Here is a 44,841-nt window from a genome sequence, read left to right as displayed (position 1 = left end):
GCCGACACCCTCGGAGGCGCTCGGCAGGAGCATCCGCAAGCCTGCGTAAGCAATCAAGCCCGCTACCACCGGCCGCAGACCGTAGAGCACCTTGCGGACGAGCGGCAGCTCGGCGCCGCGAGCCAGCACGAGCGACAGCAGAGCCATAATGACCAACGATGGCAGCGCCATCCCCGTGGTAGCGACGAGCGCGCCGGCAATGCCGTCGATCTCATAGCCGATCAGCGTCGCGCTATTGACGGCGATCGGACCGGGAGCCATGGCCGCTAGCGAGACCAGCTCATGGAATTGAATGGCGCTCATCCAGCCGTGAGCCGCCGTCTCGTATTCGATGACTGGCATGATAGCGTAGCCTCCCCCGAACGACAAGCAGCCTATCTTAACAAATGTCCAGAAAAGCGTCCACATCCGGCATCCCCCTCCGATCGCTCGCTTGAATCATCTCGATACTAGATGAAGTATTCAGGACAAAGCTCCTCCTCCCGCTGCCGCTCGACGCGCGGGCGCTCCAGTCGCCGTCTCATCCCGAGCCGATCCTTGGCCGCAATCACGATCGAGCCGACGCATAATCCGCTCGCGATCAGCCATCCGGGGTGAATCTCGGTCAAGAGCAAGCTGGCCAGCGTACCGCCCAGGATGATCATCGTCGAGACGTCAAAGACAGCGGCTCGGCCCATCCGCCAGGCGGCCAGTCCGATCAGGCCGACAATCCCGCCCTTCAGCCCCTGCAGCGCAGCGACGGTCTTCGGCAGGTCGGCGATCAACCGATACGCGAAGGCCAGCAGCAGAATCAGCGTAAAGGTCGGCACCGTCATCCCGATGACTGCTGCCAACGCTCCGACGCTGCCCGCCATACGGTAGCCGACGGCAGCAGCCGCATTGATGCCGACCCCGCCCGGCGCAGCCGCAGCAATCGACAGCAAATCCTCCAGACTCTCCCTCTCCATCCATTGCCGACGCTCGACGCATTCCCGCTCGATCGCCGGCATCATCGCATAGCCGCCGCCGAATGCTGTCGGCGCGACCTTCAAAAAGCTCCAGAACAGGTGGAGCGACATCGCCAGCTTGCGTTTCATGATAGTTGCACCTTCTTCTTGGATGTCGATCATTCAACGCTAGTATATCATCTTTTTATCATTTTGACATAAAGTAAGAAGGTTTTTTAGAGAAATTGGGTACAATTCATTGTGAAGACTCTGAAAATCATCTCCCTTTCACTCAACTTGATAAATACTTTCTATCAGATTGGAATGGTATGCTTTCGCAACTTTCGGTATAATGGAAGGCAAACAATAGAGGAAGAAAACGGAGGCTGTATGATGCTGCAAGACCCACGTCCGCTGTCGGCGAAGCGGCGAATCTACAATTATATTGCGCAAAACGGACCGTTGCCCAAGGCCGGGCTGCGTCATGTCGCCAGCGGCTCGGACAGCACGCTGACCCGCTTGCTCGAGGAGATGACCAACCAGGGACTGTTAATCGCCAACGAACGCGGTCCGTCTAGCGGCGGGCGCAGGCCGACCCTGTATCGCATCGATCCGACGCATCGATATGTGTTCGGTCTGGAGATTTCGAGGCTGTATTCGGCGCTGGCGTTATTCGATCTGCACATGAACCCGATCTCCAGCATCCAATGGCGGATGGATGAGGCCATGGATCCGGAGGCTCTGGTTGCTTATGTCCAACGCAATGTGTCGGCTTTCTTAAGAGATCATCAGATTGACAAGCAGCGCGTGCTGGGGATCGGCATCGGGGCGGTCGGCCCGCTCGACCGGGATGCGGGGGTCATTCTCGAACCGCTGCACTTCGCGTCCAAGGGCTGGAGGCAGGTGCAGATCTGCCGCTTGCTGGAGGAGCGGACAGGCTTCGCCGCCCGACTGGACAACGGCGCCAATGCGGCGCTCGCTGGCGAGCACTGGGCGATGCGCGAGCCTCAGCTGCAGCATATGCTCTATGTGCATGCCGGCGTCGGCGTACGCTCGGCGATGATGTCCGGCGGCCAGATCATACGGGGCAGTGTCGATATGGAAGGCGCAGTCGGACAGATGATCATCCAGCAGGACGGGCCGCGTCTCGATTCACACGGCAACTATGGCGCGCTGGAGGCGTTCGTCTCCGTCCAGGCGTTGGAGCAGCAAGCCCGCAGCCTCGTCAAGAGCGGACGCGATCAACTGCTGCGGCAGTACCGGATCGGCGCCGAGCAAGTGAACTACGATATCCTGCTGCAAGCGCTTGGCAGCGGTGATGAGATGGTGCGAGAGCTGTTCGTCCGCTCTGCCGCCCATCTCGGGATTGGCCTGGCCAATCTGATCAACATCCTCCATCCGGAGCAGATCGTGCTCGGCGGCGCGCTGCCGAATGCCAGTCAGAGTTATTATGACACGGCTATCCAGATCGCGCTCAAGCATACATACTATTATCCCGACTACGCTCCTGTCTTCTCCAAAGGCGTGCTGCGGGAGCATGCCGTCGCGGCGGGAGCGGCGCTGCAGCTCTGGCACGAGCTGGAGATGTGAGGAGCGCGATCATTCCTTGGCCAGCGTTACCCATCGGCGATCCTCATGGCTGCACAGGATGGCTTCGATGAGCAGCATCAGCTGGTGGCCCTGAGAGAAGGTCGCATAGCTGCGATTATGCTTTGGCTCTCGCACATGCGCATAAAAGTCGCCGCACAGATTTTTAAGCCCGTCCGGCCACCCCTCCTGATGACCGCCCGGGTAGTGCGCCAGCCGCGCCGACCGCTTGGACAACGTCTCCGGGTCCTTCAGGATGACCTCGTTTGCCTGCCCGCGTCTGCCGACCCATAGCTCATTGGGCCGCTCCTGATCCCACGCCACCGCAGCCTGGCCGGCAGCAATCTCGAAGACGAGCCGATTTTTGCGTCCCGCTGCGACCTGAGACACCGTGAAGACGCCCTGCACCCCATCCTCGAACCGTACCAGCACACTGCCATAATCCTCCGAGCTGACCGCGACCTCCTCGCATTCTCCCTCCGCAGATTCGAAGGTTGCGCTCTGCACGAGCGGCCGTTGCCGATGCATGTGCGCCGTCTTCAGATCGGCGCATACCTCGACGATTCGCTTGCCGAGCACATGCTGCACCGTATCGCACCAGTGGGAGCCGATATCCGCCATCGCCCGCGACGGTCCGTTCAGCTCCGGGTCGAGCCGCCAGCTGTAGTCCGACTCGTAGAGCAGCCAATCCTGGAGATAACTGCCCTGGACGTGGAAGACATCGCCATTCTCTTGCTGCCGCAGGAACTCCCGCGCCTCCGACACCATCGGGTAGTGCCGATAATTGAAGCAGACGCCGCTTCTTACATTAACCTGCTCGGCCAGCTCGGCGAGCTCTTGCGATTCCTGCGAGGTGACGGCCAGCGGCTTTTCCGACAGGATATGCTTGCCGGCCAGCAAGGCTTGCTTGTTGATCTCATAATGCAGGGCGTTCGGCGTACAATTATGGATCACCTCGATCTCCGGGTCTTCGATCATCTCCATATAATCATCATAGACGCGAGGAATCCCCATGTCTGCGGCCACCTGCTCGCTCTTCGCCCGCTCCCGGCTGGCGATCCCCCATACGAGCGTGCCGGGCACCCGGCGCAGCGCCTCGATGTGAGCAATTGCCGAGAAGCCCGTGCCTACGATGCCTGCTTTGATTGGTTTCATGGTTCTCATCCTCCCTTTGAAATCTATTTACACCTCCGGTTCAGACTAAGAAACAAAAAGGACCAACCGCCAGGAGCATGTGAGTCTCTCCCGGCTGTCGATCCTGTCGCAAAGCGCGCAAATCAGAATTTCAAAAAGTTCAATCTCGGGTTAAGCGAACCGTCCATCGGCGTCGCACCGGCAGTGTCGTGCTCGGCCACTGTCTTCAGCTCGGCAGCCAGCTCGTGGAACCAGGCTTCATCCCGGCCCGCCAGCGCGGCGTCGATCATGGTGCGGATCGTCTGTGCCTCGCCCATCGCCAGCGGCTCGAGTTTTTTCAAGCCCTGCTCGCGCACGCCGACATATTTGTTCCTAATACTCTCATGATCAGAGTGGATGACATAGAGCTTGATGATGCCTTGAAACTCGCCGATCGACTCGATATACCCGTGCACCAGCTCCCCGTTCCCGGTATGGCCTTGCACCCAGTCGCCAATTTGAAATGTCATGGTCCAGCACCACCTGTTCTGCAAGAGTTGGAGTTACCTACACACATCAACTGTAACAACCACAGATACACTTTGGATAAACGCTACTGCATTTAGCATACTGTAATAATACTTGATACAGTTAAGATTGTCAAGTAACCTCACCTCAACTTGCAGTGCCCCGTCCCTAACACGCAGAGTATCAGGTCCGGGGCAATCCATGAGAAGGACTGGTTAACGCGAAGGGCTCGCCAGCTCCGCCAACGTGCGCGTCATCGCGCCGGTCGCTCCTTTGCCTTCCCAGCCGCGGCCCTTGGAGAGCCAGGCCGTGCCGCCGATGTCCAGATGGACCCATGGCAGCTCCTCGGCGAAGGTGCCGATGAACAGCCCTCCGGTTATCGTGCCTGCCAATCGACCGCCGACATTTTTCATATCGGCCGCGTCACTGTCGAGCTGTCTGCGATATACGGGATACGACGGCAGCTCCCAGATCGGCTCGCCGCTCCGCTCGCCTGCCTGCCGCACCGTCTCCATCAGCCCGGGGTGATTGCTCACTGCGCCCGTCGCCACATCGCCCAGAGCGACCATCACTGCGCCGGTCAGCGTAGCGACATCGACCAACTGCGTCGCTCCCCGCTGGATGGCTGTCGTCAGACCGTCGGCGAGCACGAGTCGCCCTTCCGCATCCGTATTGACAACCTCGACGGTCCGACCGCTCATCGTCGTGATCACGTCGCCTGGCTTAAGCGCCCGATCCGAGGGCATATTCTCGGCGGTCGGCACTACGGCGACGATGTTGATCGCCGGGCGCAGCTTGCCGACGATGCGCATCGCGCCGAGCACAGCGGCGGCGCCTCCCATATCGGAGATCATCTCCTCCATGCCTGCTGCCTTCTTGAGCGAGATGCCGCCCGTATCGAAGGTGATGCCTTTGCCGACCCAGCCCCACACCGTCTTGTCATCCGGTGCGCCCTGATAATGCAGGACGATCATACGCGGCGGGTGCGCGCTGCCCTGGCCGACGCCCAGCAAGCCCCCCATCCCTTGCTCCGCTGCGGACCATTCGTCGAGCACCTCGCATTCCAGCTCCAGCTCGGCAGCGAGTTGCTCTGCTTCCTCCGCCAGCTGCTCCGGCGTCAGCAGATTGCCCGGCCGGTTGGTCAGCTCGCGCGCATAGCAAACGCCGTCGGCGAAGATGGTGCCACGCCGCAGCCCTGCCTCCCATGCGGCGGCCAGGCCCAGCGCCTCCTGCCCGCTCTGCGGCACGAATGCCGCTGACTCGAGCGCGTCCGCCTCCTTCCCCTCCCGCCGGATCGCCTCGCGGCTGTGCAGGCCGAGGATCAGTCCTTCGCTCATTGCTTGCGCTGCCGCTTGAGGCTCGCAGCCCGCTCCGCCCGTCAGCAGCCATTCAGGCAGCAGCAGGCGGATATGGCGCGCCTTTAGCGATCGTACACCCCTTGCGACTGCCGCAGCCGCCGAGCGCAGACCGTCGGCGTCCGGCTCCGCTGCCAGTCCGACGCAGACGACGAACGGCGTCGGCAGCAGCCCGACCGTCGGCAAGGTATAGAGCTCCTCCGGTTTGCCATGATACAGTCCGCGCTCGCGGAGCTGACGCACTGCGGCATCGAGCTGAGGATGCAGCCCGCCTGCCGCTTGCGCATTTTCCTCCGACAGTCCGGCTTCGGTCACGAACACGACGAGCGCGTCCGCCTCCATTTCGTGTTTCGGATTTCCGTATGTAATTTGCAGGCTCATGTGATCCCGCCTCCTGTTCCTGGAATGTAAAAAAAGAATCGGTCTTTAACCGATTCTAAGGGTTTAGCGCACCATTGGCAAATAGATCGTAAATTCGGTCCCCTCGCCGACGTTGCTATCGACCTTGATGAAGCCGCCGTGGTTGCGGATGATCCGGTAGCTGACCGACAATCCGAGCCCGGTCCCTTCCGCCTTGGTCGTAAAAAATGGATCGAAGAGCCGATTCATCGTCTGCTTTTCCATCCCTTTGCCGTTGTCGCGGATCGTAATCTCCGCATATCTGCCTTCCTTGCGGCTGATGATGTCGATGCGGCCCTCTCGCTCGCCGCCGAGCTCGACGATCGCATCCAGAGCGTTTTTGAAGATGTTCAGGATGACTTGCTTGACCTGCTTCACATCAATTGAGATATGCAGCACCTCCGTGCTCCCCTCATAGTTGACGACGCTGCCCTTCATGAGCGCCTCGCTCTCGGTGAGCAAGATCACTTCCTTCAACAGGGAGTTGATGGGCACCAGTTGCATCATCGGAGCCGACGGCTTGGACGAATTGAGGAACTCATTGATAATCTCGTTGGCCCGGTCGATCTCCGAGAGGATGATCCTTGCGTACTCCTCCTTGCCGAGCGCCAGCAGATGCGGCCTCAGCAGCTGGATAAAACCGCGTATCGATGTGAGCGGATTGCGAATCTCGTGGGCGATCGCGGCCGCGATCTTCCCTAACATCGCCAGCTTGTCATTTTGGTAGGCCGTCTGCTCGATCTGCTTGTACTCCGAGACATCCTTGACGCTGATGAGATAATCGCCGTCAAGCTGGTCGCCGTAGGTGACCGTCACGAGCAGATGCCGTCCGCCGGCATCCTGAAGCTCGAAGTAGCGGCTGCGCTGATAGATCATCCGTCTGAACAAGCCGAGGATCATCCGTCTCGTAGCCTTCCGCAGCCCTGGATGACTCACTAGACTGCGCACGTCGCAGCCGATCAGCGTCATGCGAGGAATGTCTAGGAGACGCGCCATTTGCAGATTGACGAAGGTCAACAGCCCATCCTTGTCAAACAAAGCAATCCCGCTGTCCATATGTTGCAACACATTCTCGTATTTGTCCTTGACCAATTGCGTCGATCGGTTGGACTTGAAGAGCAGCTCTCTCATCTCGTTAAACGTTTCGTCTGTGGCCTGTTGGGGAAAAGAGTGACTTTTGTACTCGGTCAAAAGTTCTACAAGCAAAGTCGTACTCCGCTTGTACAACATCGGGGCGTCGCCCAGCATGTTATCTTCGGTCAGCTGCTGGAGCGCTTGATCGTGGAGTGTACTGATTTCATCGGGGCTCAAGGACTGCAGATAGCGACCAAGCTCCTGCTTGCGGTTACTTGACACTTCCCTGCCGCGCACATAGTCGGAGAGGATCAGATCATACTTCTTGCGGATAAAGGGCATTCCGGCTCCGTTGTGACTGCATACAGCATACCTGACTTGTTGATCATGCTTGGATCGTCTCATCAGCATTCTCTTATCACATCCGATAATATTTGTTTTTCCACAGGATACCATAATCATAGTAATATTCTGTAATCGGTGTCAATCAGAGATTGTGTCGAAAACATAGGGGCGTTTCGACAAGCATATGCAGGTCTTTTCACCTGTTGCGACCGTTGCGACCGCCCGCCGCCGCCCCATTAGTACAATAGAACGAAGGCAGCTAAACGTCCCCGCGTGCGGGATCTAGCTGCCTGACGGCGATCGGAAGTGCTTCATGTCAAGCCGCCGGCTGCCCGCTCCACTGATCCGGCTTGGCCGGTCGCCGGCGCTCCTCGTTTGGATCGCGTCGTCCGGGCTTGCTTGACTCCGCACCGCCCTCCCGCTGATCACGCGGATTCTGCGGAATAAGTCGATCCTCTCGCTGGGTTTGCGAGTCATCCTTCGGCTTGCGGCCAGACTCCGGACGGGCTTGTGCGCCGTTCCCCGGCTTGTGCTCATGGCCGGGCTGAGCATACGCGCCATCCCGCTCCTTGCGGTAAGACTCCGGACGGGCTTTTACGCCATTCTGCGGCTTGCGGTCCGACTCGGGCCGAGCTTGCGTGCCATTCCCCGGCTTGCGGTCCGACTCGGGTCGAGCTTGCGCTCCATCCCGCTCCTTGCGGTAAGACTCGCGTTGGTCAGCTCGTCCGTTTCGTTTCGACTCGCGCTCGGAGCTGCGTTGTTGCTCATCTCCACGTCCTTTTCCATTCGACTGCAGCCTCTTCTCAGGCGTCTGCTTGCTCGCACCCGCTGACACCGCAGACGTGTCGCCGGCAGGCGTGGATGACGTTGCAGCCGCATCCTCCGGAGATTCGTGCTTATCGTCCTCGAGCCCGGGGTCATCCTCCTCCTGCACTGGCGACTCCGCAGGCTGCTGCGCCGGATCGGTGTGCGGCTCGCCCTCTGCGGCCTCACGCTCTTGGAGCAGTAGTCGCCGCAGCAGCGCCTCGCCCTCCTCATCGTCCCAACGGCTCATGATCGTCTGGAGTCCGCCATGCGCTGCTGCTGCCTGTCGGATCGACTGCTCTCTGAGCTCCTCCAGCCGGATCGGATCGCCATTGTACCTGGAGAGCAGATGTACGGCCATCTGCCCCGGCGTGACCCCTTGCACCTCCGCTTCGTCCCTCAGTTGGACCGGCGCGCTCAGCACTGTGACCGTCAGATCCAGCGCCGACTCGAGCAGTTGACGGACCTCTCCCGCGATCCTCGCGCCGAGCTGATCGTCTGACTTGAGATCTGCGGCGATGCTGGTGACGATGGCCGCTTGCGAGTCCCCGGTCAGATACGGCCCTGTTCTGGCACGCTCGACGATCTGCTCCAACACCTCCTGCAGCGCGATATTCTCGTACGTCATGCCGCGGATGATCTCGGCGCCATCCGCATTCCAGGAGCGAAGCTCCACTACACGCTCATGCTTGTCCACCCCAAGCTCGAGGCTCGGGTTAAAATCGATCGCCAGATAGTAGGCGACCTCGGAGTACGAACGGATCAGGCCGGGTACAGTGACCAGCACGAGCGCGACAGCAATCGCCGCAGCGAGCGCGGCGATCCGTCGAGCCGCCGGATGCGACCGTTCAGGCACCGCTACTTGTTCGCCGAGTCCGGCGACATGCGTTTTGCGGATATGGCGGAATTGTCCATCCGGCGTCAGCACGATCCAATGTCTGGCTTTGATGTCGACGATGATCCCCCGCTTCATGCTTCGCTCCCTCCTTTCTCATCCTCCGCGCTCGCGCCCAGATAGTCTTGCAGATACGGATAGACGCCAGTGCGGATGAGCACCAGCGCGATCAGATACTTCCGGTTCCGTTCCAATGTCTTGCGGGTGACTCCGGCAAATGCCAAAATCTCCTTGATCGGCAATTGCTTCTTTTTGCGCATCAGGTTTATCAATTCGGCATCCTCTGCAATGCCTCTGGCGATCCGCTGCATATTCTCTCGCGAATCGGCATGCTTGGGCGCATGCTTCGCCAGCTCTGCATAGGAGATGTGGTAATCCAGCAGTTCGGCGCCCAGCTCCTCGATCTCCTGCCGCAAGCTCTGCGACTCCAGCTCCAATGCATAATGTCTCATCGACTGTCGATCCTCAAGCCGGCGCAGACGCCCCTCCTCCTCTTGTCCCTCCAGCGAACTGTAGGGCAGAAGGCGGGCATGACGCTGCTCCTTGCGGAGATGATCGATCAATCGGCGTCGGATGACCGTCTCCGCGAAGCCGATAAACGACTTTCCTGCCTTGTCGTCATACTGTCGGATCGCTTCGTGGAAACCCTGCAACGCGATGCTGTATTCGTCGTCGCGGGAGGGGTCAATATAACGTCTGCAGAAACGACTCGCAACCTTGATGACGAACGGCTCGTAAGCGGCGAGGAAAGGTCCGATCGCCTCCTCCTCCCCGCTTCGGATCCGCGCCACGATTGCCTCCGGCAGCTCGCGGCTTGCTAGTCCGTCGTCGCGACGCGACTTGCCGAACCAGCGTTTGAACAAAACAAGTAACAACCCGCTCCACCTCACATTGATAGCTTTCGACCTGGTGATTGACCTTGTGGGGGTGTGCTCAAAAAGAAACGCCTCCTGTGCGAGGAGGCGGTCGTAGTTAACAATAACCCTCGGATGGGCGTCGCTGCTGTAATTTGTTGCGACGCTTATTCAGCACGCTTAGCCGTCGTTTCAGTTGCTGCTCCCACTCTTGATCCTGCAGCTGCTTGGCAAAGCTGAGCAGATCCAGCGCCATATCGATCTGACTGTGGACAACCTCCATCGGATCCTCATGCTCGTGATTGACGCAGTTCTCGGCAAGCGCAACGCTTTCCTGCTCCACATAATCGTGGAAATCCACCTCGGAAGCGCCGTCTCCATGAGCGTACTCCGCAAGAATTTCATATTCGTTTTCGATTAGGTAATGAATCTCGACCCGATGACAGACAGGACAGAACATGATCGGCACATTATGAATGTGCGTCCGATAATGCTTCAAGGTCCCCTTCGTCCCCAACATGCTGGCGCCACAACAGAAGCTCATTTCGACCCCTCCTTTGGCTCGTCTGACGGAGCAAGTCCCCGCAACAGACGGCTTGCCGTATCATTTGGACTCCTTTTACCCGTTCCATTCTCGCCCTAATCACGAGAAACGGGGCCTTGCGTTTGGCATCGCCTATCTTTACTATATTCGCCTTTTGCCGCATAATCCCTGCAAGAGAACGTCTCCAATATCTAACTGATTGTCCAGCCACCGGAGCCAAAACGAAAACAAGCCCACAAGGGGCTTGTTCTTCAATCATCTATTGAGGTTGTCCATTAGATAAAGTTTTTCGAGGTTGTCACGCGACGAGCCGTTACAAAACGTTTGTCGTAGTAAGAGCTGGACATTTTGCTGATGGTGACGCCTTTGCTGCTCGAGGAGTGTGCAAACTCTCCGTCCCCCAAGTAGATGCCGGCATGGGAAATGCCTTTGCCGCTTGTGTTAAAAAAGACTAGATCGCCCGGCTGTAGATCGGAACGCTCGACTTTGGTCCCTTTTTTCGCTTGTGAGCTGGAGGTTCTCGGAAGCTTGATGTCGTATTGATTGAAGATATGAATGACAAATCCCGAACAATCGAAGCCTTTGGTCGTGGTACCGCCATATTTGTAAGGCGTGCCAACCACTTTGTCGACCTTTTCCCGAAGGTCCTTTTCGCTGGCGAATACGGAACCTGCAAATGTGAAGACCATTACTGCTGCGAGCATTGCTGCGACCAATCGTTTCAAAACTGTTTTCTCCCTTCGTGCCTACGAGGTTAGCTGAGGGTTCGGTTGAGAGTTTCCCTATAATTCCTTCTTGCGGAATTAATTCACCCGGGGATGGATCCCCCGTTTCCAAGCCTGGGCTCGGAATTCGGCATCGGTAGTATAATTTTCCTATGTTACAGGGATTCGCCCTTAAGAGCCAAAATCCTACCTGTTTAAACATTAGAAAAACTTCAGAAACCGAAGAACGTCGAAAAAGCCTGATCGCACAAGGCTTCAGGCTGTCGTGTTATTTTAAATATGAGAGAACCTTAAGGAATATATTGCTGCACGATTTTGATGATTTTTCCATCCTTTACAGTGATGTGGTAAGGAAAGTCTCGCATATCCCATTCCTCATGATCCTGGATCAGACCGATGAAGCGATCCACGTCAATCTGCTCATCCCAGACAATATCCGCTTCCTCGATATTCCCCGTCCGGTTATAAATCTGCATCCGCACCTCTGCATCCGGAGCAATCTCCAGCTCGACGAGCGCATCGTCTTCATTGACGATATAGTAGCCATCCGGCGCCTCGGTCATGTCGGGATCTTGCTCATGCAGCCGGAATTGCTCGTTGGCCTCTTCGCCTTCGAACCACTGGATGTAATCGACAACAGCGGTAATTTTGCCATCCTTTTGCTCGATAGACTCGATGTAGGAGGTTTGCGTCTCGGGAGAAGCGGCTACCGGCTGGTAGGCGTCGTCTTTTGCGCTGGCCGCGCCAAATTGAATCAATACGATCAAGACGACAAGTGCGCTCAACAATGTTTTTTTCATTGTTCCCTCTCCCTTGAGTAGCATAATCCTGTCTCCATCCTACAGCTATTTACCCTGTTCAGCGGATGTTGAACCAGCCTGCTGTTAATTGTATGTATTCTTTGTGTCTTCCTTGCTTGTATACTATTAAGACGGATGAGGAAGGGAAATGGTTGCATCAAAAATCACTTTTTTGAAAAAAAAATTAAAAAAATGAGAAAAATCGATTGACTCCTCACAACGCAAAAGCCCCGCACAGGGCGGGGCGTAATACCAAGAACTAACCATACAGTCCTTCTTGACTTAAGCTTGCAGCGCAGCGACGATCAAATCGCCCATTGCCGTCGTGCCGACAGCCTTGCTCTTGTCGACCGCGATGTCGCCAGTGCGGTGACCGTCGTTGAGCACCTTGGCTACCGCATCCTCGATTGCTTGAGCTGCCTCTTCGTAGCCAAAGGTCAGACGGTACATGAGCGCTACGGAGAGGATCGTCGCGATCGGGTTGGAGATGCCTTGGCCGGCGATGTCCGGCGCCGAGCCGTGCACCGGCTCGTACAGACCGAAGCTGCCTTCGCCCAGCGAAGCGGACGAGAGCATGCCGATCGAGCCGGTCAGCATCGCTGCTTCGTCGCTCAGGATGTCGCCGAACATGTTCTCAGTGACGATGACATCAAAGCTGGACGGACGACGCAGCAGTTGCATCGCACAGTTGTCGACGAGCACATGCTCGAGTTCGACATCCGGATACTCTGGCGCAAGCCGATTGACGACCTCACGCCACAGACGCGACGTCTCGAGGACGTTGGCTTTGTCTACGGAGGTCAGATGCTTGCGGCGCTTCTGAGCGATCTCGAACGCCTGGCGGACGATCCGCTCAACCTCGGCGACATTGTAGACGCAAGTGTCGACCGCTTCCTGGCCATGCTCGCCATCGCGGCGGAACTTCTCGCCAAAGTAGATGCCGCCGGTCAGCTCGCGCACGACGATCAGGTCGGTGCCCTCGAGTACCTCTGGCTTCAGCGTGGACGCTTCGCGCAGGCAATCGAAGACGTTTGCCGGACGGATGTTGGAGAACAGGCCCAGCGCCTTACGGATGCCCAGCAGACCGGTTTCCGGACGCAGCTCCTTGCTGTTGTTGTCCCACTTTGGTCCGCCTACCGCTCCGAGCAGCACAGCGTCAGCGTTCTTACAGATATCGAGTGTTTCTTGCGGCAGCGGCGTGCCCTTTTCGTCGATAGCGATGCCGCCGAACAGCCCATGCTCGAATTCAAAGCTAAGGCCAAACAGCTCCTCGGTTTTTTTCATTACCTTGATCGCTTCTGCGACCACCTCAGGGCCGATGCCGTCGCCGGCGATGACCGCGATTTTTTTCGTTTCTGCCATGTTGCACACTCCTCTGTTTACATTTAAATAAGACTCATTTTGTCGCGGCGTCCGCCGGACTTGCGCTTGTCGATCAAGCGGTTGAGCGCGTCCACATAGGCGCGAGCGCTCGCCTCCAGGATATCCGTGCTAAGGCCGCGACCTTGCGCCGACACCTCGTCCTGCTGCAGCACGACATGAACCTCGCCGAGCGCGTCCTTGCCCTGGGTGACGGACTTGATGGAGTAGTCCTCCAGCTCGACTGCCTCGCTGGTCGCTTTGTCGATCGCGTTGTAGATCGCGTCGACCGAGCCGTTGCCCTCTGCCGTCACCGTCTGCTCCCCGGTCGCTGCGGAGCGGATACGCACAGTCGCGCTTGGCGTCGATTCGTTGCTGTAGCTCACCTGCACCGCTTCGAGGACGAATACCTCCGGCGTGTCGATCAGCTTCGCCTCGAGCATCGCCCGGATGTCCTCGTCGCTGACGTTTTTCTTCTTGTCCGCCAGCTCCTTGAACTTCGCGAAGGCGCCGTTGACCGCCTCGTCGGACAGCTCATAGCCCATGTCCAGCAGCTTCTCGCGGAACGCATGGCGTCCGGAGTGCTTGCCGAGCACCAGCTTCGACTCCTTCAGACCGATCGTCTCCGGCGAGATGATCTCATACGTCGTCTTCTCCTTCAGCATGCCGTCCTGATGGATGCCCGACTCGTGGGCAAAGGCGTTGGCGCCGACGATCGCCTTGTTGCCCGGCACGACCATACCGGTCAGCTTGCTGACCAGACGGCTCGTCTTGGCAATCTCGGTCAATTGAATCGTCGTATGCGCCTCATAGTAATCCGAACGGGTAGCCAGCGTCATGATGACCTCTTCCAACGCCGTATTGCCTGCGCGCTCGCCGATACCGTTAATCGTGCCTTCGATCTGATCGGCGCCGTTTTTGATCGCGGCCAGCGCGTTGGCTGTCGCCATACCGAGATCGTCGTGGCAGTGCGCGCTGAGCTGGATCGTCTCGATATTCGGCACCTGCTCCTTGAGCGTCTTGAAGATGTTGCCGAACTCCGACGGCGACATGTACCCGACCGTATCGGGGATATTGACGACCGTCGCTCCGGCGCGGATCGCCATATCCGTCACCTGGCAGAGGAAATCAAGCTCCGTGCGTCCGGCGTCCTCCGGTGAGAACTCCACTTTGCTAAAATATTGCTTGGCATAACGAATCGCCCGCTCCGCCGCCTCCAGCACCTGCTCCTTCTCCATGCGCAGCTTATGCTGACGATGGATCGGCGAGGTCGCCAGGAACAAGTGGATGCACGGATCCTGAGCATCCTTGAGCGCTTCCCGTACCGCGTCGATGTCTTGCTCCCGCGAGCGCGCCAGCCCGATGATCGAAGCGTTTTTGACCGCTTTGGCTACCGCAGCCACGCCAGCCAGGTCGCCCGGCGACGCCGCCGGAAAGCCGGCTTCGATGCGGTCGATGCCGAGCTTCTCCAGTTGCAGAGCAATCTCGACTTTTTCTTGCGTATTCAGATTGACGCCCGGCGATTGCTCGCCATCGCGCAGCGTCGTATCGAAGATATAGATTTTGCGCATGTTCGTGTGCCCCCTGTCCCCGTAGTGTGAAGACTAACCGCTATACAAACCAACATCCCGGTTACCTGCGCAGGCGGACAGACCTCCCACACGCGGAAAGGTCTGTCCCTCTGCCCTGGATAGCCCGGGATCGATGGTACGGCTTGTATATGGCTTAAAACGCTAGCTTACTTCTTGATCCAGTGCATCAGTTCGCGCAGTTGGCTGCCCACTTGCTCGATCGGATGCTCGGCTTCGCGGCGACGAGTCGCAGTCAGCGTAGCGCCATTGGATTGGTTCTCGAGGATGAAGTCGCGAGCGAAGCGTCCAGCCTGGATATCCTCCAGCACGCGTTTCATTTCTTTTTTGGTCTCTTCGGTCACGACGCGAGGGCCAGTGACATAGTCGCCGTACTCTGCCGTGTTGCTGATGGAGTCGCGCATCGAGGACAGGCCGCCTTCGTACATCAGGTCGACGATCAGCTTCAGCTCATGCAAGCACTCGAAGTACGCCATCTCAGGCGCATAACCTGCTTCTACCAACGTTTCGAAGCCGGCTTTGACCAGTGCGCTTGTACCGCCGCACAGTACCGCTTGCTCACCGAACAGATCCGTCTCGGTCTCTTCGCGGAACGAAGTCTCGATAACGCCTGCGCGAGTACAGCCGATACCTTTGGCATACGCCAGACCGATCGCTTGCGCGTTGCCTGTAGCGTCCTGCTCGATTGCGATCAGGCCAGGAACGCCGAAGCCTTCAACGTAAGTGCGGCGCACCATGTGACCAGGCGATTTTGGAGCTACGAGGAGCACGTCTGTGTCCTTGTCCGGCACGATTTGGCCGAAGTGAACGTTAAAGCCGTGGGAGAACATCAGCGCCGCGCCTTTTTTCAGGTTCGGCTTGATCTCTTCGTTATAGACGCGTGCTTGCGTCTCGTCCGGCATCAGGATTTGTACCACGTCGGCTACCTTGACAGCCTCAGCTACAGACAGTACTTCAAAGCCGTCGTTTTTAGCTTTTTCGGCGGATTTGCCAGCGCGCAGGCCGATGACGACTTTCAGTCCGCTGTCGCGCAGGTTTTGCGCTTGCGCATGACCTTGGCTGCCGTAGCCGATAACCGCGATTGTTTTACCTTGCAGGACGCCTTGGTCCGCATCTTTTTCGTAGAACATGTTAACTGCCATGAGAATAAATGCCTCCTTTAATTTGAACCCAATTGAACGGGTGCTCGAAAGGGCGAATCGCAGGTAAAGCTTCGCCCGCTCAAGCTCCCGTTCAATTAACGGGTATGTTGCTAATCTGACTATCCGTCTGGAGCAACGCGCGCTTAGCGCGCGTTGCCTCGCATCATCGCCGTCACGCCGGTCCGGGACAACTCCCGGATGCCGTACGGCTTGAGCAGCTCGACCATCGCATCGATCTTGTCCGAGTCGCCGACGACCTGCACCATCAGCGTGTGCGAGCCGATATCGACGACGGCCGCGCGGAACGTATCGACAACGCCGAGAATCTCCGGTCTGGCCGATGGCTCGGCGCTTACCTTGATCAGCGCCAGCTCCCGTCCGACCATCGGATGCGCGCTCAGGTCGACAACCTTGATGACGTCGATCAGCTTGTACAACTGCTTGGACACTTGCTCGAGCGTCCGGTCATCGCCGCTCGTGACGATGACCATCCGCGAGAGCCCGGGCTCCTCCGACGTGCCTACAGTGATGCTCTCGATGTTGAACCCCCGGCGTCCGAACAAGCCGGACACCCGCTGCAGCACGCCGGGCTGATTGTTAACCAATACGGCTATTGTAAATTTTTTCATTCCGAATCCCCCATTATCATCGCATCAATCGTGTTGCCCTGGGTGACCATCGGGTACACGTTCTCGTCCTTGCGTACGACGAACTCGACGACGGCAGGACCTGGATGACGTAGCGCCTCTTCCCAGACCGCCCGAGCATCCTCCTTGCCCGTTGCCCGGAAGCCCTTGACGCCGTAGGCTTCAGCCAGCTTGACGAAGTCGGGGCTGCCGGCCAGATCGATGTGGCTGTAACGGTTGTCGTAGATGATCTCCTGCCACTGACGCACCATGCCGAGCACCTGGTTATTGATGATCGCGACCTTGACCGGGATGTTGTTGATCGCGCAGATCGCCAGCTCCTGGGCGCACATCTGCATGCCGCCATCGCCGTTGATCGACACGACGACCCGATCCGGACACGCCATCTGGGCGCCGATCGCCGACGGGAAGCCAAAGCCCATCGTGCCCAGACCGCCGGAAGTGATCCAGGAGCGAGGCTGGTTGAACCGATAGTACTGCGCGGCCCACATCTGATGCTGGCCGACGTCGGTCGTGACGATCGCTTCGCCGCCCGTCGTCTCGTGGATCATCTCGATGACCCATTGCGGCTTCAGCACCGTATCGGAGTCGATGTACTTGAGCGGCTTCGCCTGCTTCCACTCCTGTACCTGACGGCGCCAGGCATCGGCCTTGGCCGCCGGCTGCGCTTCGCGATTGGCCAGCTGGAGCACGGTCTTGATATCGCCGACGATCGGGATTTCGGTCGGCACGTTTTTGCCGATCTCCGCCGGGTCGATATCGATGTGGACGATCCGGGCGTGCGGCGCGAAGCCTTGCAGCTTCATCGTCACGCGGTCGTCGAAGCGGGCGCCGATATTGATCAGCAAGTCGGCGGACTGGATCGCCATGTTGGCCGTGTACGTGCCGTGCATGCCCGGCATGCCCATCCACAGCTCCTCGCCACTCGGATACGCGCCCAGACCGAGCAGCGTCGTCGTCACCGGGATCTGGGTCTTCGTGATGAATTCCAACAGTTCTTCATGCCCGCCGGAGTAGACGACCCCGCCACCTGCCAGGATGACCGGACGTTCGGCTTCGACGATCGCCTTCAGCATCTTGTCGACCTGCAGCTTGTTCGGATGAACGGTCGGGTTGTAGCCGCGGATGTTCACTTCCGTGACTGGCTGGAAGAGCGCCGTCTGCGCCGAGACATCCTTCGGAATGTCGATCAGCACGGGGCCTTTGCGGCCAGTATTGGCGATATAGAACGCCTCATGGATCACGCGCGGCAAGTCTTCGACATTGCGCACGAGGTAGCTGTGCTTGGTGATCGGCATCGTGATGCCGGTAATGTCCGCTTCCTGGAAGGCGTCGGTACCGATCGCAGTCGTCGCCACGTTGCCCGTAATGATGACCAGCGGCACCGAGTCCATATAGGCTGTCGCGATGCCCGTTACCAGATTGGTTGCTCCCGGACCCGAGGTGGCGATACATACACCGACTTTCCCGCTGGCCCGCGCATAGCCATCCGCCGCATGAATAGCGCCTTGCTCGTGACGTGTCAGCAAGTGGTTGAAGTCAGAGTAGCCGTGCATGGCGTCATAGATGTACAACACCGCGCCGCCGGGATAGCCGAAGACGCATTCCGCACCCTCGAGAACCAAGCTGCGGAGCAATATTTCCGAGCCGCTGATGACCTCTTGCTTCACCAGCTTATCCATTATTTCTTCCTTTGACTTTAGCGCTGCACTTTGTGCGTTCATAGTCATCCTCCTTCTCCGGGTTTTGTGTCTGGGCGGGCACCTTGCAGAACATCAAAAAAACCTCCCGCCCCTCAGCACATCATTATGCGTTGAGGGACGAAAGGTTTAGCTTCCGTGGTACCACCCGTATTTGTCATACGTCTCGCGACATACAACCTCATAAAGTAAGACAGAGCTAGCCTGTTCCTACCTTCGGCACTGTAACGCGTGCCTTGCGATTCTCCCTAATAGTCCGTGGATTTTCAGGAAAACAGCTCCGAGGTGAGCTCGTAGAAAAGGGATTCTGGCGACGGTCTCAGCTAATCCGTCCGCTCTCTGAGCAAAAGAGCCCTTAACACTTCGTCCTCATCATTGCCGATTGCGTATGATATGTTAGGTTTAATTATATGCATTGCAACTCGATTCGTCAAGACCAGGTTGGCGAGGTCACCCAAAAACTTGCGACAACCGTACATTTCGCCGCTTCTCGTCATATGCTGGGATAAGCAAGTCAGCCATGCGAAGGAGTGCGGCAGCCTTATGACGATTATCCGCAGACGCCGCCCGCGTCTGGACACCAAAGAGATTCTCCGCCTCATCCGAACCGAGCTCGTCCCAAGATCCCACACGGTCCGCGAAGGCGATCCCTATGTGCTGCGCGAGCTGCCTAAACGACTGCGGCGCGGGCACACCCTCGTCGCTGCGCGCAGCAAGCTGAGCTCACCGCTCGGCTTTATTCACTATCATCTGCTGGGCGAGCAGTTGTTCCTCGATATGCTGGCCGTGCAGCCCCGGCATCAGGGGCGCAGCCTCGGCAAGCGGCTGATGCTGCAGGCCGAGCAGGAGGGGATGTCGCACGGCTGCGTCTATGCCAGACTGTTTGTCGACGATGACAACGACAAGGCGCACAGCTTCTACGGCCGTCTCGGCTATCAGACCGTGCAGCATCATTCGGATTTTCGATGCTACGAGCTGTACAAGCAGCTTGTCCCGTGACAGCCGATTCGCTTTTGCAGTCTGGCTGGCAGGAGCCCACACCAAAAAACCTTCAGCGCCGCTGTCATGCGACCTGAAGGTTTTTGACTGCGCCTCGCGGGGCTGCTGCGAAGCGATCTGGAACTAATAGAAGTAAGGACCTTGGTTGCAGCAGCCTGGGCCATAGCCGCCGCTGTACGGACCAGGGCCGAAGCCGCCGCCGTATGGTCCCGGGCCAAAGCCGCCACCGAAGCCGCCTCCAAAGCCGCCTGCGAACGGAAGCGTCCCGATGGCCAGCAGATCAAACAACACCAGCGGCAAAATCGCTTTTGTCCGCACCTGCTTGCCCTTGCTAAGCGGCTGCAGGATCAGGCGCTGCCCGCTCACCTTGAGCAGTCGTCCCGTCACCCTCGTACCGTCTTTTCGCACCGCATAGATCGCTTTGCCGACCAGCTTGCGGGCGTCTTCGCGGGATACCTTGCGCATGTTATCCCTCCTTCTGCTTGATGACACAGTGTATTCCGAGGGTGTCCATCCAGCCTGTACCCTAGTCTACTTGCGATCAAAATTGGGTGCGACGACGATAGTTTTGTTCCACGAAAGCCGCAAAAAGCCCCGCCCTCCACAACAGGAGAACGGGGCTAAGCTATCGAAGCTTCAAATACTAGGAAGCGTTCAGCTTGTCTTTGGCTACGCCAGCCAGGGAGTTGAACGCGCCGATGTCGTTCACTGCCAGGTCAGCCAGCATTTTGCGGTTTACTTCTACGCCAGCCAGCTTCAAGCCGTACATGAACTTGCTGTAGGACAGGCCGTTTTGGCGTGCTGCCGCATTGATCCGAGTGATCCACAGCTTGCGGAAGTCGCGTTTTTTCTGGCGACGATCGCGGTAAGCGTAGAGCAGGGAGTTCATCACTTGCTCTTTTGCCGATTTAAACAGTCTGTGTTTCGAACCAAAATATCCTTTTGCCAGCTTCAGAATTCTTTTCCGACGACGGGTGCGGACAAAGCCGCCTTTCACTCTTGCCATGAATTAGCCCTCCTGTAGTATGCTTATTCGCTCTATTCGTTATGAACCAAAGGCTTGCTGTCTTATTTGAGGTTGTCGAGACCGCGTTGCAGACGTTTTACGTCGCCGGCAGCCATGAGCGGTTGTCCCGCCAGGACGCGCTTTTGACGACCCGATTTATGGGAGAGCAAGTGGTTTTTGTAAGCTTTGTACCGTTTCACTTTACCAGTGCCGGTAATTTTGAAGCGGTCTTTCAAACTGCTGTGTGTTTTCATCTTAGGCATGTTGTGGTCCTCCTCAGGTTTTTCGTTAGGTATTGTTTTTTGGCGCAAGAATCATAATCATGCTGCGTCCTTCAAGCTTTGGCATGCGTTCCACAACACACAGCTCCGCAACTTCCTTCGCCAGGTTGTCCAGGATCCGTTGTCCGATCGAAGCATGGGTGATCTCCCGGCCGCGGAAACGGACCGAGCATTTTACCTTGTCGCCTTCCTTCAGGAACTTGACAACATTGCGCATCTTTGTCTGGTAGTCGTTGTCCTCGATGTTGACGCGGAACCAGACTTCCTTAAGCTCGACGATTTTTTGGTTTTTGCGCGCTTCTTTTTCTTTCTTCTGCTGCTCGTAACGGAACTTGCCGTAGTCCATGATCCGACATACGGGGGGTTTCGCTGTAGGAGCGACATTAACCAGATCCAAGTTAAGATCTATTGCCATCTGGAGCGCTTCACGGAAAGGCTTGATGCCGATTTGTTCGCCTTCCGCACCTACCAGGCGCACTTCTCTTGCCCGGATTTCGTCATTGATCTGATGTTCTCTGCTAATAACGTTCCACCTCCATAGTCATCTGCATGCTTGCCCGACGAGAGTCCAACAAAAAATGCGAGCCCTCGCGGGCCCGCATTCCATAACCATTCCTGAGCAGGCGAACATTGCTTCGCAGCAACGTGCCGGCGCGGTTGATTCATTCGCATAACCAGCCAACCAGCGTTGGTCAGGTGAGAAGCGGGCGCTTCTTCTTGAAGGATGTGGCAATAACCACTCGAATAATATATCATGCTGTCTACATCTTGTCAACCCGCGTTTCTTCAGCCCGCCTGCTTGCTCTGCACATCCTCAAGCCGGATCACCCGGGTATGCTGCGTATGACTCCAGGTCTTGTTGTTCTGCGTGAAAAACGCATAGCAAGTAATCGGCAGCCAGGACAGCAGGAACACCGGCAGCGTGAGCAGATGAGCATACATCTTCCACGATTTGACCCGCTCGAGCACGAGCGCACTCGGGAACTGGACAACCGCCATCGCCATCGCGACGACGACAACCCAGGCCGGGAGATACGTGTACATCGATGCGAACACATTGTCAGCCGGCAGGATGTAATCCCCCCACAGCAGCGCAGTCAGCAGGAAACCCAGCAGGACGTTGTACACGCTGGCCGAGTAGATCGCCGCATCGAACTTGACGAAGTTGCGCTCGCGGATGCTCTGCCACAGCAAAGGGAAGAAAAAGCGGCGCGCCACATTGAAGTGACCTTGCATCCAACGCAGACGCTGTCTCGCCGACGCCTTGAAACTGATCGGCTTTTCATCGAATACTTTGGCTTCGTAGTTCAGTACTGGATGAATGCCCCGCTGGATGCAGCGCATCGTGAATTCCAGATCCTCGACCAGACTCGTCGCGCCCCAGCCCATCTCCTTGAGCAGCTTCGATTCGAAGCACATGCCGGTGCCGCCCAGGAAGTTCGCCATCCCCAGATTGCGGCGGGAGAGCTGCCAGAGCCGGTTGCAATACCAATACGTGATGCCGTAAGCGGCGGTCACCCAGGAGTCGCCGGGGTTTTTGGTGTCCAGATAACCCTGGATCACTTGCTTGCCCTCGCACAGATCGGCATTCATATGCCGCAGGAAATCCGTGCCCACGAGGTTGTCGGCATCGAACATGACTACCGCATCATAAGCGCGAGGCATCGCCCACAGCTCCTCAAGCATCCATTCGATTGCGTAGCCCTTGCCGCGCAGGTTGGGATTGGTGCGCACGCAGGCACGCACGCCATGGCTTCTCGCCACCTCGGCTGTCTTGTCCGTGCAGTTGTCGCAGATAACAAAAATGTCGTACAGCTCTTTTGGATAATCGAGACGTTTCAGATTGTCGATCAACGCGCCAACCACTTGCTCTTCGTTGTGCGCGGCCACCAGGATGGCGAACGATTTCTTAGGATCAACCTTGCGTTCCTTCGTTTTGCGAGCCAGTCCGAACAACGAGATGCCGAACTGATACACGCCTACGCATGCCAATACGATCTGCATGCCAATAATAAATCCGTTTACCATGTTAGTTGTGCCCCCTTAAGACCCCTTTTTTCATTTTCTCTCTGTACTTTTTTTGCAGACCATCTCTCTCTGTGTGGGTACTGCTTGTCTTACAGTCAGGGCAGGCTGCGCTCTTTTTGTATAAGCAGCCATATTGATTTTGCTCGCTTTCATCTCAAATGTCAAAACCGGATTTCATCCTAAAATCATCGAAAAGACATGAAATTCCAGCCTTCAATGATCTGGCGCGAGCTTTGCTTGGTTTCCTGACCCCTTCATCGAAATCCCTAAGATTTTCTTCATTTTTAATTCCTTTGTCCTTAATAACGTGTTTGCCGATCAAAAGGTTACAAAATGTGCAGCGCGTGTCATTATTTTTGCCGAACGTTCCCGTTCCTATGTAATCCACCTTTCTACATCTATAGCCATCCCGATCGTTTCTTAAAACCCCGGCAGCGCGGTTTTTAGGCAAACAAAAAAATGACCATGCCTCCTGCAGGAAGCAATGGTCAATCGCCGGCAGCGCGAATGAAAAGCAAAAAAAACTTTAATCTGGCATTAATATACGTTATTATACCGTTGACATGACGAGAACAATCGACCGCTATGCTGGAGGTGACCATGAAGAAAAAAACTGGAGGTACCCCTATGCAGCGGGTAACAAATTGGCTGATCTCGGCGGAACGCCGGATGCTTTTGCTTGCCAATCGAAGACCGATCAATCTGCTGCTCAACCGTCTCCTGAGCGGCTGGCTTGGGACCATCACCCATCTGGGCGGCGCAACCTTCACCCTGACCGCTGCGCTGCTCGTCGGACTGCTGGGCAGTCCGGAATGGAGCGCTGCCGGCTGGCAAGCCTTGACCGCCGTGGCGCTCAGCCACCTGCCCGTAGCGCTGGTGAAGCGCAAGTTCAAGCGATTGCGCCCCTATCAGGCGCTCAAGAACGTCAATACCGGAAAACGGACGCTGCGCGACCCGTCCTTTCCGTCCGGACATACAACCGCCGTCTGCGCCTGGCTGCTGCCATGGCTTTTCGTGCACCCGGAGACGTCGCTCCTGATCGTCGTGCCCGCGCTCATCATCGGGATCTCGGTCGCATGGTCACGGATGTACCTTGGCCTTCATTATCCTTCCGATGTCGCCGCGGGGGCAGCGCTCGGCTCAACGACGGCAGCGCTCGTCGTATCGTTTTGGCCGGCTTTCGTCTGAGCCGTATCGCGCGCTTGCCTGTAGTCTTGCAGCGCCGATACGCCGATGACCGCTTCGAGCCGAAAGATCGGCTGGCCTTTATCGATGAACTTACTCTCATATTCTGTCAGCACCAGATCCTCGCGGATCCCGTCCTTGTGCAGATCCAGGGAGATATTGCGCATCAGCAGCTCCGACTCGGCAAAGCTGTTGAGCGAGAACTCAAACAGCGATCTCGAATCGGTTTTGAAATGAATTTCGCCATGCTCGTTCAGCAGTTCGACATATTTCGCCAAAAAACGCGGATGTGTCAGCCTGCGGCGGGCATGTTTGCTTTTGGGCCATGGATCGCTGAAGTTCAGATAGATCCGCTGCAGCTCGCCTGGCTCGAACATCGTCTCGATCTCCTCAATATTCGCCCGCAAGAGCGCCAGATTAGGCGGACTCTGCTCGCCTTTCGCTTCCCAGACGGCTCTTGCTTTCTCGCTGGCGCGCCGCAGCAATTCGTCGTACATATCGACGCCGATAAAATTATATTGCGGATACAAACCGCTCATCTGGCTAATAAACCGGCCTTTGCCCATGCCAAGCTCGATGTAGATGGGATGGTCATTTCCAAAAAATTCATGCCAGCGCCCTTTGTAGCTCCCGGCCTCCAGAACGACCAGCTCCGGCTGCGACTCCAGACTTTCGCGGATTCCTTTTCTTCCTCGTAGACGCATCGACAGTTCCTCCATAACAGATGATTTCTCGTCCTATTGTGCCAGATGCGACGGAGGGAAGTAAAGAACCGCGTAAAAATAAAAAGCAGCCTCGGACGGACGGTCCGGAAGGCTGCTGTCAAGTTGGGGCTTAGTTAAGCAGTTGATAGTCGATGGAATCTTTTTTGGAGCTATCGATATTGTAAGTGTCCGCGAGCGCGTCCTTCAGCTTCTTGCGGGCTCCAATCTCCAGCGTATGGTTTCCATGGAATCGAGCGCCTGCAAGCGCCATCAATTCTTTGACCGTCAGTTCAACTGTAACCTTCTCATCGCCTTGGGGAATTTTGACCGATGTGTTCATTCCTCATCACCTCACGTTTTGATAATAACAGTATAGCCCTAAATCGTATCTGCTATGACGAGTGGCGCGGCATATTGGAAGTTGTGAAAAACCTTGATTTAGCACACTTTTAATATAACACATCGTGTAAGGTGTTGCAAGCCCAAAATCAAAATTTCTTGCCTTCTCGGCAAGTGGCTTGCGGCGCTTTTTTCATGTACAATAGGATGATGTTATGCTCTTGCAGAAAGGGTATGTTCCATCATGTCCATCCACATATCGGAGGAGCCTCGGCTCTGGCAAGACAAGCGATTCCATACCTGGAATTACGAGATGAAGCGGCAGTTCGGCGAGAAGGTGTTCAAGGTGACGCTCGACGCAGGCTTCACCTGTCCCAATCGGGACGGCGCCATCGCGATAGGCGGATGCACCTTCTGCAGCGCCAGAGGCTCGGGAGACTTCGCCGGGAGCCGTCGCGACGATCTGGTCACGCAATTCAACGTCATCCGCGACCGCCAGCATCTCAAATGGCCGCGCGCCAGCTATATCGGGTATTTCCAGGCTTATACCAACACCTACGCCCCTGTCGAGACGCTCCGCGCTTACTACGAAGCGATCCTGGAGCAGCCGGGCGTCGTCGGGCTGTCGATCGCCACGCGCCCGGACTGTCTGCCGGATGAGGTCATCGACTATCTGGCCGAGCTGCACGAACGGACGTATCTCTGGGTCGAGCTTGGCTTGCAGACGGTGCATGAGTCGACGTCCGCGCTTATCAACCGCGCCCACGACACCGCCTGCTTCCGCGATGCGGTCGAGCGGCTGCGCGCGCGCGGCATCCGCGTATGCGCCCACGTCATCTACGGACTGCCTCAGGAGACGCGGACGATGATGCTGGAGACGGGACGCGCCGTAGCAGCGATGGACGTACAGGGGATCAAGATCCATCTGCTGCACCTGATGCGCAAGACGCCGATGGTAAAGCAGTACGAGGCGGGGCTGCTGCGCTTCCTGGAGCAGGACGAATATATCGGGCTGGTCGTCGATACGTTGGAGTTGCTCCCGCCCTCGATGATCGTCCACCGCCTGACTGGAGATGCGCCGCGCGAGCTGCTGATCGGGCCGATGTGGAGTTTAAACAAATGGTCCGTGCTGAACGGCATCGACGCCGAGCTGAAACGGCGCGACACGTGGCAGGGCAAGTATTGGAGTGCGCGCTGATGCGCCTTGCTTCGTTACGGGCGATGGTCGGGAAGGCGAGACTGCATTTTGCCCTGACGATGGCTCCAAGCGGGAGCCCGCCAAGGCGCGGCAATTCGCAAGACAGACGTAGGAGGATATGCTGATGGGATTCCATTCTGTACTGACGATGGCGCGCAGTTGGGTGCTGCAGCGGCTCTCGCCAGGAGCCATCGCTATCGATGCGACGGCAGGCACCGGTGTCGATACACAGTTCCTCGCCGAGACGGTAGGCGCACGAGGCGCGGTCTACGCCTTCGACATCCAACCGCTGGCGCTGGCCCGCACCGCTGCCCGGCTGGAGACGCGCTTCGCTGGCGAGGCTGCGGCAGACAAGCCCGAGATCGTATTGCTCGCCCAGAGCCACGCGCAGATGCTGAAGGCCATCCCGACGTCCAGCCATGGCCATATTTCGGCCGTGATGTTCAATCTCGGCTACTTGCCAGACCCCGCAGCCGACCAGCGGATCATCACGGCTCATGCCTCGACACTGCCCGCGCTCGAGGCGAGCCTGGAGCTGCTGCGGCCGGGCGGCATCGTTACGATCGTTGTCTACCCCGGCCACCCGGGCGGCGAGGAGGAGGCGGACGCCGTCACGAATTGGGCGGCGCAGCTGCCGGCCGACCGCTGCCAATCCGTGCTGTATCGGATGCCGCAGAAGACGGCGGCGCCTTTTCTGATTGCTTTGGAGAAGCGCCGGCCGGCCACTTTAGGGCCGACTGGCTAATGCAGGACCAGCGCTCCCTAAGCGCCTCACCAAACTTACATATATAGAGGAGAGATTACCATGACTGTCAAGCCATACCCTATCCAATTTCAACCTGAGATGAAAGAACGCATCTGGGGCGGACAAGCGCTGAGTCGCTTTGGTCTGGAGCTGCCCGAGGGCAACATCGGCGAAGGCTGGATGATCGGCGACCATCCGAACGGTACGACTCGCGCGGCCAACGGCGAGCTGGCCGGACTTGGCCTCGATGAGATTCGCGAGCGTTATGGAGCCGCATGGTTCGGTACCAAAGGTTATGTAGATGGCGCGCGTTTCCCGCTGCTCATCAAGCTGCTCGACTGCAATGACGACCTCTCGATCCAGGTGCACCCTACCGACGATTACAGCAAGCTGCCTGCAGGCGAGCTGGGCAAGACGGAGATGTGGTACATCCTCGACGCCAAACCGGACGCCAAGATTATCTACGGGCTGAAGGACGGCGTCGACCGGGCTCAGCTGACGCAAGCCATCGCCGATAATCGCGTCATGGACTGCCTGCAGGAGGTTCCCGTCAAAGCTGGCGACGCCTTCTACATCCCGGCTGGCACGGTCCATGCGCTGTGCTCCGGCATCGTCGTCGCCGAGATCCAGCAGAACTCGGACACCACTTATCGCGTCTACGATTACGATCGCCCTGGCCTTGATGGCAAGCTGCGGGAGCTGCATGTCGAGGACTCGCTCAACGTCATCGCTTATGAAGGCGCAGGCGCGACCCGCACCGAGACGGGCAACGTCCAGGCCGGCGAGTGGCTGGAGATCGCACGCTCGCCCTACTTCATCGTCGAGAAAGGCGTGATCAACGGCCAAGCGAGCCTGTCCACCTCGCCCGAGAGCTTCGTCATCCTCGTCATCGCTGAGGGCGACGGCGAGCTGCGCTGGGCGGATGGCGCCCAGAACGTTAAGGCCGGCGAGTGCTTCCTGGTGCCAGCTACGTTGGGCGATTACACGCTCGAAGGCCAACTGACGGTCATCCGCAGCCAGCTGCCTTAGTTCTTGCTTGTCTGCCCCTTCCCCTTTCACTCGGCTTACGATCATAGCGATGCAAGTTTCGGGACTGTCGCCCGGAACTTGCATTTTTCTTTCGTCTTTATTTTGGGAGCGGATTCAAAAAAAATATTGACGAAAAGCAAGAGGTCATTTATTCTGTTGAGGTAAGCGGTTACTTTTTAATTAAGTGCGCTTTACAACAACTTAAAGTTATGAAAACAATCTTCTGACGAACCGGTGACATAATGAATTTACCTTCGCAATTAAACCGGTTTAATGATAAGGAGGAATGAAACCATCAATGGCGACCATTGCAGATGTAGCAAGGGAGGCTGGCGTTTCCAAAGCGACTGTATCAAGTGTATTCAGTAAAAAACGGCCGATCAGCGCCGAGGTCACTGAACGTGTGTATGCTGTTGCCAAAAGATTGGGTTATTACCCCAATCATATCGCCGTCAGCCTATCGTTGAAGAAAACGATGATCATCGGCCTGCAAATGTCTGTCACCAATGCCGGAGAGTGGCCCGCCTTCAATGCCGAGATGGTCAGCGGTGTCATCCAAGTATGCGCGGAGTCCGGCTATCGCGTCCTGCTGGATACGCTGCCAGAAAACAGTGATCGGACTACAATGACCATGGACCCCGTAGACGGCGTCATACTGTTGAACCCCGCACAGGAAGACAAGCGGCTTGACCGGTTTCGCCAAATGAACATTCCTGCTGTGGTGATCGGAAGACCAAACCCGAGCAGCACCCCGGCTTGCTATGTGGACAACAACAACGAAGAGATGATGTTTCGTCTCGGTTTATCGTTATTGGCGCAGGGACATCGACAGGTGTTGTTCCTCAATGCTGCAGCAAATATGACCGTTGCACAGGATCGCTATGAAGGTTTGCGCGCCGCCTATCGCTCGCAAGGCTTGGATTTTCCAATAACGCACCATTTTCACTACGATTGGCACAAGCATCCGACAGCCGACGAATACGGGTATCAGACGATTGCGGACACCGCTGGCCTGCTGCCTTACACTGTCGTTATTACGGATCAGATGCATATAGCTATCGGAGTCATGCGCGCGGCGCGCGAGCTAGGCATCTCAATCCCGGAGCAATTGTCTCTGGTTGCGCTGGGCGACGACGCTATCCTTGCTCAGGAGGTCTCCCCCTCTTTGACTGCAGTGGATCTGCAGCCCAGACAACTTGGAGCGGAGGCGGCCCGCATGCTGCTTGATCTTATTCAGCGAGCCGGGGAGCCGCGCCATCGCTTGGTGGACACTGCGTTTGTAGTTAGAGAATCTTGTTCTCTGCCCAACCCCAATTCAGGAGGGAAAAAAGGATGAAAAGAATAAGCGCGCTTTATAAGACCGTACTAGCCGGATCGGCGGCGGCGATTTTGCTGGCAGGGTGCTCTTCGGACCCGGCTGGAATGTCCGGAAATGCCCAAACGTCCGGTGAAAACAAGGAGAATCGGACGTTGAAGATGATGACCGGCGTGGTCGGCGGCAAGACTCCTGAAGAAATGGCATTGTTTGAGAACGAAATTGAACGTCTCACGGGTATTAAGGCAAGCATCAACAAGCCTGCTTCCGATTACGATCAGAAGTTGATGGCCGCCATCGGTTCAGGAGAAAAGTTCGACCTGCTACAGATCAGCAAGGCGAGCATGAATACCTTTATCGATCAAGGTATCCTGACGCCATTGACCGAACAGATCAATGAATCTCCTGTGCTGTCGGACCCATCGATCATTCCGGAGAACGAATGGCAGCAAGTGGCTACGCCCGACGGACAGATTTATGGCGTATTCTCCAAGTTTCAGGGAGGGACGATGCCGATTGTGCGGCAGGATTGGCTGGATAAGTTAGGCTTGGAAGCTCCGGTTACACTGGATGACTATTATAAGGTATTGAAGGCATTCAAGGAGCTCGATCCCGACGGCAATCAGGTCGACGATACGTACGGACTGACGACGGCGGGAATGTATGAACTGCAAGGAATCTTTAGCGCAGCGGGGCTGAAGCAGCGTTATGTCGAGCAGGACGGCAAGCTGACGGTCCCTTATGCCTCGGATGCAGCGATCGGAGTTTATGAATTCCTGAACAAGCTGTATGAAGAGGGGATTCTGGACCCCAATTTCGCAACCAATGACACCGCGCAAATGCGCAATTTATTTTTGAGCGATCGCGTCGGTATGATTACCTATTGGGATGCCTGGGTCGGCATGCTTAACAATACACGGTTGCAGGAAGATCCCGATACTGATTTCGAAGCTAAAGCTTTGCCTGGTATTGCAGACGCCAATGGCAAGCATATGCTGCGCCGAGGAGATCCTGATGTATGGGTCATACCTGTTAATGCCGAACATCCGCAGACTGCATTCGAATTTTTGGAATGGTGGCACTCCGAGGAAGGCATTGTCCTGAGCAGCCTGGGCATTCTGAATCACGACTATATTGTGAAAGACGGCGAGTATGAGCTCACCGATATCGGCAAGGAACACGGTTCCGACCATGGCGCCCCCTTCTGGTACAACACGAATGTACAAGCGCCTTTCGGCAAGCTGCCCGGCGTTCAGGAGGCTCAAGACTTGGTCATGCAATACGCCGATCTGGAGCTGACTCCGGCCAACTGGGCAGATGCGGAAAAAGTCATTCAGCACTATTCCTTTAAAGCGATTATGGGTGAGCTGCCGGCTGATCAGGCCGTACAAACGATGCGAGATGAATTAATCCGTCAAAAATTGATGGACGACTTGCGATAAGCAGTCGCTCATTGAAAGAAGGTGATGACTGTGAAAACACTGCGAAAATACAAGACCGTTTATCTGATGATGCTGCCGATCGCACTTTTTTTCTTTATTTTTTCCTATTATCCCTTGCTCAATGGGCTAGTCATCAGCCTTCAGGACTACCGTTTGATCGGGCCTCGTCCGTTTGTAGGGCTGAATAATTATATTGCTGTGCTGCAGGATCCGAATTTCCTGCAAGTCTCCCTCAACACCTTCCGTATCGGCGGAGGGATGCTGGCGGCAGGCTTTATTATGCCGCTTTTGCTGGCCTTGTCCTTGAATGAGGTTATGCAGCGGTGGTTTAAAAAAACGGCTCAGCTGATTGTGTACATCCCCCATTTGTTTTCATGGGTCGTTGTCGGTGGAATGTGGATTTTACTGCTGTCTCCGGATACCGGGCTCGTCAATCAAATCATTCTGACCTTCGGTGGAGACAAGCCGATTCATTTTTTGGCGACGGAGAGCTATGCGCCTTGGGTCATCGTATTCGTCAACACATGGAAAGAAATGGGCTATACCTGCATCATGTATCTGGCTGCCATCGCCGGGATCAATCCCTCCCTGTACGAAGCCGCAAGAATGGACGGCGCCACCCGTCGGGAACTGATATGGCATGTGACGGTTCCGCAGCTTGTACCGACCATGAAGGTCGTGCTCATGCTTAATGCGCTCAGCGTCCTGCGCATGTTCGATCCGGTTTTGATGATGAGTAACGGCGCCAATGCACGGGCTGTGGATGTTATTATGATGTACACGTATCAAAAAGGAATTTTGGAGTATAAAGTGAGTATCGCCACGGCAGCCGGCTTTATCGTCATTGCAGCCACATTCGTGCTGACGTATATCACAAGGAAGCTTATTAAATACGACGAGGGGTGAGCCGCAGCCGTGAAAACATTTCGATCGACAGCCTGGGGAAACCGCTTGTTTGACATGGCCAATACGCTGTTTCTTCTGCTCTTGGCCTCCAGCATGATCGTGCCGCTCTTGAACACGTTTGCGTTGGCTTTTTCCAGCAATTTGGCATCCATGCAGCCTGGAATTGTCTTGTGGCCTACCCAATGGAGTCTCGAAGGCTTTCAGACCGTATGGACGAGAATGGAACTCTACCGTCCCTTTATCAATAATGTGATTGTGACCGTGACCGGTACATTCGGTCATGTGCTGCTGAGCGCAATGGCCGGCTATGTTCTGATTCAAAAGGGGTTGCCAGGCAAGCGACTGATGCTCTCAGGCATTCTACTTACGATGATGGTGCCGAGTGAGGCGATTATGATACCGTTGTACATCATCAATCGCGATCTCCATTTGATCAATACGCTGTACGCCCTCATCTTGTCTGGATTTGTGTCGGGCTTCAGCGTGTTGTTAATGCGCAACTTTTTCCTCAGTGTGCCGCATGATATGGCAGAATCGGCACAGATGGACGGCGCGGGGGACATGCGAATCTTCTTTTCGCTGTACTTGCCGCTAGCCAAGGCTGGTTTAGCCACCGTTACGTTGTTTGAATTCGTTAGCCGCTGGAACCAGTTTGTTCCTGCCGTATTGTATATTCATGATCAGCTTAAATATACGTTGCAAATTGCGCTCAAATCGTTGATTATCGACTCCGACGCGACCTCCAGCAGTTTTATGATTACGACCAATGTCCGGATGGCAGGAATCGTGATTGCCCTGATTCCGCTGCTGTTGATTTACCCTTATGTGCAAAAATATTTTGTGACCGGCATTTTTGTCGGTGCAAGCAAGGAATAGGAGGCTATCCATGGAAGCCTGGACATTAGAGCAAAGCATAACCATCACAAGCGACCAACAGGGACAATATCTGGAGCAGGCCTTTGACATGCCCGCCGGGATGGAAACCATCGAGGTGTGTATGGAGGTAAGTCAAGACAGGCAGGCAGTTATCGACCTTGGCATCGCCGATCCCTATCGGCTCAGAGGCTGGAGCGGGGGAGCGCGCACTAGCTTTTCTATCGGACCGGCATTTGCCACTCCAGGGTACTTGGCCGGCGAGCTGCATGAGGGCCGTTGGACGATTGTGCATAACGCATATGCCGTTCCAAACCAAGGGTGCACGGTAACGGTATGGATAACTTTTTACCCCAGGAAAGGTCGTTGGTTGAAGGGCGATCTCCATACGCATAGCGTGCATAGCGACGGAACGTATACGATAACAGAAAAGATCTCGATTATGGAGGAGCTGGGGTGCGATTTCCTGGCTCTAACCGATCACAATACCGTTAGCCAAAACAAGGTCTTATCTGACGATACCAGCCTGGTGTTAATCCCCGGCATGGAGTTCACCACCAATGACGGCCACAGCAACTTTTTGGGTGTCAACGATCCGATCCAGGACTTTAGAGTTGCCAATGAAGCTGAGGTACATGAACGATTCGCGCAAGCCCGCAGCCAAGGCGCCAAGATCGTGCTTAACCACCCGCATTGCGATTATTGCCCTTGGGAATGGTCATTTGATGTGGCATATGACTGGATTGAAGTATGGAACGGTCCCTGGTCGAATCGCAATGCGCGTGCTATAGCCTGGTGGCAGCAACAACTGTCGGACGGCAAACGAATCGTCGCTGTCGGCGGCAGCGACGTCCATCATCCGAATCCATGGGTCAAGCATGCGGAACCGTGTGTCTGGGTATGGAGCGAGATCAAATCCTTGGCGGGCATCATGGCAGGTATCGAGCAAGGTCATGTCTTCATAAGCAGCGATGCCGACGGCCCCCGTCTGGAGCTCAGCTGTGGCCTGTACCGTATGGGCGACATTGCGCCAGCCGAGCATCCTGCGGAGGTGTTGTGCAGGGTACAGTCCGCCCAGGCCAGCGATCGTATCCGCTGGTATACCGAACAGGGCTTGGAAGACGACGTGGAGATCGAAGCCGGAGAGCAACATTATACGTACACCGCAACCGGACACAAGTTTGTAAGAGTCGAGGTGTGGCGGCCAGCAGTAGGGAATGAAGCGGAGAGACTCCTGGGACTATCCAATCCGATCTACTTTGCTCCGGAAGAGCCGTCATTGCCCACGCATCAACCGATCGCGACTCGCTGATCCAGCCGCATGTAATACGGGGACGCTTGCTGGCGGCCTTCTGCGTCGGGCAGATAGAGCACGATCAGCAGCGTCTCGCAATCCCGCCGGAGCGTGCCACCCTCGACATAGGCTTGCAGGTCAAACGGGATGCGCTCGATGACCGCGTGCTTGAGCAGCTCCTTCTCGCCCATCGCCAATCCCCGGAACGCAGCCGAGACCTCCTCCGGCCGTGCGCCCAGACGATTCATCCAAGCTTGCCACTCGGCCTTGTCCATCGTGTGCGGCCACCACACCTTGCGCGGCTTGTACTTGTGATTGAGGAAGTAATCCAGCTTCATCAGCCCGAGCACGACCTCCCGGTCTAGCTTCGGCGCGCGCCCCTCGTCGCTCGCCTGCGCCAGGAACGACCAGAGCCGCGAGAACAGATCCTCGAGCTGATGGCCGATCTTCTGCCACCCTTGCCCTTCCCAGTAGTCGCCGAACGCCTGGAAAAAGTCAAACGGCGAATCAAACACCCGCTCGATGAGATAAAGCAGCGTATAGTCGAGACGATGGGCGTTCCAATACTTCTCCAGCACATCCTCGACGCGTTTGATGCGGACGATATCGCTGAAAGGCAGCAGGTCGTTGCCCAATATCTCGTAAGGCGCGCGATCCATATACACATAGCCGTGCTTCTCGGCAGTAAGCCGCATGCCGGTGCCGCGCAGCATCTTGAGGAATCCGAGCTGCAGCTCCTCCGGGCGCAGGGCGAATACGTCGTTGAACGTCTTGCGAAAGCTGTTGTAGTCCTCATGCGGCAGTCCGGCGATCAAGTCGAGATGCTGGTCGATCTTGCCGCTGTCCTTGACCTTGGTGACGGTGCGGGTCAGCTTGGCGAAGTTCTGGCGGCGCTGCACCTCCTGATTGGTCAAGTCGTTGGTCGACTGGACGCCGATCTCGAAGCGGAAGATGCCCGGCGGCGCATGCTCGGCCAGATAGTCGAGTACCTCGGGGCGCATGATGTCGGCCGTAATCTCGAATTGGAACACCGTGCCCTGATGGTTCTCAATGAGAAACTTGAACATCTCCAGTGCGTAGTCGCGCTTGATGTTGAACGTCCGGTCGACGAACTTGATCAGCTTGGCCCCCGACTCGATCAGATAGAGCAGATCCGCCTTGGTCCGCTCGATATCGAAGTAACGGACCCCGACCTCGATGCTGGAGAGGCAGAACTGGCAGCTGAACGGACAGCCACGGCTCGTCTCGAAATAGACGACGCGATTAGCCAGGTGCGGGATATCCTCGACGAACCGGTGCGGGCTTGGCAGCTGGGCAAGGTCGAGCTTGGGCCGCGGCGGGTTGACGATCGTCTCGCATGTGCCATCGGGCTTGTGCTTGCGGTAGGTTACGCCGAAGACCATATGAAACTTGCGGTCCCCGGCAATCTCTGTCAGCAGATGATGGAACGTCTCCTCGCCTTCGCCGACGACGATAAAGTCGACCTCCGGCAGACGCTCCATCCAGTACGGCATATCGTAGCTGACCTCGGGACCGCCGAGGACGATCTGTAGCGACGGCTTGATCTTGCGCAGCATGTTGATGACGGTGATCGTCTCCTCGATGTTCCAGATATAGACCGAGAAGCCGATCACATCCGGATTGCGGGCATAGAGGTCGGAGACGATGTTCATCGCCGGGTCCTTGATCGTAAATTCTGCAATATCGATATCGAAATCCCGTTCGCTGTACGCCTTCAGGCAGCGCAGCGCCAGCGAAGTGTGGATATACTTGGCGTTTAGCGTAGACAATACTACTTTCATCTCGTACTCCTCAGATTATGGCGTTCCTACTCCCTCATTGTACCCAATCCCGCCGCAAAAAAGAAGAGCCCTGTCGTCCTGCGACAAGGCTCTTCAGCGATTAATAATAGAAATTAGTGCCCGATTTTGATATGACCGCGATCTTGCGATTGCAATTGAATAACGGGGTAGCTGACTTTCCACTTGTTATTGCCTAGCGCGGTCACTTCGTTAGCGGCGAAGCCGCGTGGCTCGAAGCTGAATTCGCGCTCGTAATGGACAAGCACCTCGACCGGCTGGTTAGGCAGCATCCGTTGCAGCTCGCTGCCGATATTAAGCGCCCAGTACCGCATATCCTGCGCGATCTTATCCGCGTAGACCATGTAGAAGCTCGGATCGATATAAGCTTCGATGACCAACCAGCCCTTGGCGTCGCGGTTGACGCGCCAGCCAGTGAGCTTGGTCGGGCCCGCTTCGGTCCACAACGAGGAGAATTCATCCTCCATCAGCTTGGCAATCTCCGCCGTCGTAGCGCCGCTCAGTGAATCCGGCAGCGATGAGGGCAAGAAGGCTGCTTTTTTGGTTGTCCGCTGAGCCTGCTCGATCAGCGGCCACACATGCTCGCTGGATACCGCCAGGTTCAGGTTAGCCGTCGTATCGGGAATCATCGAGGTAGTGATGCCGATTACTTCGCCGTATTCGTCGAACAACGCGCCGCCGGAGCTGCCCTGATCGATCGCAGCCGTCGTCTGGATGTAGTTGATGCCTCCATCGTAATGGATGTTACTGACGACACCCTCAGACGCCGTGTTGCGGAAGCCCTTCGGACTGCCAATGGCGATGACCGGATCGCCTTTGAAAAAGATATGCGACTGATCGATCACGACCGGCAATTCGCCGATCGACGAAGCCGTCTCGATAATCGCCAGGTCGGCATCCTCGTCATAGGCAACAATGCCGTTGATCCTCAGCGACTTGCCTGTCGTCAACTCCACGGTGCCCTCGGAGGCATCGGAGACGACGTGGAAGTTGGTGAGAATCCAGCGATCGTCGACCACCATGCCGCTGCCTTGGCCGCGGTCAGTCTCGATCGTCACGATGCTGTCGTCATAACGGTAGACAATCTCGCTGAACGACATCGTCTCATAGCCGTATGTATCCGTATCGGTGTCCGTCTGCTGCTCCGCGTCGTCTAGCAATAGCTGCTCGAGCGAGCGGATTCCGATCGTCCGGGTCGCGCCATCCCAGCTGACCTGAGCGCCCAGCGCTTCGCTTACGAAGCGCAGCGGCACCATCGTCGAGCCTTGCAGCAGCTGCGCCGGCGCATCCAGCTGTTGCGACTTGCCGTTGACGGTCGCTTGCCTGGAGCCGAGCTTGAGCGAGATGACCGTGCCGCCCTTGGTGGCGAAAATCGTCTTGGACTGCGGCTCCCAGCTTACTTCGGCCTGCAAGGCTTCGAAGATCGGCCGCATCGGCACGAGCGTATAGCCGTCCAGTTGGACGGGAGACGGGCTGAAGGCAATCGCCTTATCGTCGAGCAGTACTTTGATCTCGGATTGGGCGGCTGCAGCATAGGCTGGCTCCAGCGTCCAGCCGGAGACCGGATGGATGGCGATACTTAGAGCGATCGCCGAGGTTGCGATAAGACGGGATAATTTTTTCATAGGCTGCGTACATCCTCCAGTAGGTTCCTTTATCTTCCATACTTTCGTATCGTACCACCGCCCTTAAGCTTTTGTCCATACAAATCTTGCGCGCTACTCCCACTTGAACGTAAGCGAGGCCGCGATAAATGCGACGACCAGCCAACCGCCGAGCAGCGCAGCCTCGTACCACACTTCCGTCAGCCCCGCGCCGACATTCATAATTTGGCGCAGCGCGGTCGACAGATGGGCGATCGGCAACAGCTCGACCACAGGCTGCAGGAATTTCGGCATGTTCTGGATCGGGAAGAAAACGCCGCCGAGGAACAACAGCGGGAACGAGACGAAGCCGGATATTGGCCCGGCGCTCTCTGGCGACTTGGCGACGCCCGCGATGATGAAGCCGATCGACATAAAGGCCAGCGTCCCCGCAACGACGAAGGCAAGCAGGAGCAGCCAGGAGCCGTTGACCTGAGTGCCGAAGATAAGCTGAGCGATCAGCAGCACAATCACCGCCTGGAGGCCGTTGAGCAGCAGACGCGCCGTAATCTGGGCGGCGATAAATGAGGACGCGTGCAGCGGCGTGCTCTGCATGCGGCGCAAAATGCCGCGCTCGCGCCAGGAGGAGATCTGACCCGCCACGCCGTTGAGATTGGTCGTCATAATCATCATGGCTACGATACCCGGCACCAGGAAGTCGATATAGCCAAGATCGAGCGCCTGCACCCCTTCGCTCTCGACGGTGAGCAGCGGCATATAACCCGTCCGCGCCTTGGATACCTCGTCGATCACATACGTGACGGTCGTGCGCGCCAGCTCGGAGACGGTCAGCTGCGTCTCGTCGGTGTACAGACGGACCGAGGCCGCTTGTCCCGGAATCGCCGCATCGATCGCTTCGCCGAGTCCTGCCGGCAGCAAGATGACAAACGACGTATCTCCGGCCCGCAGCCGCTCCATCGCGGCAGTCGATGTGTCCGCCTCGGTGAGCGTGAGCACTCCACTCTGGAGCAGCCGCGACTGCACCTCGGCCGATGCAGCGCTGCCGTCCTCGTCGACGATCATCCCTTGCAGCGATAGGCTGTTGCCCTGACCAAGGAAGGAGCCCATCATCACCATCAGGAAGATCGGGAAGGCAACGCTCCAGAACAGCATCTGCCGATTGCGGGCGAACAGCTTGAGCTGCGCCAGCGTCAATTGCTTGTAGGCATTCATCCTTCTCTCAGGCTCCTTCCCGTCATCTGAATAAAGACGTCCTCGAGCGACGCCGTGCGCGTCTGCAGTCCGGCAAGCGGCAGCAATTCCCGGTCCGCCATGCCGATCAGCGCCGTCAACGCCTGCTGCAGGTTATCTACATAGAGGATGACCCGATCCTTGCGGACCTCGGCCTGCTCCACCGAAGCGAGCGCCTGCATGCGCGAGAGCAAGCGCTCGCGCTCCTCCTCGGAGGCATGCGGCTCGGCGGCCAGGTCGAACTCGATGGCGCTGGCCGAGGCCAGTCGCTCGATCAGCCGGCGTGGCGTGTCGAGCGCGACGACGCGCCCGCTGTCCATGAGACAGATGCGATCGGCGAGGATCTCGGCCTCATCCATATAATGCGTGCTCAGCACGATCGTCTTGCCCTCCTCACGCAGCCCGAGGATGATATCCCAGAGCATGCGCCGCGCCTGCGGGTCGAGGCCCGTTGTCGGCTCGTCGAGGAATACGACCTGAGGATCATTGACGAGCGCCAGCGCGATCGCCAGCCGCTGCTTTTGTCCGCCCGATAGATGCTTGACGCGGTCATTGAGCTTCTCCCGCAGCAAGACTCGCTCCAGCAGCGGCTCCACTGGCAGCGTCGGCACCCGGTAAAAGCTCGCGTACATCGCCGTAATCTCGCGTACGGTGAGCAGATCAAACAGCGACGTCGATTGCAGTTGTACGCCGATGACCTCCTTGACGCGAGAGAGCTCCGTACGCGTATCATAACCGGCGATCCGAGCGCTGCCCTCATCCGGCAACCGCAGTCCCTCCAGCATCTCCATCGTCGTCGTTTTGCCCGCGCCGTTGGGCCCGAGCAGCCCGAACACCTCGCCGCGCCTCACCTCCAGTGAGACGCCGCCCACCGCGGTGAAGTCGCCGTATCGCTTGATTAATCCTGTCGCCTCGATGACCGGACGTTCCGGTTCGTGAGCCATATCGTCATCTCTCCTCCTCCCGACATGCGGCCGGGATAGCTAATCGATCGAACTTCATGCTATAGTAGGGAAAATAACACCACAGAACGGAGTCCGTACCATGAAGCAATCCAAGCATAACACGCCCTCCCGCAAGGCTGCAAAGCAGCCGTCGCCAGCCAAGAAGAGAACCGGAGCCCCCGGCAGTCACGGACCTAAATCCTACGATGTACGGGAAGCCGCAGAGCTGCTGCCCTTCCTGATCGAGCGCTACGCCCGTCTGAGCCGCAATGCCGTCAAATCGCTGCTCACCCGCAAGCAGGTCGCCGTCGACGGCCGAATCGTCTCCGCTCACAACTACCCGCTGCAGCCGGGGCAGACGGTCACCGTCGGCGAGCGCCAGGTCGAGACCACACCGCTCGTCGGCCTCTCGATCCTGCATGAGGATGAGCATCTCATCGTCATCCACAAGGATGCCGGACTGCTCTCGATCGCCACAGACAAGGAAGAGCAGGTAACCGCCTATCGGCAGCTCACTGCCTATGTACGACGACAGGACCCGAAGCAGCGGATCTTCGTCGTCCATCGGCTGGACCGGGATACCTCAGGCGTCATGATGTTCGCCCGCAGCGAGCGCGTGCAGCAGCTCCTACAGAACGACTGGCAGGAAATCGTCACCGAGCGCAGCTATGTCGCCCTGGTCGAGGGGCGGGTGCGCCAGCAAAGCGGACGCATCGAGTCGTGGCTCAAGGAGAGCAAGACGCTGCGAATGTACGCCAGCCTGCGGCCCAATGACGGGCAGCATGCCATAACACATTACAAGGCGCTCCAATCGAGCCGTACCCACAGCTTGCTCGAGGTGACGCTGGAGACCGGCCGCAAAAATCAGATCCGCGTCCATATGGAGCAGATCGGCCATCCCGTCGTCGGAGACAAAAAGTATGGCGCAACCGGCAATATCCTCGGACGCCTCGGCCTGCACGCGCGCGTGCTCGCCTTCCGGCATCCGGTGAGCGGCGAAGCGCTCCGGTTCGAGACCGCTATTCCGAAGCCGTTTTTGAAGCCGTTCCGCGAGACGCCCTAGAGCGTGTCTGCTAATCCCAAGGTGGCAGATTGTGCGGGTTTGCAAACACGCCCTAGCATCAATTCTGTTCCCCCTCTGCCGGGCATGCGAGGATACGGAGCTGCGCCCCCACAACAAAGAAAGGCCTATCCCAAGTCATCGTATATGACGGAAGGACAGGCCTTTTTGGTCTATCGTTATGATCATCGCGAGCGTCACATCGCTTCGAAGCGACTCAGCTCGCCGCGGAACATGAGCTGGAGCGAGGGCGAGCGTTCGAGATCCGCCGGCGTCGTGAGGGAGGCGCATTGCGGCACGAGCCGCCGACCGCTCGCCTCGAAGGCAGAAGCGACGAATTGGGAGCAGAAGTAGGCATGCTGGCGTCTGACCCGCACCCTCATCATAACCCCGAACAGTCCGAGCAGATTGTAGCGATAACGATCCGGATCCGCCTCGAAGCGGCGCACATAGGCACGAATCCGCTCATAATCCCGCTCGCTGACATCGCAGCTGTACACGGCGCAGGCGCCCTGGCTGAGCAGCCCGTCGCCCAGACTTTCCTTGACGAAGCCGCCGATGAACGGGTTGCCCGGCCGCTTGCGTCCGAAGCTGTACACCTCGTTCAGTTGCGCATCAAACGCGAGCGAGGCATGATTGAGCTCGGCGCGCGTATACAGCCGGATCATACGCGAGAGCAGCGTTCCCGTATCCGACAATATGATATAGACCGTTTTCTCGTTCATCTTCCATTCTCCACCCGAACGCAAATTGGATGACCGTGCGGCATCTCCTATAGCTATAATAATAGGAGACGAATGGAAAAAAAACCGTCCGGTGTCGGACATGAAAACTGGACTGGGGTCCAGTGTCAGAAAGGACAAAAACCGCTTCACCCTCCCCTACTCCGACTATTGTACAGCGAGGATGGCTGTCAGCAGCTCGATCGCCTTCTGATGCTGGGGATCCTCGCGGATCACCTTGTCGCGCACCCGCTCCATCAGCCGATAGGAGGCCCGACCGCTCAGCACGCCGTCCGCCGGCAAGCCTTCGTCGCGCTGGAAGCGCTGAACCGCCGCCTTCGTCTCTTCGTCGAAGATGCCCTCCGGCTCGCCGGGCTCATAGCCGAGCGTCGCCAGCAGTTGCTCGGCGGTCTTGACATGCTGGCCGAAGCTGCCGACCGCGACCTCGATGTCAGAGGGCAGCGAAGGCAGCGAGGCATAGTCCGGCATCCGCACCTCGATGGTCGGCTCGATGCCCTCCTTGTGGATCCAACTGCCATCGGCGCGGCGCCACTGCGCCTCGGTCAGCTTCAGCACCGAGTGATCCGCGAACTGCTGGAACGTCTGGACGATGCCCTTGCCGAACGTTTTGACGCCGACCACCTCGATGCCTGCCGAATCCTTGAGCGCAGCCGCCAGCACCTCGGCCGAGCTGGCGCTGTTCTGGTCGACGAGTACGACGACCGGCAGACGCCATGGCTCCTCTTGCTGGGATCGATGCGTCACATGATGCTGCTCGTCCTTGTAGACGACCTGCACGATCACCTCGTCCTTCGGGACGATCCGGCTGGCGATCTCGATCGCGGGACGGAGCAGTCCGCCCGGATTCATCCGCAGATCGAGGATGAGCGCTCGCATCCCTTTTGCCTGTAGCGCCTGCACCGCCGTATCGAACTCGGTCGCTGTATCCTCGGAGAATCGGATGATCTGGATCGTGCCGATCCCGCCCTCGTGCATCTCATGCTCGACCGTAACGACCGGCACCGGAGCGCGCACCAGCACTTGCTCGAACGGCGCCTGCATCCCATCGCGCTCGATCGTCAGCGTCACCTTGGTCCCCTCCTCGCCGCGCGTCATCTCGACGATCTCGTCGAGCGAGCGGCCGCCGAGCGGCGTATTGTTAATCTCGGTGATGATATCGTTCTTGAGCAGCCCGGCCTGCTCGGCCGGCGCGCCTTCGACGACCGACTCGATCAGGAAGCGGCCAGCCTCCTTGCGCAGCTCCACACCGATGCCGACAAAGGACTTTTCATATCGTTCCAGGTAGCTGCTGCCTCTCTCTTTGGTGTAGTAGGTAGAGTAAGGGTCGTCAAGCGAGGCGACCATCCCCTCGGCAGCCCCGTGCAGCAGACTGCTCGCCTCTGCTCCGTCCAGATAATCGCTCATGATTTCCTTATATGTCGTATCCAGATTGCGGAAGACCGGCTCCTTCAGCATCGGATATTGCAGCAGCATCGACCAACGGCCGGCGACGAAGCCGACGGCCACGACGACCAGACAGAGGAGTACCAGCAGCGCAGCGCGCCGCTGACGCCGTTTGGGTGAGTCATAGGGGTACATCCGCTTTCCTCCGTTCCAGGTATGCTGTTATCACTGTAACGCATTCTTCGTCCGGCTTCAAGCAGGGCGCGCATGCCTTGTGCGCATAGGGCAATTCCGCTACAATCAAGCTAGTTGATCATTAGATAGAGGAGAGAAATCAATGACTTACAAGCTGATTGCCATCGATGTAGACGATACCTTGCTGAACGACGATATCCAGGTGAGCGAGGGTACGCGCGCTGCGCTCGTCGAAGCGATCGCCCAAGGCGTCACCGTGACGCTCGCGACCGGGCGCATGTACGCTTCCGCGGCAAAAATCGCTCGCCAGATCGAGCTGAATGTACCGATCATCACCTACCAGGGCTCGCTCGTCAAGACGCTGATCGACGGGGAGGTGCTCTATGAGCGCAGTGTCCCGGACGATGCGGCGCGCGAGCTGTTCGCCTACTGCGCCCGCAAGGGGCTGCATCTGCAGCTCTACGTCGACGACCAGCTCTATGTGCGCGAGGACAATGAACGGGCGCAAGGCTATTCGCGCCTCTCCAACATCCCCTTCATCGTCGAGCCGGACTTCGAGCGCCTGATCGGCCAGCCGATGAACAAGATGCTGATCATCGACGAGCCGCAGCTGCTCGACGAGGTGGCGCGCGAGCTGGCGCCGCTCATCGGCGACCGCGTCCACATCACCAAGTCCAAGCCGCATTACCTGGAGTTCATGCACAAGGAAGGCACCAAGGGCGACGCCCTGCGCTTCATGGCCGGCCACATCGGATGTACGATGGATGAGGTCATCGCGATCGGCGACTCTTGGAATGACCGCGAGATGCTGGAGGCGGCCGGGCTCGGCGTAGCGATGGCCAATGCAGTGGAGCCGCTCAAGGCGATCGCCGACTATGTTACGTCCTCCAATAATGAAGAAGGCGTGCGCCACGTCATCGAGAAATTCGTGCTCGGCCGGCCGGTGCTGACCTAGGGCGTGTCTGCAAACCCGCTTAGGGGCATCTTAGACCCCGGATGGGCCGATAAGCGATATCGCTAGCCCGCCTGCGAGCAGATCGCCGCAAACAGCAAACACCCCCTCTTGGCATCCCTATGCCGGAGGGGGTGTTTGCTGTGCAATGGGACGAACAACGCCTGCGCCGATCGCTTGGGCTCACAGTCCGGCGAGCACCTGCGTCGATCGCTAGGGCTTACAGTCCGGCGAGCACCTGGTACCAGACGCCCTTGCGCGAGTAGAGCAGCTCCCGCACCTCGGGCCATCCGCCCAGATAGTCGATATCGAACAAGCCCTGCGGCACCGTAAACTTCGCCTCGGCTGCCGACGCCAACGCCTCGTTGGCCGGACGGAAGCCGTAGTCCATCAGCACCGTCTGCGCTTCCTCGCTGTACAGATAGTCGACGAAGGCCTCCGCGACCTCGCGGGTGCCGTGCTTGTCGACGTTCGTATCGATGACCGCCGCCGGGTTCTCGATCAGGATCGTATCCTGCGGGATGACGATATCGTAGGGGACGCCTTTGGCGATCCGGGCGAGCAGTTCGTTCTCGTAGGTGACGATGACGTCGCCTACGCCGTATTCAAAGGCAGCCATCGAGGCGCGGCCGCTTTTGTCCAGCGATTCGATATTGGTATGCACCTGCTCCAGGAACTGCTTGGCATAGGCGGGGTCCGCCTGGCCTTGCTCGCGCTCCGAGCGCTTCAAGCCTGCGCCATAGATCGCGTTGATGTCCCATTGGGCGCCGCCGGACGTCTTCGGATTGGGGTAGAGCACCTTGACGCCGGGACGGGTCAGATCCTGCCAGTCGCGGATGCCCTGCGGATTGCCCTCGCGGGTCCCGAGGACGACGATCGACCGCGTGATCATGCCGTCTGCGCCCTTCTCGCGCCAGTCATGGGTGATAAAGCCAGCCTGCTCGATCTTCTCGACGTCGCCCTCCATCGCGAGCAAGGTCACGTCCGCCTCGAAGCCGCCGACGATCGCGCGCGCCTGCGTCCCCGAAGCCTCGTAGGACTCCTGGAAGGCAACCGTCTGACCGGACTCCTCCAGCCAGTAGGCCTGGAACCTCGGCAGCAGCTCGGCCATCGCGTCCTTGACGACCGAATAGGCGCCGATGACGAGCGTGACATCGCCTTGCGGGGTCGCCTCGCCCTC

At 57.5% G+C, this 44,841-nt stretch carries 43 protein-coding genes and 1 riboswitch; of the genes, 13 read left to right on the top strand and 30 right to left on the bottom strand.

Annotated features, from left to right (window positions below; genetic code table 11):
* Positions 1-408 (bottom strand): chromate transporter (locus PA598K_RS11570; RefSeq protein WP_148091932.1); only part of this gene is annotated, 408 nt, incomplete at its 3' end.
* A 41-nt stretch (positions 409-449) separates the two neighbouring features.
* The gene (locus PA598K_RS11565) at positions 450-1,076 is read right to left on the bottom strand and encodes a chromate transporter (protein ID WP_128657106.1); all 627 of its coding nucleotides are present in this window, start codon (positions 1,074-1,076) and stop codon (positions 450-452) included.
* A 243-nt stretch (positions 1,077-1,319) separates the two neighbouring features.
* Between PA598K_RS11565 and PA598K_RS11560 the strand changes: the two genes are divergently transcribed.
* Positions 1,320-2,516 carry an ROK family protein gene (locus PA598K_RS11560; protein WP_260405363.1) on the top strand — a complete coding sequence of 399 codons (1,197 nt, stop codon included), beginning with the start codon at positions 1,320-1,322 and terminating at the stop codon, positions 2,514-2,516.
* Between the two features lie 9 nt (positions 2,517-2,525).
* Here the strand turns inward: PA598K_RS11560 and PA598K_RS11555 are convergent, their stop codons facing one another.
* From PA598K_RS11555 to ilvB, 14 genes are all read right to left on the bottom strand, one after another.
* Complete coding sequence (locus tag PA598K_RS11555; protein ID WP_128657104.1) at positions 2,526-3,668, bottom strand: Gfo/Idh/MocA family protein; 1,143 nt, start codon at positions 3,666-3,668, stop codon at positions 2,526-2,528.
* 122 nt (positions 3,669-3,790) lie between these two features.
* Positions 3,791-4,156, bottom strand: coding sequence for an IDEAL domain-containing protein (locus PA598K_RS11550; RefSeq protein ID WP_128657103.1), 366 nt, complete (start codon positions 4,154-4,156; stop codon positions 3,791-3,793).
* Between the two features lie 213 nt (positions 4,157-4,369).
* Positions 4,370-5,890, bottom strand: coding sequence for a leucyl aminopeptidase (locus PA598K_RS11545; RefSeq protein ID WP_128657102.1), 1,521 nt, complete (start codon positions 5,888-5,890; stop codon positions 4,370-4,372).
* Between the two features lie 63 nt (positions 5,891-5,953).
* Complete coding sequence (locus PA598K_RS11540; protein WP_128657142.1) at positions 5,954-7,324, bottom strand: ATP-binding protein; 1,371 nt, start codon at positions 7,322-7,324, stop codon at positions 5,954-5,956.
* A 319-nt stretch (positions 7,325-7,643) separates the two neighbouring features.
* Positions 7,644-9,104, bottom strand: coding sequence for an anti-sigma-I factor RsgI family protein (locus tag PA598K_RS11535; protein WP_128657101.1), 1,461 nt, complete (start codon positions 9,102-9,104; stop codon positions 7,644-7,646).
* Positions 9,101-9,901, bottom strand: a complete 801-nt coding sequence (sigI, locus tag PA598K_RS11530) for an RNA polymerase sigma-I factor (RefSeq protein ID WP_260405362.1) — start codon at positions 9,899-9,901, stop codon at positions 9,101-9,103. Before sigI ends, PA598K_RS11535 begins: the two co-directional genes overlap by 4 nt.
* Before the next feature lie 97 nt (positions 9,902-9,998).
* Positions 9,999-10,424 (bottom strand): hypothetical protein, encoded by a 426-nt coding sequence (locus PA598K_RS11525; protein ID WP_128657100.1) that lies wholly within the window; start codon positions 10,422-10,424, stop codon positions 9,999-10,001.
* A gap of 275 nt (positions 10,425-10,699) precedes the next feature.
* On the bottom strand, positions 10,700-11,149 hold the full coding sequence (locus tag PA598K_RS11520; RefSeq protein WP_128657099.1) for a C40 family peptidase: 450 nt from the start codon (positions 11,147-11,149) through the stop codon (positions 10,700-10,702).
* A gap of 4 nt (positions 11,150-11,153) precedes the next feature.
* Positions 11,154-11,292, bottom strand: a riboswitch (cyclic di-AMP (ydaO/yuaA leader).
* A 147-nt stretch (positions 11,293-11,439) separates the two neighbouring features.
* Positions 11,440-11,949 carry a hypothetical protein gene (locus PA598K_RS11515; protein ID WP_128657098.1) on the bottom strand — a complete coding sequence of 170 codons (510 nt, stop codon included), beginning with the start codon at positions 11,947-11,949 and terminating at the stop codon, positions 11,440-11,442.
* Between the two features lie 282 nt (positions 11,950-12,231).
* Positions 12,232-13,311, bottom strand: coding sequence for a 3-isopropylmalate dehydrogenase (gene leuB / locus PA598K_RS11510; protein WP_128657097.1), 1,080 nt, complete (start codon positions 13,309-13,311; stop codon positions 12,232-12,234).
* Positions 13,312-13,334: 23 nt separating this feature from the next.
* Positions 13,335-14,879, bottom strand: a complete 1,545-nt coding sequence (locus PA598K_RS11505; protein WP_128657096.1) for a 2-isopropylmalate synthase — start codon at positions 14,877-14,879, stop codon at positions 13,335-13,337.
* A gap of 167 nt (positions 14,880-15,046) precedes the next feature.
* Positions 15,047-16,039, bottom strand: coding sequence for a ketol-acid reductoisomerase (gene ilvC, locus PA598K_RS11500; RefSeq protein ID WP_128657095.1), 993 nt, complete (start codon positions 16,037-16,039; stop codon positions 15,047-15,049).
* Positions 16,040-16,182: 143 nt separating this feature from the next.
* Positions 16,183-16,668, bottom strand: coding sequence for an acetolactate synthase small subunit (ilvN, locus tag PA598K_RS11495; protein ID WP_128657094.1), 486 nt, complete (start codon positions 16,666-16,668; stop codon positions 16,183-16,185).
* Positions 16,665-18,410, bottom strand: coding sequence for a biosynthetic-type acetolactate synthase large subunit (gene ilvB / locus PA598K_RS11490; RefSeq protein ID WP_128657093.1), 1,746 nt, complete (start codon positions 18,408-18,410; stop codon positions 16,665-16,667). The genes ilvN and ilvB overlap by 4 nt, the downstream gene beginning before the upstream one ends.
* A 519-nt stretch (positions 18,411-18,929) precedes the next feature.
* Between ilvB and PA598K_RS11485 the strand changes: the two genes are divergently transcribed.
* Positions 18,930-19,385, top strand: coding sequence for a GNAT family N-acetyltransferase (locus tag PA598K_RS11485; protein ID WP_185601846.1), 456 nt, complete (start codon positions 18,930-18,932; stop codon positions 19,383-19,385).
* 123 nt (positions 19,386-19,508) lie between these two features.
* Here the strand turns inward: PA598K_RS11485 and PA598K_RS11480 are convergent, their stop codons facing one another.
* From PA598K_RS11480 to PA598K_RS11460, 5 genes are all read right to left on the bottom strand, one after another.
* Entirely contained in the window at positions 19,509-19,850 is a 342-nt protein-coding gene (locus PA598K_RS11480) for a hypothetical protein (RefSeq protein ID WP_128657091.1), read from the bottom strand.
* 178 nt (positions 19,851-20,028) lie between these two features.
* Positions 20,029-20,391 carry a 50S ribosomal protein L20 gene (gene rplT / locus PA598K_RS11475; RefSeq protein ID WP_128657090.1) on the bottom strand — a complete coding sequence of 121 codons (363 nt, stop codon included), beginning with the start codon at positions 20,389-20,391 and terminating at the stop codon, positions 20,029-20,031.
* Positions 20,392-20,453: 62 nt separating this feature from the next.
* A complete protein-coding gene (gene rpmI / locus PA598K_RS11470; protein WP_128657089.1) occupies positions 20,454-20,654 on the bottom strand; it encodes a 50S ribosomal protein L35 in 201 nt (66 codons plus the stop codon).
* A gap of 25 nt (positions 20,655-20,679) precedes the next feature.
* Positions 20,680-21,177, bottom strand: coding sequence for a translation initiation factor IF-3 (infC, locus tag PA598K_RS11465; protein WP_128657088.1), 498 nt, complete (start codon positions 21,175-21,177; stop codon positions 20,680-20,682).
* A gap of 281 nt (positions 21,178-21,458) precedes the next feature.
* Positions 21,459-22,700, bottom strand: a complete 1,242-nt coding sequence (locus tag PA598K_RS11460) for a glycosyltransferase family 2 protein (RefSeq protein ID WP_128657087.1) — start codon at positions 22,698-22,700, stop codon at positions 21,459-21,461.
* 627 nt (positions 22,701-23,327) lie between these two features.
* On the opposite strand from PA598K_RS11460, the gene PA598K_RS11455 reads away from it, so the two are divergent.
* Positions 23,328-23,888, top strand: coding sequence for a phosphatase PAP2 family protein (locus PA598K_RS11455; protein WP_128657086.1), 561 nt, complete (start codon positions 23,328-23,330; stop codon positions 23,886-23,888).
* Here PA598K_RS11455 and trmB read toward each other — a convergent pair.
* Positions 23,804-24,589 carry a tRNA (guanosine(46)-N7)-methyltransferase TrmB gene (gene trmB, locus PA598K_RS11450; RefSeq protein WP_128657085.1) on the bottom strand — a complete coding sequence of 262 codons (786 nt, stop codon included), beginning with the start codon at positions 24,587-24,589 and terminating at the stop codon, positions 23,804-23,806. The two genes, PA598K_RS11455 and trmB, sit on opposite strands and share 85 nt — an antisense overlap.
* Positions 24,590-24,719: 130 nt before the next feature.
* On the bottom strand, positions 24,720-24,929 hold the full coding sequence (locus PA598K_RS11445; protein ID WP_128657084.1) for a hypothetical protein: 210 nt from the start codon (positions 24,927-24,929) through the stop codon (positions 24,720-24,722).
* Positions 24,930-25,172: 243 nt separating this feature from the next.
* Here PA598K_RS11445 and PA598K_RS11440 point away from each other — a divergent pair, with 243 nt between their 5' ends.
* The 8 genes from PA598K_RS11440 (at position 25,173) to PA598K_RS11405 (ending at position 33,748) form a co-directional block, all read left to right on the top strand.
* The gene (locus PA598K_RS11440) at positions 25,173-26,126 is read left to right on the top strand and encodes a TIGR01212 family radical SAM protein (RefSeq protein WP_128657083.1); all 954 of its coding nucleotides are present in this window, start codon (positions 25,173-25,175) and stop codon (positions 26,124-26,126) included.
* 124 nt (positions 26,127-26,250) lie between these two features.
* Positions 26,251-26,871, top strand: a complete 621-nt coding sequence (locus PA598K_RS11435) for a class I SAM-dependent methyltransferase (protein WP_128657082.1) — start codon at positions 26,251-26,253, stop codon at positions 26,869-26,871.
* A gap of 60 nt (positions 26,872-26,931) precedes the next feature.
* Positions 26,932-27,900 (top strand): type I phosphomannose isomerase catalytic subunit, encoded by a 969-nt coding sequence (locus PA598K_RS11430; protein WP_128657081.1) that lies wholly within the window; start codon positions 26,932-26,934, stop codon positions 27,898-27,900.
* Between the two features lie 286 nt (positions 27,901-28,186).
* Complete coding sequence (locus tag PA598K_RS11425) at positions 28,187-29,236, top strand: LacI family DNA-binding transcriptional regulator (RefSeq protein ID WP_260405361.1); 1,050 nt, start codon at positions 28,187-28,189, stop codon at positions 29,234-29,236.
* Positions 29,233-30,657 (top strand): extracellular solute-binding protein, encoded by a 1,425-nt coding sequence (locus PA598K_RS11420; RefSeq protein WP_128657080.1) that lies wholly within the window; start codon positions 29,233-29,235, stop codon positions 30,655-30,657. The genes PA598K_RS11425 and PA598K_RS11420 overlap by 4 nt, the downstream gene beginning before the upstream one ends.
* Positions 30,658-30,687: 30 nt before the next feature.
* Positions 30,688-31,563 (top strand): ABC transporter permease subunit, encoded by an 876-nt coding sequence (locus PA598K_RS11415; protein WP_128657079.1) that lies wholly within the window; start codon positions 30,688-30,690, stop codon positions 31,561-31,563.
* 9 nt (positions 31,564-31,572) lie between these two features.
* Complete coding sequence (locus PA598K_RS11410) at positions 31,573-32,439, top strand: carbohydrate ABC transporter permease (RefSeq protein WP_260405360.1); 867 nt, start codon at positions 31,573-31,575, stop codon at positions 32,437-32,439.
* A gap of 10 nt (positions 32,440-32,449) precedes the next feature.
* Positions 32,450-33,748 carry a CehA/McbA family metallohydrolase gene (locus PA598K_RS11405; protein WP_128657078.1) on the top strand — a complete coding sequence of 433 codons (1,299 nt, stop codon included), beginning with the start codon at positions 32,450-32,452 and terminating at the stop codon, positions 33,746-33,748.
* Here PA598K_RS11405 and PA598K_RS11400 read toward each other — a convergent pair.
* From PA598K_RS11400 to PA598K_RS11385, 4 genes are all read right to left on the bottom strand, one after another.
* On the bottom strand, positions 33,727-35,532 hold the full coding sequence (locus PA598K_RS11400; protein ID WP_128657077.1) for a B12-binding domain-containing radical SAM protein: 1,806 nt from the start codon (positions 35,530-35,532) through the stop codon (positions 33,727-33,729). The two genes, PA598K_RS11405 and PA598K_RS11400, sit on opposite strands and share 22 nt — an antisense overlap.
* Before the next feature lie 113 nt (positions 35,533-35,645).
* On the bottom strand, positions 35,646-37,175 hold the full coding sequence (locus PA598K_RS11395; protein WP_128657076.1) for a stalk domain-containing protein: 1,530 nt from the start codon (positions 37,173-37,175) through the stop codon (positions 35,646-35,648).
* Positions 37,176-37,268: 93 nt separating this feature from the next.
* Positions 37,269-38,366 carry an ABC transporter permease gene (locus tag PA598K_RS11390; protein WP_128657075.1) on the bottom strand — a complete coding sequence of 366 codons (1,098 nt, stop codon included), beginning with the start codon at positions 38,364-38,366 and terminating at the stop codon, positions 37,269-37,271.
* Positions 38,363-39,328, bottom strand: coding sequence for an ABC transporter ATP-binding protein (locus PA598K_RS11385; protein WP_128657074.1), 966 nt, complete (start codon positions 39,326-39,328; stop codon positions 38,363-38,365). Before PA598K_RS11385 ends, PA598K_RS11390 begins: the two co-directional genes overlap by 4 nt.
* A 100-nt stretch (positions 39,329-39,428) precedes the next feature.
* Between PA598K_RS11385 and PA598K_RS11380 the strand changes: the two genes are divergently transcribed.
* Positions 39,429-40,391 (top strand): RluA family pseudouridine synthase, encoded by a 963-nt coding sequence (locus PA598K_RS11380; protein WP_128657073.1) that lies wholly within the window; start codon positions 39,429-39,431, stop codon positions 40,389-40,391.
* Positions 40,392-40,585: 194 nt separating this feature from the next.
* Here the strand turns inward: PA598K_RS11380 and PA598K_RS11375 are convergent, their stop codons facing one another.
* Positions 40,586-41,113, bottom strand: a complete 528-nt coding sequence (locus PA598K_RS11375; protein WP_128657072.1) for a hypothetical protein — start codon at positions 41,111-41,113, stop codon at positions 40,586-40,588.
* Positions 41,114-41,278: 165 nt separating this feature from the next.
* On the bottom strand, positions 41,279-42,709 hold the full coding sequence (locus PA598K_RS11370; protein ID WP_128657071.1) for a S41 family peptidase: 1,431 nt from the start codon (positions 42,707-42,709) through the stop codon (positions 41,279-41,281).
* 142 nt (positions 42,710-42,851) lie between these two features.
* Between PA598K_RS11370 and PA598K_RS11365 the strand changes: the two genes are divergently transcribed.
* Positions 42,852-43,664, top strand: coding sequence for a Cof-type HAD-IIB family hydrolase (locus tag PA598K_RS11365; RefSeq protein WP_128657070.1), 813 nt, complete (start codon positions 42,852-42,854; stop codon positions 43,662-43,664).
* Positions 43,665-43,881: 217 nt separating this feature from the next.
* Here the strand turns inward: PA598K_RS11365 and PA598K_RS11360 are convergent.
* On the bottom strand, positions 43,882-44,841 hold a 960-nt coding region (locus PA598K_RS11360), incomplete at its 5' end, for a sulfate ABC transporter substrate-binding protein (protein WP_128657138.1).

This window comes from Paenibacillus sp. 598K, from assembly GCF_003851045.1.
GTDB lineage: Bacteria > Bacillota > Bacilli > Paenibacillales > Paenibacillaceae > Paenibacillus_D.
The sequence above is the reverse complement of the archived record's forward strand: the minus strand, read 5'-3'. Positions and strand labels throughout refer to the sequence as shown.

Excerpts from the sequence above, each read along its gene's own strand:
- PA598K_RS11440 (WP_128657083.1), top strand. The coding sequence starts at position 25,173 with ATGTCCATCCACATATCGGAGGAGCCTCGGCTCTGGCAAGACAAGCGA.
- PA598K_RS11445 (WP_128657084.1), bottom strand. The coding sequence starts at position 24,929 with ATGAACACATCGGTCAAAATTCCCCAAGGCGATGAGAAGGTTACAGTT.
- PA598K_RS11565 (WP_128657106.1), bottom strand. The coding sequence starts at position 1,076 with ATGAAACGCAAGCTGGCGATGTCGCTCCACCTGTTCTGGAGCTTTTTG.
- PA598K_RS11485 (WP_185601846.1), top strand. The coding sequence starts at position 18,930 with ATGACGATTATCCGCAGACGCCGCCCGCGTCTGGACACCAAAGAGATT.
- PA598K_RS11405 (WP_128657078.1), top strand. The coding sequence starts at position 32,450 with ATGGAAGCCTGGACATTAGAGCAAAGCATAACCATCACAAGCGACCAA.
- ilvC (WP_128657095.1), bottom strand. The coding sequence starts at position 16,039 with ATGGCAGTTAACATGTTCTACGAAAAAGATGCGGACCAAGGCGTCCTG.
- PA598K_RS11365 (WP_128657070.1), top strand. The coding sequence starts at position 42,852 with ATGACTTACAAGCTGATTGCCATCGATGTAGACGATACCTTGCTGAAC.
- PA598K_RS11380 (WP_128657073.1), top strand. The coding sequence starts at position 39,429 with ATGAAGCAATCCAAGCATAACACGCCCTCCCGCAAGGCTGCAAAGCAG.
- PA598K_RS11540 (WP_128657142.1), bottom strand. The coding sequence starts at position 7,324 with ATGCCCTTTATCCGCAAGAAGTATGATCTGATCCTCTCCGACTATGTG.
- PA598K_RS11525 (WP_128657100.1), bottom strand. The coding sequence starts at position 10,424 with ATGAGCTTCTGTTGTGGCGCCAGCATGTTGGGGACGAAGGGGACCTTG.
- PA598K_RS11480 (WP_128657091.1), bottom strand. The coding sequence starts at position 19,850 with ATGCGCAAGGTATCCCGCGAAGACGCCCGCAAGCTGGTCGGCAAAGCG.
- rplT (WP_128657090.1), bottom strand. The coding sequence starts at position 20,391 with ATGGCAAGAGTGAAAGGCGGCTTTGTCCGCACCCGTCGTCGGAAAAGA.
- PA598K_RS11550 (WP_128657103.1), bottom strand. The coding sequence starts at position 4,156 with ATGACATTTCAAATTGGCGACTGGGTGCAAGGCCATACCGGGAACGGG.
- PA598K_RS11435 (WP_128657082.1), top strand. The coding sequence starts at position 26,251 with ATGGGATTCCATTCTGTACTGACGATGGCGCGCAGTTGGGTGCTGCAG.
- PA598K_RS11515 (WP_128657098.1), bottom strand. The coding sequence starts at position 11,949 with ATGAAAAAAACATTGTTGAGCGCACTTGTCGTCTTGATCGTATTGATT.
- trmB (WP_128657085.1), bottom strand. The coding sequence starts at position 24,589 with ATGCGTCTACGAGGAAGAAAAGGAATCCGCGAAAGTCTGGAGTCGCAG.
- ilvN (WP_128657094.1), bottom strand. The coding sequence starts at position 16,668 with ATGAAAAAATTTACAATAGCCGTATTGGTTAACAATCAGCCCGGCGTG.
- PA598K_RS11400 (WP_128657077.1), bottom strand. The coding sequence starts at position 35,532 with ATGAAAGTAGTATTGTCTACGCTAAACGCCAAGTATATCCACACTTCG.
- rpmI (WP_128657089.1), bottom strand. The coding sequence starts at position 20,654 with ATGCCTAAGATGAAAACACACAGCAGTTTGAAAGACCGCTTCAAAATT.
- PA598K_RS11430 (WP_128657081.1), top strand. The coding sequence starts at position 26,932 with ATGACTGTCAAGCCATACCCTATCCAATTTCAACCTGAGATGAAAGAA.
- PA598K_RS11420 (WP_128657080.1), top strand. The coding sequence starts at position 29,233 with ATGAAAAGAATAAGCGCGCTTTATAAGACCGTACTAGCCGGATCGGCG.
- PA598K_RS11370 (WP_128657071.1), bottom strand. The coding sequence starts at position 42,709 with ATGTACCCCTATGACTCACCCAAACGGCGTCAGCGGCGCGCTGCGCTG.
- PA598K_RS11385 (WP_128657074.1), bottom strand. The coding sequence starts at position 39,328 with ATGGCTCACGAACCGGAACGTCCGGTCATCGAGGCGACAGGATTAATC.
- PA598K_RS11375 (WP_128657072.1), bottom strand. The coding sequence starts at position 41,113 with ATGAACGAGAAAACGGTCTATATCATATTGTCGGATACGGGAACGCTG.
- PA598K_RS11455 (WP_128657086.1), top strand. The coding sequence starts at position 23,328 with ATGCAGCGGGTAACAAATTGGCTGATCTCGGCGGAACGCCGGATGCTT.
- leuB (WP_128657097.1), bottom strand. The coding sequence starts at position 13,311 with ATGGCAGAAACGAAAAAAATCGCGGTCATCGCCGGCGACGGCATCGGC.
- PA598K_RS11505 (WP_128657096.1), bottom strand. The coding sequence starts at position 14,879 with ATGCGCAAAATCTATATCTTCGATACGACGCTGCGCGATGGCGAGCAA.
- PA598K_RS11395 (WP_128657076.1), bottom strand. The coding sequence starts at position 37,175 with ATGAAAAAATTATCCCGTCTTATCGCAACCTCGGCGATCGCTCTAAGT.
- PA598K_RS11555 (WP_128657104.1), bottom strand. The coding sequence starts at position 3,668 with ATGAAACCAATCAAAGCAGGCATCGTAGGCACGGGCTTCTCGGCAATT.
- PA598K_RS11535 (WP_128657101.1), bottom strand. The coding sequence starts at position 9,104 with ATGAAGCGGGGGATCATCGTCGACATCAAAGCCAGACATTGGATCGTG.
- PA598K_RS11545 (WP_128657102.1), bottom strand. The coding sequence starts at position 5,890 with ATGAGCCTGCAAATTACATACGGAAATCCGAAACACGAAATGGAGGCG.
- PA598K_RS11460 (WP_128657087.1), bottom strand. The coding sequence starts at position 22,700 with ATGGTAAACGGATTTATTATTGGCATGCAGATCGTATTGGCATGCGTA.
- ilvB (WP_128657093.1), bottom strand. The coding sequence starts at position 18,410 with ATGAACGCACAAAGTGCAGCGCTAAAGTCAAAGGAAGAAATAATGGAT.
- PA598K_RS11425 (WP_260405361.1), top strand. The coding sequence starts at position 28,187 with ATGAAACCATCAATGGCGACCATTGCAGATGTAGCAAGGGAGGCTGGC.
- PA598K_RS11560 (WP_260405363.1), top strand. The coding sequence starts at position 1,320 with ATGCTGCAAGACCCACGTCCGCTGTCGGCGAAGCGGCGAATCTACAAT.
- PA598K_RS11390 (WP_128657075.1), bottom strand. The coding sequence starts at position 38,366 with ATGAATGCCTACAAGCAATTGACGCTGGCGCAGCTCAAGCTGTTCGCC.